General features: G+C 63.2%; 57 protein-coding genes (1 of these 57 running past the window's edge). 46 read left to right on the top strand and 11 right to left on the bottom strand.

All coding sequences use genetic code 11. The annotated features are described in order from the left end of the window. From AMA01_RS10225 to AMA01_RS13855, 9 genes are all read left to right on the top strand, one after another. Positions 1 to 63: the end of a flavin reductase family protein gene (locus AMA01_RS10225; RefSeq protein WP_067850618.1), read on the top strand. Its footprint begins 444 nt before the window's first position; the window shows 63 of its 507 coding nt (coding positions 445-507); its start codon lies off the left edge, out of view; its stop codon occupies positions 61 to 63. A 63-nt stretch (positions 64 to 126) separates the two neighbouring features. Continuing rightward, positions 127 to 1,557, top strand: coding sequence for an MFS transporter (locus AMA01_RS10220; protein WP_067850616.1), 1,431 nt, complete (start codon positions 127 to 129; stop codon positions 1,555 to 1,557). A 60-nt stretch (positions 1,558 to 1,617) separates the two neighbouring features. Next, positions 1,618 to 2,346 (top strand): GntR family transcriptional regulator, encoded by a 729-nt coding sequence (locus AMA01_RS10215; protein WP_067850614.1) that lies wholly within the window; start codon positions 1,618 to 1,620, stop codon positions 2,344 to 2,346. After that, positions 2,306 to 3,079, top strand: coding sequence for a fumarylacetoacetate hydrolase family protein (locus AMA01_RS10210; RefSeq protein ID WP_067850612.1), 774 nt, complete (start codon positions 2,306 to 2,308; stop codon positions 3,077 to 3,079). The genes AMA01_RS10215 and AMA01_RS10210 overlap by 41 nt, the downstream gene beginning before the upstream one ends. Then, positions 3,076 to 4,617 (top strand): 5-carboxymethyl-2-hydroxymuconate semialdehyde dehydrogenase, encoded by a 1,542-nt coding sequence (gene hpaE / locus AMA01_RS10205; protein ID WP_067850610.1) that lies wholly within the window; start codon positions 3,076 to 3,078, stop codon positions 4,615 to 4,617. Before AMA01_RS10210 ends, hpaE begins: the two co-directional genes overlap by 4 nt. Before the next feature lie 24 nt (positions 4,618 to 4,641). Beyond that, positions 4,642 to 6,093, top strand: coding sequence for a 4-hydroxyphenylacetate 3-monooxygenase, oxygenase component (hpaB, locus tag AMA01_RS10200; protein WP_067850630.1), 1,452 nt, complete (start codon positions 4,642 to 4,644; stop codon positions 6,091 to 6,093). Positions 6,094 to 6,101: 8 nt separating this feature from the next. After that, positions 6,102 to 7,088 (top strand): 3,4-dihydroxyphenylacetate 2,3-dioxygenase, encoded by a 987-nt coding sequence (hpaD, locus tag AMA01_RS10195; protein WP_067850632.1) that lies wholly within the window; start codon positions 6,102 to 6,104, stop codon positions 7,086 to 7,088. An 18-nt stretch (positions 7,089 to 7,106) separates the two neighbouring features. After that, positions 7,107 to 8,012: a 2,4-dihydroxyhept-2-ene-1,7-dioic acid aldolase gene (hpaI, locus tag AMA01_RS10190; protein ID WP_067850609.1), complete on the top strand. Its 906-nt coding sequence runs from the start codon at positions 7,107 to 7,109 to the stop codon at positions 8,010 to 8,012. Between the two features lie 168 nt (positions 8,013 to 8,180). Next, complete coding sequence (locus AMA01_RS13855) at positions 8,181 to 8,327, top strand: hypothetical protein (RefSeq protein WP_156468442.1); 147 nt, start codon at positions 8,181 to 8,183, stop codon at positions 8,325 to 8,327. 307 nt (positions 8,328 to 8,634) lie between these two features. Here AMA01_RS13855 and AMA01_RS10185 read toward each other — a convergent pair whose 3' ends face one another. Beyond that, positions 8,635 to 11,841 carry an MMPL family transporter gene (locus AMA01_RS10185; protein ID WP_067850606.1) on the bottom strand — a complete coding sequence of 1,069 codons (3,207 nt, stop codon included), beginning with the start codon at positions 11,839 to 11,841 and terminating at the stop codon, positions 8,635 to 8,637. Between the two features lie 252 nt (positions 11,842 to 12,093). On the opposite strand from AMA01_RS10185, the gene AMA01_RS10180 reads away from it, so the two are divergent. From AMA01_RS10180 to AMA01_RS10165, 4 genes are all read left to right on the top strand, one after another. Continuing rightward, the gene (locus tag AMA01_RS10180; protein ID WP_067850604.1) at positions 12,094 to 12,609 is read left to right on the top strand and encodes a CcdC family protein; all 516 of its coding nucleotides are present in this window, start codon (positions 12,094 to 12,096) and stop codon (positions 12,607 to 12,609) included. 27 nt (positions 12,610 to 12,636) lie between these two features. After that, positions 12,637 to 13,851, top strand: coding sequence for a D-alanyl-D-alanine carboxypeptidase family protein (locus tag AMA01_RS10175; protein WP_231862912.1), 1,215 nt, complete (start codon positions 12,637 to 12,639; stop codon positions 13,849 to 13,851). Between the two features lie 19 nt (positions 13,852 to 13,870). Next, the gene (locus tag AMA01_RS10170; protein WP_231862916.1) at positions 13,871 to 16,483 is read left to right on the top strand and encodes a transglycosylase domain-containing protein; all 2,613 of its coding nucleotides are present in this window, start codon (positions 13,871 to 13,873) and stop codon (positions 16,481 to 16,483) included. A 170-nt stretch (positions 16,484 to 16,653) separates the two neighbouring features. Continuing rightward, positions 16,654 to 18,030, top strand: coding sequence for a sugar phosphate nucleotidyltransferase (locus tag AMA01_RS10165; RefSeq protein WP_067850599.1), 1,377 nt, complete (start codon positions 16,654 to 16,656; stop codon positions 18,028 to 18,030). On the opposite strand, the gene AMA01_RS10160 is transcribed toward AMA01_RS10165, so the two are convergent. Then, positions 18,027 to 18,356: a thioredoxin family protein gene (locus tag AMA01_RS10160; RefSeq protein WP_067850597.1), complete on the bottom strand. Its 330-nt coding sequence runs from the start codon at positions 18,354 to 18,356 to the stop codon at positions 18,027 to 18,029. The genes AMA01_RS10165 and AMA01_RS10160 overlap by 4 nt on opposite strands. Before the next feature lie 126 nt (positions 18,357 to 18,482). Here AMA01_RS10160 and AMA01_RS14205 point away from each other — a divergent pair, with 126 nt between their 5' ends. Both AMA01_RS14205 and AMA01_RS10155 read left to right on the top strand, forming a co-directional pair. Then, entirely contained in the window at positions 18,483 to 18,608 is a 126-nt protein-coding gene (locus AMA01_RS14205) for a hypothetical protein (protein WP_008336326.1), read from the top strand. A gap of 288 nt (positions 18,609 to 18,896) precedes the next feature. Continuing rightward, complete coding sequence (locus AMA01_RS10155) at positions 18,897 to 19,295, top strand: toprim domain-containing protein (protein WP_230088101.1); 399 nt, start codon at positions 18,897 to 18,899, stop codon at positions 19,293 to 19,295. Between the two features lie 49 nt (positions 19,296 to 19,344). On the opposite strand, the gene map is transcribed toward AMA01_RS10155, so the two are convergent. The 3 genes from map to AMA01_RS10140 form a co-directional block, all read right to left on the bottom strand. Beyond that, positions 19,345 to 20,109: a type I methionyl aminopeptidase gene (gene map / locus AMA01_RS10150; protein ID WP_067850593.1), complete on the bottom strand. Its 765-nt coding sequence runs from the start codon at positions 20,107 to 20,109 to the stop codon at positions 19,345 to 19,347. Between the two features lie 47 nt (positions 20,110 to 20,156). Then, positions 20,157 to 20,345, bottom strand: a complete 189-nt coding sequence (locus AMA01_RS10145; RefSeq protein WP_014463348.1) for a hypothetical protein — start codon at positions 20,343 to 20,345, stop codon at positions 20,157 to 20,159. 151 nt (positions 20,346 to 20,496) lie between these two features. Further along, complete coding sequence (locus AMA01_RS10140) at positions 20,497 to 20,844, bottom strand: phage holin family protein (protein WP_067850591.1); 348 nt, start codon at positions 20,842 to 20,844, stop codon at positions 20,497 to 20,499. A gap of 149 nt (positions 20,845 to 20,993) precedes the next feature. Here AMA01_RS10140 and acpS point away from each other — a divergent pair, with 149 nt between their 5' ends. From acpS to AMA01_RS10100, 8 genes are all read left to right on the top strand, one after another. Further along, positions 20,994 to 21,398 (top strand): holo-ACP synthase, encoded by a 405-nt coding sequence (gene acpS, locus AMA01_RS10135; RefSeq protein WP_231862915.1) that lies wholly within the window; start codon positions 20,994 to 20,996, stop codon positions 21,396 to 21,398. 82 nt (positions 21,399 to 21,480) lie between these two features. Then, entirely contained in the window at positions 21,481 to 22,983 is a 1,503-nt protein-coding gene (locus tag AMA01_RS10130) for a bifunctional ADP-dependent NAD(P)H-hydrate dehydratase/NAD(P)H-hydrate epimerase (protein WP_067850589.1), read from the top strand. 12 nt (positions 22,984 to 22,995) lie between these two features. Further along, entirely contained in the window at positions 22,996 to 24,024 is a 1,029-nt protein-coding gene (locus AMA01_RS10125) for a LolA family protein (RefSeq protein ID WP_231862911.1), read from the top strand. A 92-nt stretch (positions 24,025 to 24,116) separates the two neighbouring features. Further along, on the top strand, positions 24,117 to 25,322 hold the full coding sequence (alr, locus tag AMA01_RS10120; RefSeq protein WP_067850585.1) for an alanine racemase: 1,206 nt from the start codon (positions 24,117 to 24,119) through the stop codon (positions 25,320 to 25,322). A 107-nt stretch (positions 25,323 to 25,429) separates the two neighbouring features. Continuing rightward, positions 25,430 to 25,678: a CopG family transcriptional regulator gene (locus tag AMA01_RS10115; protein WP_067850583.1), complete on the top strand. Its 249-nt coding sequence runs from the start codon at positions 25,430 to 25,432 to the stop codon at positions 25,676 to 25,678. Between the two features lie 4 nt (positions 25,679 to 25,682). After that, positions 25,683 to 26,033 carry a type II toxin-antitoxin system PemK/MazF family toxin gene (locus AMA01_RS10110; RefSeq protein WP_067850581.1) on the top strand — a complete coding sequence of 117 codons (351 nt, stop codon included), beginning with the start codon at positions 25,683 to 25,685 and terminating at the stop codon, positions 26,031 to 26,033. Between the two features lie 88 nt (positions 26,034 to 26,121). Further along, entirely contained in the window at positions 26,122 to 27,375 is a 1,254-nt protein-coding gene (locus tag AMA01_RS10105; RefSeq protein ID WP_067850580.1) for an adenosylhomocysteinase, read from the top strand. Between the two features lie 22 nt (positions 27,376 to 27,397). Next, positions 27,398 to 28,159 carry a gamma-glutamyl-gamma-aminobutyrate hydrolase family protein gene (locus AMA01_RS10100; protein WP_067850578.1) on the top strand — a complete coding sequence of 254 codons (762 nt, stop codon included), beginning with the start codon at positions 27,398 to 27,400 and terminating at the stop codon, positions 28,157 to 28,159. Here the strand turns inward: AMA01_RS10100 and AMA01_RS10095 are convergent. Beyond that, positions 28,099 to 29,655, bottom strand: coding sequence for an HD-GYP domain-containing protein (locus tag AMA01_RS10095; RefSeq protein ID WP_067850576.1), 1,557 nt, complete (start codon positions 29,653 to 29,655; stop codon positions 28,099 to 28,101). The genes AMA01_RS10100 and AMA01_RS10095 overlap by 61 nt on opposite strands. Before the next feature lie 253 nt (positions 29,656 to 29,908). Here AMA01_RS10095 and AMA01_RS10090 point away from each other — a divergent pair, with 253 nt between their 5' ends. Together AMA01_RS10090 and AMA01_RS10085 are read left to right on the top strand one after the other, a co-directional pair. After that, positions 29,909 to 30,223, top strand: a complete 315-nt coding sequence (locus AMA01_RS10090) for a DUF1659 domain-containing protein (protein WP_067850574.1) — start codon at positions 29,909 to 29,911, stop codon at positions 30,221 to 30,223. 62 nt (positions 30,224 to 30,285) lie between these two features. Further along, entirely contained in the window at positions 30,286 to 30,504 is a 219-nt protein-coding gene (locus AMA01_RS10085) for a DUF2922 domain-containing protein (RefSeq protein ID WP_067850573.1), read from the top strand. 1 nt (position 30,505) lies between these two features. Here AMA01_RS10085 and AMA01_RS10080 read toward each other — a convergent pair whose 3' ends face one another. Together AMA01_RS10080 and AMA01_RS10075 are read right to left on the bottom strand one after the other, a co-directional pair. Further along, positions 30,506 to 30,814, bottom strand: coding sequence for a DUF1450 domain-containing protein (locus tag AMA01_RS10080; RefSeq protein WP_067850571.1), 309 nt, complete (start codon positions 30,812 to 30,814; stop codon positions 30,506 to 30,508). Between the two features lie 2 nt (positions 30,815 to 30,816). Further along, positions 30,817 to 31,437: a DedA family protein gene (locus tag AMA01_RS10075; protein ID WP_067850569.1), complete on the bottom strand. Its 621-nt coding sequence runs from the start codon at positions 31,435 to 31,437 to the stop codon at positions 30,817 to 30,819. A gap of 155 nt (positions 31,438 to 31,592) precedes the next feature. Between AMA01_RS10075 and thiL the strand changes: the two genes are divergently transcribed. The 5 genes from thiL to tsaD are packed head-to-tail and all read left to right on the top strand — an operon-like array spanning position 31,593 to position 35,307. Then, complete coding sequence (thiL, locus tag AMA01_RS10070) at positions 31,593 to 32,564, top strand: thiamine-phosphate kinase (RefSeq protein WP_067850567.1); 972 nt, start codon at positions 31,593 to 31,595, stop codon at positions 32,562 to 32,564. A gap of 7 nt (positions 32,565 to 32,571) precedes the next feature. After that, positions 32,572 to 33,057 (top strand): tRNA (adenosine(37)-N6)-threonylcarbamoyltransferase complex ATPase subunit type 1 TsaE, encoded by a 486-nt coding sequence (gene tsaE / locus AMA01_RS10065; RefSeq protein WP_067850565.1) that lies wholly within the window; start codon positions 32,572 to 32,574, stop codon positions 33,055 to 33,057. Beyond that, positions 33,054 to 33,767, top strand: coding sequence for a tRNA (adenosine(37)-N6)-threonylcarbamoyltransferase complex dimerization subunit type 1 TsaB (tsaB, locus tag AMA01_RS10060; protein WP_067850563.1), 714 nt, complete (start codon positions 33,054 to 33,056; stop codon positions 33,765 to 33,767). Before tsaE ends, tsaB begins: the two co-directional genes overlap by 4 nt. Next, positions 33,764 to 34,267 carry a ribosomal protein S18-alanine N-acetyltransferase gene (gene rimI, locus AMA01_RS10055; RefSeq protein ID WP_067850561.1) on the top strand — a complete coding sequence of 168 codons (504 nt, stop codon included), beginning with the start codon at positions 33,764 to 33,766 and terminating at the stop codon, positions 34,265 to 34,267. The genes tsaB and rimI overlap by 4 nt, the downstream gene beginning before the upstream one ends. Next, a complete protein-coding gene (tsaD, locus tag AMA01_RS10050; RefSeq protein WP_067850559.1) occupies positions 34,264 to 35,307 on the top strand; it encodes a tRNA (adenosine(37)-N6)-threonylcarbamoyltransferase complex transferase subunit TsaD in 1,044 nt (347 codons plus the stop codon). The genes rimI and tsaD overlap by 4 nt, the downstream gene beginning before the upstream one ends. Positions 35,308 to 35,572: 265 nt before the next feature. On the opposite strand, the gene AMA01_RS10045 is transcribed toward tsaD, so the two are convergent. Continuing rightward, positions 35,573 to 37,546: an ABC-F family ATP-binding cassette domain-containing protein gene (locus AMA01_RS10045; RefSeq protein ID WP_067850557.1), complete on the bottom strand. Its 1,974-nt coding sequence runs from the start codon at positions 37,544 to 37,546 to the stop codon at positions 35,573 to 35,575. 63 nt (positions 37,547 to 37,609) lie between these two features. Here AMA01_RS10045 and AMA01_RS10040 point away from each other — a divergent pair, with 63 nt between their 5' ends. From AMA01_RS10040 to AMA01_RS09985, 12 genes are all read left to right on the top strand, one after another. Further along, entirely contained in the window at positions 37,610 to 38,521 is a 912-nt protein-coding gene (locus AMA01_RS10040; protein WP_067850555.1) for a phosphatase PAP2 family protein, read from the top strand. Next, positions 38,430 to 39,086 carry a 5-formyltetrahydrofolate cyclo-ligase gene (locus AMA01_RS10035; protein ID WP_067850624.1) on the top strand — a complete coding sequence of 219 codons (657 nt, stop codon included), beginning with the start codon at positions 38,430 to 38,432 and terminating at the stop codon, positions 39,084 to 39,086. Before AMA01_RS10040 ends, AMA01_RS10035 begins: the two co-directional genes overlap by 92 nt. Further along, positions 39,080 to 39,691, top strand: coding sequence for a molybdenum cofactor guanylyltransferase (gene mobA / locus AMA01_RS10030; RefSeq protein ID WP_231862909.1), 612 nt, complete (start codon positions 39,080 to 39,082; stop codon positions 39,689 to 39,691). The genes AMA01_RS10035 and mobA overlap by 7 nt, the downstream gene beginning before the upstream one ends. Further along, positions 39,688 to 40,680 carry a molybdopterin-binding protein gene (locus tag AMA01_RS10025; protein ID WP_067850553.1) on the top strand — a complete coding sequence of 331 codons (993 nt, stop codon included), beginning with the start codon at positions 39,688 to 39,690 and terminating at the stop codon, positions 40,678 to 40,680. Before mobA ends, AMA01_RS10025 begins: the two co-directional genes overlap by 4 nt. After that, entirely contained in the window at positions 40,673 to 41,230 is a 558-nt protein-coding gene (gene mobB / locus AMA01_RS10020) for a molybdopterin-guanine dinucleotide biosynthesis protein B (protein ID WP_067850551.1), read from the top strand. The genes AMA01_RS10025 and mobB overlap by 8 nt, the downstream gene beginning before the upstream one ends. 158 nt (positions 41,231 to 41,388) lie before the next feature. Then, a complete protein-coding gene (groES, locus tag AMA01_RS10015) occupies positions 41,389 to 41,676 on the top strand; it encodes a co-chaperone GroES (RefSeq protein ID WP_067850549.1) in 288 nt (95 codons plus the stop codon). Positions 41,677 to 41,740: 64 nt separating this feature from the next. Continuing rightward, positions 41,741 to 43,357 carry a chaperonin GroEL gene (gene groL, locus AMA01_RS10010; RefSeq protein WP_067850547.1) on the top strand — a complete coding sequence of 539 codons (1,617 nt, stop codon included), beginning with the start codon at positions 41,741 to 41,743 and terminating at the stop codon, positions 43,355 to 43,357. Positions 43,358 to 43,576: 219 nt separating this feature from the next. Next, positions 43,577 to 44,764 carry an NAD(P)/FAD-dependent oxidoreductase gene (locus AMA01_RS10005; protein ID WP_067850544.1) on the top strand — a complete coding sequence of 396 codons (1,188 nt, stop codon included), beginning with the start codon at positions 43,577 to 43,579 and terminating at the stop codon, positions 44,762 to 44,764. A gap of 17 nt (positions 44,765 to 44,781) precedes the next feature. Then, entirely contained in the window at positions 44,782 to 45,369 is a 588-nt protein-coding gene (locus AMA01_RS10000; protein ID WP_067850542.1) for a DUF1641 domain-containing protein, read from the top strand. 38 nt (positions 45,370 to 45,407) lie between these two features. Next, positions 45,408 to 46,823 (top strand): MBL fold metallo-hydrolase, encoded by a 1,416-nt coding sequence (locus tag AMA01_RS09995; RefSeq protein WP_067850540.1) that lies wholly within the window; start codon positions 45,408 to 45,410, stop codon positions 46,821 to 46,823. Between the two features lie 41 nt (positions 46,824 to 46,864). Continuing rightward, complete coding sequence (locus tag AMA01_RS09990; RefSeq protein WP_231862908.1) at positions 46,865 to 47,893, top strand: PAS domain-containing sensor histidine kinase; 1,029 nt, start codon at positions 46,865 to 46,867, stop codon at positions 47,891 to 47,893. Between the two features lie 20 nt (positions 47,894 to 47,913). Beyond that, on the top strand, positions 47,914 to 48,600 hold the full coding sequence (locus AMA01_RS09985) for a response regulator transcription factor (RefSeq protein ID WP_067850536.1): 687 nt from the start codon (positions 47,914 to 47,916) through the stop codon (positions 48,598 to 48,600). Positions 48,601 to 48,744: 144 nt separating this feature from the next. Here the strand turns inward: AMA01_RS09985 and AMA01_RS09980 are convergent, their stop codons facing one another. Beyond that, on the bottom strand, positions 48,745 to 49,146 hold the full coding sequence (locus AMA01_RS09980; RefSeq protein ID WP_067850534.1) for a hypothetical protein: 402 nt from the start codon (positions 49,144 to 49,146) through the stop codon (positions 48,745 to 48,747). A gap of 370 nt (positions 49,147 to 49,516) precedes the next feature. Between AMA01_RS09980 and AMA01_RS09975 the strand changes: the two genes are divergently transcribed. The 4 genes from AMA01_RS09975 to AMA01_RS09960 all read left to right on the top strand — a co-directional run bounded on the left by AMA01_RS09975 (position 49,517) and on the right by AMA01_RS09960 (position 54,752). Then, on the top strand, positions 49,517 to 50,506 hold the full coding sequence (locus AMA01_RS09975; RefSeq protein ID WP_067850532.1) for an AAA family ATPase: 990 nt from the start codon (positions 49,517 to 49,519) through the stop codon (positions 50,504 to 50,506). Beyond that, on the top strand, positions 50,503 to 51,618 hold the full coding sequence (locus AMA01_RS09970; RefSeq protein ID WP_067850530.1) for a DUF58 domain-containing protein: 1,116 nt from the start codon (positions 50,503 to 50,505) through the stop codon (positions 51,616 to 51,618). Before AMA01_RS09975 ends, AMA01_RS09970 begins: the two co-directional genes overlap by 4 nt. Positions 51,619 to 51,637: 19 nt before the next feature. Then, the gene (locus AMA01_RS09965) at positions 51,638 to 53,665 is read left to right on the top strand and encodes a transglutaminase-like domain-containing protein (RefSeq protein WP_067850528.1); all 2,028 of its coding nucleotides are present in this window, start codon (positions 51,638 to 51,640) and stop codon (positions 53,663 to 53,665) included. Between the two features lie 133 nt (positions 53,666 to 53,798). Then, the gene (locus tag AMA01_RS09960) at positions 53,799 to 54,752 is read left to right on the top strand and encodes an MBL fold metallo-hydrolase (RefSeq protein WP_067850526.1); all 954 of its coding nucleotides are present in this window, start codon (positions 53,799 to 53,801) and stop codon (positions 54,750 to 54,752) included. Between the two features lie 36 nt (positions 54,753 to 54,788). Here AMA01_RS09960 and AMA01_RS13630 read toward each other — a convergent pair whose 3' ends face one another. Beyond that, positions 54,789 to 56,099 (bottom strand): alpha/beta fold hydrolase, encoded by a 1,311-nt coding sequence (locus AMA01_RS13630; protein WP_082744133.1) that lies wholly within the window; start codon positions 56,097 to 56,099, stop codon positions 54,789 to 54,791. Positions 56,100 to 56,240: the final 141 nt, after the last annotated feature.

Genomic DNA, 56,240 nt, shown 5'->3' with positions numbered 1-56,240 from the left:
GGAACCTATACGTCCCTGGTCGGGGATCCATCGGTGCGCACCTGTCTGGGCAGAATCATATAGGAAATCAGATTCAATAGCTCGCGGACATCGCGCTCTTTGGACGTTCGGGGGAGGGGAGACACCATGGGCACGGGTGTGCCTGTTTCGAGCGCGGCGGGCATCTTGGCGCGGATGGAGCGGTTGACCAAATGGGCCCTTCCGCGGCGATTGTTCCTTGTCATCGGTCTTGGGTATCTCTGCACGTTCTACGACATTTTTGATGTCAACGTATCTTTTGTCCAGACAGCCACATCCATCATTCCGGGTGCGACACCGGCGGACGCCAGTCGATACATTGGGTTGCCCGTCTTCGCCAATTTGCTCGGATATGTGGTTGGCACGCTTGTGTTGAGTCCGCTCGCGGATCGCGTGGGGCGAAGGCGCATGCTGATGACCACCATGTTCATCACGGGAATAGGTTCATTGTTGACGGCTCTTGCGATGCATGACTGGTGGTTTATTCTGGCTCGAGGGATCACGGGCGTGGGCGTGGCCGCGGATCTGGCCGTGGTGAACACTTACATGAGCGAGGTCGCGCCGAGAACGCGGAGGGCGAAGTACACCTCAGGGTTGTTCATTTTCTCAGGTGTCGGAGCCCTTATCGGTATCTGGCTCGGCTTGTGGCTGACGACGCCTAGTGCGCCGTTCCCGGAGGGACTCCCGTTTGCACTTGCAACTCCGTCGTTCCATTGGGGCTGGCGGTTGATGTACTACATTGGGGCGGTGCTCGCGCTCATCGCAATCCTGCTGCGGTTGGAGCTCCCGGAGTCTCCTCGTTGGCTGGCCGCGAAGGGGCGAGTCGAAGAAGCCGCCGCTGTCGTAGCTGCTATGGAGGAGCGCCTGGGCTTAGGTGCGTTTCAACCCGATGGAACTGCTGCATCGTTCTCGCTCGTCTCCGACCGGCGCGCGCCGTATGGTGAACTGTTTGGCAGTCCGGTGTATCGCAAGCGAGTCTTTCTCCTGTTTTTCGTATGGCTCTTTAGCTATGTGACTGTATACGGATTTTCCGCAGGGATGACCACGTTGCTCGTGGGCGCAGGCTATGCGCCGAGTGAGGCGGGGCTCATCGTAGCCGTCGGCGTCTTCGGTATGCTGCTGGCCGGCGTCGTGGCGTATCTCGCGGGGGAAGTCATGGAACGCAAGACCTATCTGGTAGTCTCGGCGGTCCTGACCATCCTGGGAGGACTCGTGGTGGGTCTCGCAGGGCACCATCTTTGGTTGTCCTATCTCGGTGCAATTCTGCTCTTCTTCGGCCAAAATGTGTGGGTGCCGGTGTTCTACGCGTGGACGGCTGAAAACTTCCCATCTCGCGCGAGGACCAGCGGTTTCGCCCTGGTGGATGGAGCGGGGCACATCGGCGCTGGAGTGGGCCTGTGGGCCATCGCGCCGTTCATCCCCTCTCTGGGTGTGACTGCGGGTTTTGTGGCCATGTCGGGCTTCCTTCTGGTCGCGGCGTTCATCGCCCTTGGAGGAATTGCGTCTCGGGGCAAGATTCTGGAAGAGATTTCGCCTTAGACCGTTCCCGAACGAAAAATGACGCTTTCGCGCGCATAGGAAATCGTATACGATAACGTCATGACAAAACACACGCCGAGCAAACAACAGTTGGCATATCACACGTTGAAGCAGCGCATTCTCGAAGGAACCTATGGGCCCGGGTATCGCATCGTGATCGATCGCGTCGCCAAAGAGTTGGGGGTGAGTGCGATTCCCATTCGTGAGGCCATTCGCCGCCTGGAAGCGGAAGGATTAGTGGAGGTCGAGCGATTCAGCGGAGCCAAGGTGACTCGCATTGACGCGAAAATGTATGAGGATATCCTCTCAGCCCTCGCAGTTCTCGAAGGCTACGCCACCGCTCAGGCCTATCGCAATCTCACGGATGAGGACTTCGATGCGCTTCGACAAACGAACGAAGCGATGCGCCAGGCCCGTTCCGATTTTGATCTCACGCTGTACAGCAGGCTCAACCAACAGTTTCACGAGATTATTCTTCGCTGCTGCAGCAACCGCTACCTCGTGGACGAAATCCACGCATTCCGGGAACGAATGGATGCCATGCGGGTGTCGGTCTTCAATCTCATCCCGCATCGTGCCAGTGATTCTATCGCGGAACACGATAAGCTCATTCAGCTGATGGCGGTGGACGTCGGAGAAGACGCGGTGGAACGGTTTGCTCGCCAACACCGATTGGCCACGTTGGAAGCGTTCAGGCGTTGGAATGAGCAACATACTCGTTTGGTGGCAGAGCGGAAGGAGGGGTATCGTGCGCCACGCGAGATACATCGACCGGGGGCGGATCCATGAGGGCGTTTGGGAAAACGGGATTCTCGTCGACGAGGAGGGCCGAGTGGTTTCGGAGGAGCAGGTGATCTGGCTGCCACCGATTGAACCGAAGACCGTGTACGGTCTTGCCCTGAACTACGCGGACCACGCGGCGGAGTTGAGTTTAGAAAAGCCCAAGGAACCTGTGCTGTTCATCAAGCCGAACGCGTCGCTCATTGGGCATCTGGCTCCCATTGTCTACCCGAGGGGCGTGGAGTACATGCACTATGAGGCCGAACTGGCCGTGGTCATAGGGCGAGCAGGGAGACGAATTCAGCCAGAGGAGGCCTTCGAGCACGTCCTCGGTTACACCATTGCAAATGATGTCACAGTGCGGGACTTTGTGGGGAACATGTTCCGCCCGCCCATCCGCGCGAAGGGCTTTGACACCTTTGGACCACTCGGCCCATGGTGGATCGATGCCGCAGACGTGTCCAATCCGCACGAGCTTGAGATTCAGACCTACGTGAACGGCGAGGTCCGTCAGCGCGGGAACACGCGAGACTTGATCTTTCGAATCGACGAAGTGATTTCGTTTATCAGTTCGTTTGTGACGCTCCGTCCAGGCGACGTCATTCTCACGGGCACGCCGCCGGGCATCTCACCGGTGAAGCCGGGGGACGTGATTGAAATCGAAATTGACGGGATAGGCCGGCTCAAAAATCCGGTTGTGAACGAGGGGAATCGGGAGCGAGAGAAGGAGGTGCGGGCATGAGCGGTGTGAATCTGAAAGGAGCCAGTGAACAGTTCGCGTTCGAGTCGTTATCGCGCCCAGCGCTTCATTTTATCGATGGTGGGTTCGTGGAGAGCGCGGAGGGAGGATGGTTTGACACTTTGAATCCGACGACGAATGAGGTATTGACGCAGGTCGCCGAGGGAACCGCGAGCGATGTGGATCGCGCGGTGGAAGCGGCATATCGGGCCTTTCACGAAGGGCCCTGGGGCAGAATGAGCGCGAAAGAGCGGGCTAAATATCTCGTTCGCATTGCTGATGCCATCGAACGACACGGCGAGGAGTTGGCTCGTCTGGAAGTCGCAGACACAGGGTTGCCCATCTCCCAGGCCCGCGGGCAGGCTGCGCGAGCCGCGGAAAATTTCCGATTCTTCGCCGAGATGGCCACGCGTATGACCGGTGAGACGTTTCCAGTGGGCGATCAGTTTCTCAACTACGCCATCCGTCTTCCGGTTGGAGTGGCAGGACTCATCACACCCTGGAACACGCCCTTGATGCTTGCGACATGGAAGATTGCTCCTTGTCTTGCGGCAGGCAATACGGCGGTTCTGAAGCCTGCCGAATGGTCCCCGCTCACGGCAACCAAGCTGGCAGAGATCGTTCAGGAAGTCGATCTCCCACCCGGTGTGTTCAACGTCGTTCATGGTTTCGGAGAAGTGGCGGGAGACGCACTGGTGAAGCATCCCAAGGTTCCTCTGATTTCATTCACTGGTGAAACCAACACCGGCCGCATCATCATGAAAAATGGGGCGGACGGGCTGAAGAGGTTCTCGATGGAGCTCGGCGGGAAGTCTCCTGTTGTAGTGTTTGCGGACGCCGATCTCGACCGAGCCTTGGACGCCGTCATCTTTGGCGTGTACTCGCTGAACGGAGAGCGTTGCACGGCCGGCTCTCGCTTGCTCATTCAGCATTCTATCCGCGAGGAGTTCGAAGAGCGCTTGACGGAGCGCGTCCGAAGGATTCGCCTTGGACATCCGCTGGATCCCACCACCGAGGTAGGCCCGCTGATTCATTCGGAGCACAAGAAGCGCGTGGAGCACTATCTCGAATTCGGGAGACGCGAGGGTGCAACCATGGCCGTGGGTGGCGAAGTCCCGAAGGAACTCGCGCGCGGAAACTTCGTCAGGCCGACGCTGTTCGTAAACGTGCGAAACGACATGCGCATCGCGCAAGAAGAAATTTTCGGGCCTGTGCTCGTGTCCATCCCGTTCGCGACAGAGGAGGAGGCCATCCAGCTTGCCAATGGCGTGCAATATGGCCTTGCCGCATACATTTGGACACGGGACCTCGAGCGCGCTCACCGCGTGGCAAGGCGGATTGAATCAGGAATGGCCTGGATCAACTCGCAGAATGTCCGCGATTTACGTACGCCGTTCGGCGGGATGAAGCAGAGCGGCGTCGGCAGAGAAGGGGGTCACTACAGCTTCGAGTTTTACACAGAGTGGAAGACCGTGCATGTGGCGCTCGAGCAGCATCCCATTCCCCGCTTTGGCGTGTCGGACGTGGACGCAAAAAGTTGACTAACACAGGGTGGGTGATGAGTGATGGGCGCAAAGAGTGGCGCGGAATACGTGGAGCGTTTGAATGCAGAGCTCCGTGAAGTGTGGATTCAGGGACAGAAGGTGGAAGGAAAAATCTCGGAGCACCCAGCGTTTCGCAATGTCGTCCGAAGCATGGCGAGCCTGTATGACATGCAACTCAATCCCGCCACGCGTGACGAGATGACGTATGAGGAGGGGGGACAGCGCTACGGCCTGTCTTGGTTAGTCCCGAAAACGCACGACGATCTCGCCCGCAGGGGACGAATGATGCAACGCTGGGCGCGAGCAAGCTTCGGGATGATGGGCAGGACTTCGGATTATCTCAACGTGGCGATTATGGCCATGTCTCAAGCAAGCGCTTACTTTGCGAGCAATCATCCATCGTACGCCGAAAACATCCAGGCGTACTACCAATACGCGCGCGAGCGGGATCTGACGTTGACACACACGTTGATTGCGCCCCAGGTCAACCGGTCCGTGAGTGTCGGCAAACTTCAGGACCCTTATATCGCCGCCCGCGTAGTGGAGAAGAACCGTCGTGGTGTCGTCATTCGTGGCGCTCGGCTGTTGGCCACTCAAGGGCCTATCGCCGACGAAATCTTGGTCTTTCCCTCCACCGTGCTGAGAAACACCGAGGAGGACGCGCCGTATTCGTTCGCGTTTGCCATCCCAAGCTCGACCCCGGGCTTGCGCTACATCTGCCGAGAGAGTTTCGACTACGGGCGGTCCCACTTCGACCATCCGCTGGGTTCGAGGTTCGAGGAAATGGACGCCATCGTCGTGTTCAACGACGTTCTGGTTCCCTGGGACCGCGTCTTTCTCCTTGAGGACGCTGAGCGCTGCAATCAGTTGCATCAGGCCACACGCGCCGTCATTCACATGACGTACCAGGTGATGCACAAGAACGTCGCGAAGTGTGAGTTTTTGCTTGGGCTAGCGGAGGCCATGGTCGACGCCATCGGGATTGCACAGTTCCAGCACGTCAAGGAGAAGGTGGCTGAGATCATTCTTGCGCTCGAGACGATGAAAGCGTTTTTGCGGGCCTCCGAAGCGGATGCGGAGCTCGACGAATACGGCGTGATGACACCGGCATGGGGTCCGTTGAACGCGGCGAGGAACCTGTTTCCAAAGACGTATCCCCGACTTGTCGAAATCATCCAGCAACTCGGCGCGAGCGGACTGATGGCCATTCCCACCGAGGCCGACTGGAATTCTGAGATTCGCGGAGACCTCGAGCGCTTCCTCCAAGGGCGCAATATTGAAGCGTTCGATCGCCTCAAGCTGTTTCGCCTCGCCTGGGACGCTGCGCTCTCGAGTTTTGGATCGCGCCAGGTGCTTTACGAGCGGTTCTTCTTCGGCGATCCCGTCCGCATGTACGGTGTGCTCTATGACACCTACGACAAAACTCCCTATGTCTCGCGTGTCAAGGCTTTCTTGGGCGGTGAGGCGCAGTGAGGTTGACGTTGCCGTATTCGGTTGTGCGCGCGGGGCACGCGGAACTCCTCGTGCGCGATCTCGCCGTTTCTCGTCGATTCTATGAGGGCGTCCTCGGCTTTGTCGTCACGGAGGAGCGCGAAGGGCGGCTATTTCTCCGAGGGGTGGAGGAACGCCACCATCACAGTCTCGTGTTGACGGAGTCGGAGGTGCCGATGCTCGGCCACCTGGCGTTTTTAGTAGCGGAGAACGACGATCTCGACGCCATTGCGACCTATTTTCAGGCGTTGGGATGCGACGTCCATTTCGTCGAAGAAGGCGAAGAACCAGGCCAGGGTCGGGCGCTACGTGTACAAGATCCGTTTGGCTTCCCGCTCGAGTTTTACGCGGAGATGTTGCCTGCCGAGTGCATGCTCCAGAAATACCACTTGCACAAGGGTGCCGGCGTGCGGAGGTTGGACCATTTCAACTGCTTTGTCTCCGATCTCGCCAGCTGCGAGGCCATGTGGAGTGAGGGCTTCGGCTTTCGCGTGACCGAGTACGTGGAGACGGATGAAGATCCTCGTGTGAAGAAGGCCGTCTGGCTTCAACGCAAGGGGAACGTGCATGATATCGCACTAATGGAAGGCAAGGGACCGCGCTTGCATCACATCGGTTTTTGGATGGACGACATGGGGAGCATCATACGAGCCTGTGACATCTTGGGCGGGGCAGAGATGCATGCCCACATTGAGCGGGGGCCAGGGCGGCACGGGATATCGAACGCATTTTTCCTCTATCTGCGCGATCCGGACGGTCATCGCATTGAGCTCTATACCTCCGACTACCTGACCGTTGATCCCGATCATCAGCCTATCCGCTGGAGCGCGACGGACCCCAGGAGGCAGACGCTTTGGGGCCATCAGACACCCGAAAGCTGGTGGCGAGACGGGACGACGGTCATGGATTGGGAACGCTGCGTTCCTGTTGAGCTGCGTGGAGTTACGGACGTACGTGCAGCTGGGTATATCAAATGAGACTGCGAGGGGACGGCCATGAGTAGCGAAAAGGACGTGCATTCGCGCCTTCGCGGATCCATCGTTCCAATGGTCACGCCGTTTTTGGAGGACGGATCGTTTGACGAGAAGTCGTATCGCGATCTCATTGAGTGGCAGATCGAGAGCGGCTCTCACGGCATCTCCTGCGCCGGAACCACCGGAGAACCGAGTTCCCTGACGATGGAGGAACGAGAATACTTATTCGAGGTCACCATGAATGCTGTGCGCGGTCGGGTGCCCGTGGTGTTAGGAACGGGATCGACGAATCACGCGGAGGCGCTTCGCCTCACGAAGACGGCTGAACGTCTCGGTGCTGATGCCGCGCTTGTGATTGTTCCCTATTACAACCGCCCGTCGCAGGAAGGACTTTACCGGCACTTCTGCGCCATTGCGAACAGCGTCGACATTCCCATCATCTTGTACAACATTCCGGGGCGCACCGGGGTGAACCTGGAGCCCGCCACGATGGCCCGCCTAAAGCGCGATTGTCCCAACATCATTGGTGTCAAGGAGTCGAACAAGGACTTTGAGCAGGTCACTCGGGTGTTCCAGGCGTGCGGACGAGATTTCCTCGTCTATTCCGGTATCGAGCTCCTGTGTTACCCCATGCTCGCGTTGGGAGGGGCAGGTCATCTCAGCGCGACTGCCAATCTCATGCCGAGAGAAGTCGCCCACTTGTACGACTTGGTGCACGCCGGGAAGTGGCATGAAGCGATCGATCTTCACTTTCAACTCGCCGATATCAATGAGGCTTTGTTCTGGGAGACGAACCCGGGTCCGGTGAAGGCGTGTCTTGCGATGATGGGGAAAATAAAGCCTGTGGTGAGGCCGCCGCTCGCGCTACCAGGAGAAGGATTGACGGCAAGGTTGCGAGGCGTGCTGACTTCGTATGGGCTGATCTGAGATCACTTCGATTGGCGCTGCAGGGCGCCGTAAAGGCGCCCTGGGCGAGTGATGATCCTCAGCATTCGAACTGCATATTCTGAACATTCGGTTGAAATTCGGCCGCTCCCGTGTTATGATGAGTCTCAATCGAAAAGACACGTGATTCCGACGGGAGTGGTGAGAATCATGCAGAAGACGGCGGAGACCACAACGTGCGTGCTGTGTGGAACAGAGATCCCGGAACCTTGCCGCCCTTGGGAAGAGCGCGAATGGGATCGGCTGTGTGACGACTGCGTCGACCGCTGGGTGCGCGATACGCAGTCGGAGTGGTGACTCGTGCCGGTGCGTGAAACGCGCATCCGGAGGTCGCGGAAGAGGGCGCCTGTCCGGTGAGCCGGACTGGCGCCCCTTCGCGTGTGCGCATACTCGAGCGTCAAGCTTTCCTGAGCCCTTCTGACACCCTCCGGGCGAGGTTCGCGCCGGACTGAGCGCCGATCCGCCATGGTGCGGGTCGGACCGGGCTCGCTTAAGACAGCCACTTGGCTCGAAGCGCCGGAGACAGGCAAAACGCCACCTGCTGCACCCTAGCGAGCAGGTGGCGTTTGACTTTCGTCTTCTTCAACCCAGAACGCTTTCCCGTTCACTCCGCAGCCAGTTCTTCTGGCAGCCTGAGCTCCTGCTCCTCCCGGGGCACTCTGCGAAACGGCCAAAAGTGCGCCGCTCCGACAATCGAGGTGCAGGCCGGCACGAACAGCGCCAGCACGATGAGCGCGTACAGCGCAAGGCCGATGATGACCGACAACCCAATTTCCACAAGCGTCGTCACGCCGGAGACGGACAAGGAGCCAAACGTGCCCGCCATAATGGCGGCGGCCGAGAACACGACGTTGCCCATCTGCCGCATCGCGTAAAGCATCGCGCTGCGCAGGTTCAACTCTGGATGGCGCCGTAGTTCCTCGTCGAAGCGCGACATCAAGAAAATCGAGTAGTCGACGCCGAGCGCCACCAACAGCAGAAGCGAGAAGAACGGAACCGTCCAACTGATGCCCGCCTTGTGCATCACATCCACGGCGACAAACTGCAGGCACCCCATCGTCACGAAGTACGTACCCGTGAGCGACGCGATGACGTACAAGGGCGCGATGAGGGAGCGCAGCATCACCACGAGCAGGATGAAGATCGAACCCAGGATGAGCGCCATCATGCGGACGAAATCCTGATTGGACAGTTGATTCAGCGCGAACTGCGTCGGCGTGGTGCCCGCGAAGCCGACCTGCCCTGAGTGAATGGGCGCGGCCGTGAAGGCAGCCTGGGCCACGGTCTCAAGCCTTGGCATCTCATGAATTGCCGTCATGGAATACGGGTCCGATTTGAGGGTCACGCGAATGTCAGCCACGTGACCATCCGGCGAGATGTAGCTGTTTAGGGCCTGCCGCAGGCTGCTGTTGGACGAGATGGCGGAGGCGGGCACGTAGAAGCCGGGATCGCCCGCCGTCTGCGCCTTGGCGCTCTCGTCCAGCGCGGATTTGACCGTGCCCACGCCGTTCGAAAGCTTGACGAGGGCGCTGTGAAGCTGATTTTCGCCAGTGCCCACGTTGGCGAGGCCGGTCCCAAATTGGGAAGCTCCGCTCGCCCACTTGCCAAGCCCCGCCTGAAGTTGGCGAGCGCCGCCGCTCAGCTGATTCAGTCCCTGGGCCAGCGACGAAGCACCTTGGCCCACCTGGGCAGCGCCATCGCTCAACCCCTTGGCGCCAGATGCCGCGCCGCGGCTTCCGGTCGCGAGTTGACTCGCGCCCGCAACGACTTTGCCCGCGCCTTCCGCCAGCGAGGTGGCGCCATTCGCCCACTGATCCGTGCCGGTCGCGAGCCCCTCGGCCGCCTTCGCGGTCTGCTGCGCGCCCGCGGCGGTTCCCTGCGCCAGCGCGACAATCTGCTGCCAGTTGGGGTCCGACGCTTCCGTCGGGTGTGCCTTCGTCCATGCCGCGATGGCGTTTGCGAGCTGCTGCGCCGCTTGCGCTTCACGGGCCGCGCCATTCGCCAGCGCCGTCTGTCCTGACGCGATGCTCCGTGCGGAAGTCGCGAGCTTGTTTGCGCCCTGTGCCGTTTGTTGCGATCCGGCCGCTACCTGCGCGGCACCGTTCGCCAACTGCTCATTCGCCTGCGACAGACGCGCCGCGCCGCTTGATACCGCCTGGGCGCCGCCGGCCAGCTTCGAAGCGCCTTCCTCCACCTGTACCGCGCCTTGGCTGAGTTTTCCACCCGCTTGCGCGAGCGCCGACGCCCCGCTTGAAAGCTGCATCGCTGCGTTGGCCGCCTGGTGTGCACCCTCAGGGCCGACGTGGCTCGCCACCTGGTTCAGACCCGTCTGCACCTTCCCGAGGCCGCCTGCAGCCAATTGGTTCTGCTTTGCCAACTCAAACTCGCTGATGACCTTGCCTGTGGGCCGGGTTGCGCTCTGCACCTCTTGCACGAACGGCAGCTTCGCGATGGCCTCCGACACCTGTTCGATAGTCGCCAGACCTTCCGGCGTGCGCAGATTGTCCGGCGTGTCGATCACGACGTCCATCGGCAGGACCTTGCCGGGGCCGAACGCCTTGGACACGACGCGAAAGCCCACGACCGAAGGTGCCGTCGGGATGTCGGAGGTCGGATCGAACGTGCGCTGGTCCGTGAAGGAAAGCGCGACGGGCGTCAATACCGCGAGCACGCCTGCCAGGGTCCACCAGGGATGCCGAAGGGCCGTTCTGCCTGTCAAATCCCAGATGCGCGAAGGCTTGTGGCTCGCGCCGTGGAGATCGCGCCGCGGCCAGAACACGTAGCGTCCAAGCGCCATCATGAGCGCCGGAAGGAACGTGAGGCACGCAAACAGCGTCACGCCAACGCCGACCGCCACACCGACGCCGGATCGAAAGAGGCCGAACCGAGCGAAGTACAGCGTGGCGAATGAGAGAAAGACCGTGAGCGCGCTGTAGACCACCGTCTTGGCAATCCCCGACATAGCCCGCGCGAGGGCGTCGACTGGCGCGAGCCCTCGGCTCGCCTCTTCGCGGAACCGGTTGAGCACGATAATGCTGTAATCGGTTCCCGCTCCAAAGATGATGGCGATGAGAAATGTGTCCGTGAAGGTCGAGACCGGCAGGCCGACGTTGGCCAGCACCGCCACCAGATTCGTCGTCAGGAGATAGGAAAGCCCGATGCTGAGCAGGGTCAGGAATGGGGCCACGATAGATCGAAAGACGACGAGCAGAATGACAAGAACGAGGGCGATGGTCACGCCCGCCGTCTTCGATGCGCCATCCATTGAAATGTTGATGTTGTCGTTCTCGATGGGCGTGTCGCCCGTAAACAGCACCTGCGCGTCCTTGGGCGGCTGCTGAAACACTTGGTGAAGCTGGTTCAGCGACGCGTCGGTCGCTTTGGACACGTCGTTACCTGGAAAGCCGATGGTCGCGATTTCGACGGTCCGATCCGCGCTGAAAAACTGATTCTGTACGGACTTCGACTGATTGTAGGCGGCCGTGACGGTCTTCACGCCATAGGCCGCCTTGTGGTCGGCCACCTGCTGCAGCTTCTGCGTGAACCACGCCTTGTCCGCCGCCGTCAATCCGTGCGGGTTGTAGAGCGCGACGACGGCGCTGGACCCCGCCTGCCGCGCCGGATCGACCCGCTTCAGCCAATTGCTCGCGATCACGACGCTCGACGAGTTCGGCAAAAATTCCGTGTTCTTGTGGGCGACAATCGCGTTCAGCTGCGGCAAGAACACGTGCGCCAGCGCCACGGCGAGGATCCAGATGCCGATGATGGCGTATTTGAAGCGCGCGACGAAATGTGCGTAACGCTCTGCCACGGACTCGCCTCCTTCCGCAAGACGGGCTTGACAACTGATTTAGTGACCGAAAGAATTCTACCAGGGAGCTGTCAAGTTTTCCAGACGATTTGCGCCGGCCTGTAGCGGTTCGCGTGCAAAGTTCGCAGTTTTGTAGAACGCTGTTCAAGAAAGCGTTGAGTCAATGGTGGTATACTCACACGTAGTCCGCATGGGGGAAGCGATTGTCGCCATGTCAGCTCGTCGGATCTCGCACGAAGGCGAGGGGAGAGCGTGAATCACAGCGAAGTCACCACGCTGATTGCAACCGTTGTCGCTGTCGTCTTTGCAATCACGGTGATCTTTGTGCGGCTGCGGGCGTCCAAGCGTCCGACAAACGCGCGTAAAATCCTCATCCCGCCGCTCGCGATGAGCACGGGATTCCTGATGTATGTGTTTCCGTTTACGCGGGAGCCCATTCCGTATGCCGTCGCCGCGTTCCTGGTGGGATGCATCTTCAGCTACCCGCTGATCGCGACGAGCCATTTTTACGTAGGAGAAGATGGCGTCTATCTCAAGCGGTCGAGGGCGTTCATTTATATCCTGCTCGGACTGTTGGTAGTGCGCATTGTGCTCCACAGCGTCGTCGAGCGATATGTGGACGTTTACCAGACGGGATCGCTCTTCTTCTGCCTGGCGTTTGGCATGCTTGTGCCGTGGCGCATCGCGATGTTTGTTCGGTACAAGCGCTTGGAACGCGAGATGGAGGCGTCGAAGTCGGGCGCCAAGACAGAACAGCCTGCGACCTGATGGGCGTGGGACGAGCAGCATAGGAGGATGGTTGTGCGTAGTTTGCGCGGTTTTGTGATTGCTATCGTGATTGCCATCATCGTCATCGGCGTGCCCATTGTCCAGTTGGTGCGCCCCATCCCGCAGGCGGCCGCCGATGTGGCCGCGCCACTGCCGCGCGCCATTCAGGGTCCGAAGCCCGTCATCCAGTGGCCTTCTCAGGGCGAGGCCGCCCTCATGGCCGACGGGGTGGGGAGTTTCGGGACGTATGGGCCTCAGGTGGCTGTGCCTATTGCAAGTGTGACCAAGGTCATGACGGCGTACCTGGTGCTTCAGAAGCATCCATTGCAGTTGGGGCAACAGGGGCCTTCCATCACCATCACGCAGGATGATGTGAAGGTGTACGAGAAGGACAAGGCGCTCGGAGAATCCGTGGTCAAGGTGGCTGCGGGAGAGCAAATCACGGAGTATCAGGCGCTTCAAGGGCTGCTTCTGCCGTCGGGCAACAACATGGGGACGCTTCTCGCCAAGTGGTGCGACGGTTCCGTGCAGGCGTTCGTGCAAGAGATGAACGCGACGGCGAAGAAGCTCGGCATGACCCAGACGCACTATGCGGATCCCACGGGGTATTCGCCCGCGAGCCAGAGCGACGCGGTGGATCAAATGAAGTTGTTTGCGCTGGCGATGGAAAACCCGGTTTTCCGCCACATCGTGGGTGAAGCGCAGGCAGAGCTTCCAGTCGCGGGGCTCGTGTACAACGTCGACTCCGTGGTGGGGCATGGGACCATTATCGGAGGCAAGACGGGATCGACGCTCGAAGCGGGGGGCTGCTTCGTATTCGCGGCGCGCAAGGTCGTCGGCAGCCGCGAGGTGCTCATCATTGGTGCAGTGCTCGGGCAAAAGGGCGCGCAGCCTCTCGCAGAGGCACTGAACGCGGCTGTCGTCATGTCTCAGGATGCCCAGAAGGCGCTGCGATCCGTCCAGCTTGTCGCCGCAGGGCAGACGGTGGGGACGCTGTCTGCGCCCTGGGCCAAACCGGTCTCGCTCGTGTCCACGCAGCCTGTGCAGGTGATTGGATGGGGCGGACTGCCCGTGCAGCAGTCGTATCGGGCGGATGTGATAAATTCGAAGAAGCCGATTGCGGCCAACCAAGTGGTGGGCCAACTCCAGATTCAGGTGGGAACACAGGCGGTGCGCGTGCCGGTGGCGGCCGCATCGTCCGTTCCGGCACCAACGCTCAGTTGGCGCATGAAGCGACTCTGAAAAGTCCATATCGATGGAGGTGGGCCGTTTGGTCCGACGATGGATTGCCATCGCCCTGGGGACGGTCGTCGCGCTGGTCGTGGTGATTGCGGTCGGTTTTTACCTCGCGGTACGGATGACGCCTTTCAACGCGAGTGTATTGGAAGAATCGCATCAGCCGACGGTCGTGTACGCCGCCGACGGGACGAAGCTCCTGACGCTCGGCTCGCCGAACACGGATTTGACGTATAGCCAGATTCCGAAAAACATACAAGATGCGATTGTCGCGACAGAAGATCACACCTTCTGGACCAATCAAACAGGCATCGACATCAAGTCCATCTTTCGCGCACTTTTCGTGGATGTCTCCTCGGGCAGCCTTGCCCAGGGCGCGAGTACCATCCCCGAACAGCTGGCGAAGATGGTCTACCTGACGGACCAGAAGACGTTTGGGCGCAAGTTCAAGCAGATCATCCTGGGCCTGCAGATCGAGCGCAACTTCACGAAGCAAGAGATCCTCGCGATGTACCTGAACCGCATTCCCATGGGTGAGAGTGCGGTCGGGATCGAGCAGGGGGCTCTGCGGTATTTCGGCATCGATATCAAGACGGAGCCGGACAAGCTGACGCTGGCGGACGCGGCGCTCTTGGCGGGTCTGCCGCAGGCGCCCTCGGCGTACGATCCGCTCGTGCATCCGCAGGCGGCGCTCGAGCGGCGCAATCAGGTGCTGCAGAACATGGTTCACTACGGTTATATCACGCAGGCGCAGGCTGACGCCGCCGAGAAGCAGCCGCTTGGGGTATCATTTCACTCATTCCCGGGGGATGGGTGGAACACCCAGCCTCTGTTCACGAATTTCCTGCTCGACTATCTGAATCGGCACGGCATCCCGCCGCAGGAAGTCATGCAGGGCGGCTTGAAGATCTACACGACCATCGCTCCGAACGTGCAGAACGCCATCGAGGAGGTGTTCTGGAGCGGCAAGTACGACTCGGACTTCCCGGGGCCGACGACGGGGACCGTCGTGGAAGGCGCGGCCATCTTCGTGGATCCGAAGACGGGGGCCATTCTGGGCGCGGCCGGATCGCGACGGCAGGGGTACGTCCCGCTCGGGCTCGATCGCGTCTATCAGGCGAGCTCGCCGGGATCGTCCATCAAGCCCATCATGGACTATGCGCCGGCCCTGGCCACGGGTAAATGGACGTACACGTCCATCCTGGACAACACGCCGCAGGATTTCGGCGGCGGTTACATCCCGCAGAACTGGGATCCGAACGCGCCGCCCAAGGTCACTCTTCAGTACGGCCTGGAGTGGTCGCAGAATGTGGCGTCGGTGTGGCTGCTGTCGCAGATCGGGATTGACACCGGGGCGAATTTTGCCAAGGCCGACGGCATTCCGCTCACCCCGAAGGACTACGAACATCTGGGAATTGCCATCGGCGGGTTGGAGAACGGCGTGACGCCGATGGAAATGGTGGCGGCCTACACGCCGTTTGACAACAACGGCATCCGATCTCAGCCGTATCTGGTCACGAAGATCGTGAACAGCCAGGGCGGGATCATCTATCACGAAGGGCCACAGCAGACGCAGGTGATGACGCCGCAGGTGGCACTCGACATGACGCGCCTCATGCAGGACGTCGTGGATTACGGCACGGGCCAGAACGCCAAGCTTCCGGGATGGGGCGTCGCGGGCAAGACGGGAACGGTGCAGTACAGCGCCGGCCTGGTGAGCAATCACCCGAACTGGGTGCGCGACGGCTGGTTCGACGGCTACACGCCGAACCTCGTCGGCAGCATTCACATCGGCTACGACGTGTCGACGCCGGAATACCACATGACAATGTCGCCGGTCGATCCGTCCGCGAACGCGGCGCAGATTTTCCACGACATCATCGCGCTGGCGCTGGCGAACGAGGCGCCGCAGCAGTTCTCCGTGGGCCCGTATCCCTACATCACGGGGACCGCGCAAGGTGTCGATTACGTGAATCAGATGAACGGCGGGCAGAACAACCAGAATCCGACGAACGCCATCGCCAACCTGTCCGCGACGTACAATCCGAACGCCAACACGGTGACGCTGTCTTGGTCGGGTAGCTTTTCGGAGCCGGTGACCTACGTGGTGACGCGCGTGTCCACCAATGGCGCGGACGAAACGGTGCCGGTTGGCCAGACGACGGCGCAGACCATCACGGACACTTCCGTGCAGCCGAATGAGACGTACATCTACACCGTTCAGGCCACGAGTCAGGCGACGGGCCAGGCTGTGGGCAAGCCGGTATCGGTGACGGTGACTACCGGTCAGGCTCCGCCGAGCGTCAACAACCAGACAAACAGCGCATCGCCTGGAAACGGCCTGAACAACACGCTCCCGGGAAACGGGACGGGCGGTCTCGGGAACCAGAGTTTGGGAAACGCGACGACCGGCAACACCACCACGGGCGCTGGTAGCGGGCCCGGCAGCGAGCCCGGAAACACGGCGAACACGACACCGGCCAACACGACGGTGACGTCGACGCCTCCCGAGGCCGCCAATCCGAATCCCAGGTCGCAGGTTGTTTCGTCCGGCAAGGGCGGCACTGGCAACGGAAATGGAAATAACAACGGTTCGGGCGGCAACGGCGCCCAGGCCAACATCGCGAATACACCGTGATCAATCGGGGGCTGCTTCCAGCCATGTGTCTGGGGGCGGCCCCGTTTTCATCAGCCTCGGACCCATGGACGAAATGCGCGCAGATGATTTATAGTGGGAACTGTGAGTGATGGAGGGCCTATCCATCCGCCACGCCGCCACGGCCACATCTCCACGGAAAGGAGTGGTGCATGGTGAAACTGATTCTTTTGAGCGGCGGATCTGGCAAGCGCCTGTGGCCCATGTCAAATGACGTTCGTTCCAAGCAATTTTTGCGCATTTTGCCTCGTCCCGATGGCGCAGGGCTCGAGTCCATGCTTCAGCGCGTCTGGCGCCAGATTGGCCAGGCGGGCCTTGTCTCGGACGATGTGTTTGTGTGCGCGTCCAAGCCGCAGGTGGAGGTCATTCACGCGCAGATCGGCGAGATCGACGTGATTGAAGAGCCCGCGCGGCGGGACACCTTCGCGGCCATCGCTTTATCGACCTTGTACCTGGTCGACGAGCGGGGCATGGATCCCGACGAGCCTGTGGTCGTCTGCCCCGTCGACCACTTTGTGGACGATCACTACTTCCAGGAAATCCAAAAGCTTGGCCCGATTCTCGTGCGCGAAGGCGCCGAAATGGCGCTCATGGGCGTGTGGCCGACGGAGCCAACGAGCAAATTCGGCTACATCGTCCCAGAGGCGCCGGCCGACGGGGACTGCTTCCGCGTGAAGCGATTCGTCGAGAAACCGGAGCGCGGCGTGGCCGAGGAACTCATTCGCCAAGGGGCGCTGTGGAACTGCGGCGTGTTCTGCTTCCAGCCGCGAACCATCGTCCGCATTCTGCGCGATCGCGGCCTTCCATCGGTGTACGCGGAGGCGCGCCGCGGTTTCGACCAGTTCCCCAAGCGCAGTTTTGACTACGAGGTGGTCGAGAAGCTCTCCTCCATCGTGGCGCATCCGTATCGGGGCGCGTGGTCCGATCTCGGCACCTGGTCGTCCCTCGCCGAGCAGATGGAGAGCGAGGCGGTTGGCCGTGCGATTCTGTCGCAGTGCGAGGACACGCACGTGGTGAACGAATTGGGGCTGCCGGTCGTGGCGCTTGGCCTGAAGAGAGCCATTGTGGTGGCCACGCCGGACGGCATTCTCGCGGCGGACAAGGACATGGCGGCGGGGCTGAAGGATGTGGTCGCGCCCCTCGACAACCGGCCGATGTACGAGGAGCGCCGCTGGGGGCGTTACCGGGTGATTGACTATCAGTTGCTCGACGACGAGACGGAAGTCCTGACCAAGTGCGTCGAGCTCCTGCCCGGCCGCAACCTCAGCTATCACCGGCACAAGTGGCGCGAAGAGATTTGGACCATCATCGAGGGCGAAGGCGAGATCGTCGTCGATGACCGGTGGCAGAAGGTCGCGGCAGGCGACATCGTGCGTGCGCCGCAGGGGGTGTGGCACGCCATTCGCACCGAGGCCGGCATGCAGTTCATCGAGGTTCAGCGCGGGCGAGGGCTCGTGGAAGAGGACATCGAGCGCAAATACCTCACCTGGGAAGAGCTCGCGGCCGTCCTGCCCGGCATGTCGCGTTAAGTCTGTTCCAGCGCGAGAAACCGTCGAATCGCGTCGGCGAGGTCGACCACGTCGCCAAACCGGTATTGGACGTGGGCGATCTCGCCGTTTTTCACGTACAAAAGCGCCGGCACGCTCTCGATCCTCCACGACTGCATGGCCTCGGGCGCGAGATTGGCGTCGAGATCGTAGAGCGGGAGGTTGTGAGGATGGGCAGCGTCGACGATCTCCAGCATGCGCCGCGCGAGTTGGCATGTGCCGCAAAGCGGCGTATGGACGAAGACGAGGGCCACGGTGGGCAGCGTGTCGAGTGCCTCGGGGCCTTTGAGCGGCAACGGGGTGAACATGGGGATCCATCTCCCTTCGGCGTGGACTTGGCATGGGCCCTGGCCATTCGCCCGCACCATCGCGTTCTTCCCGCATTCTATGGCAATGTGCCGGCCGGCACAAACCTGTCGGAGGAGGGAACGCAGATGTACGGAGTGTTTGGTGGCTACACGCGTTGGGCAGTGGTGTTTCTGATTATCTTTGTGCTGTTCTTCCTGCTCGTTCCCGCGTACACGTGCTCGACGACCACGACCTGCACGCCCGTGGCGTGAGGCCGGGACGCGTCCGCACCGCCGCCCCCATCGCGGAGGCGGCCTTTTTCTACATACCGGGCGGAGTCCCGTCCGTATGGGGACGAGTGAGCCCTGCATACACTGCGAAAAAGGGGGCGAGATGGCATCTTGGCACGCATGTTCCATCCGGCGCGCCGTGGCGCCGCAGCTGCCAGGGACGACCTCTGCCGGTGGGGCGCGACTCGTGCTATGATGAACGTGAGCCGACGAAGTCACCTTCGCGGCGCGGCACGGGCCGCGCGCGATGACGGAAGGAAGTTGAGCGACATGCGGACGCACGCGACTTCGCGAAAAGTCATCATCGTCGAAGGCAAGACGGACAAGTCGAGGATTTTGAAGGTGCTGCGCGAAGAGGTGGATGTGGTGTGCACGCAGGGCACGCTGAGTTACGAACAGGTGGAAAACGACATCGTCCCGTTGCAGCACGACGAGGTGTATATTCTGGTGGACGCGGATGCGGCCGGGAATCGGTTGCGCAAGCAGTTGAAGCGAGAACTGCCGAACGCCATCGACCTCTACACGCGCAAGTCGTATCGCGAGGTTGCCCGCACGCCGCTTGAACACCTGGCGAAGATTCTCGCGGACGCTCACTTTGAGATTGACGAGCAGTGGTTGCAGGTCCGACCGCCCCGACGAGAGCGGGTGCCGAAGACCGTTCACGGGTAAAACGTTGGCCGCTCACGCGCACACTGCGCGCTGGGCGGCCTTTTCGCTTTCATTCGCCGTCCTGTTTGGTGATGATCTCGGGGCCTTCGTCCGTGATGATGAGCGTGTGCTCGTACTGCGCGCTCAGGCTGCCATCGGCCGTGCGCGCCGTCCAGCCGTCGGGATCGAGCTTGGTCTCGTACGTACCGACGTTGACCATGGGCTCCACGGTGAACGCCATGGCCTTTCTGATCTTCGGCCCGCGGTGAGGAGGGCCGAAGTGGAGAACCTCGGGGCTCTCGTGCATCTGGCGGCCAATGCCGTGCCCGATGTAATCCCGCACGACGGAGAACCCCTGCGCCTCGACATAGGTCTGAATGGCGTGACCGATATCGGAAATGTGGTTGCCGGGAACCGCCTGTTCAATGCCGACGTACAGCGCGCGGCGCGTCACATCGAGCAACCGGCGCGCGGTCTCGCTGATCTCGCCGACGGCGTAGCTCCAGGCCGAGTCGGCGTGAAGTCCCTTGTGAACGGCGACCATGTCCACTGTCACAATGTCGCCGTCCTGCAGGACGTACTCGCCAGGGAAGCCGTGGCAGATGACGTCGTTGACCGACGTGCAGGAGGCATACGGATACCCTCGATAGCCCTTCTGTGCAGGCTCCATGCGGTGCCGGCGAATGAAGTCCTCGACGAACTGGTCAATGTCAATGGTCCGAATGCCGGGCCGGATGAAGCTGCGCAGCGCCTCGTGGCAACCTGCGACCACCTTTCCCGCTTCGCGCATCAAGTTTTGTTCGTGCCGGCTCTTCAGCGTGATCAAACCTTGCATCGTATGTATCGCTCCGTTCGCTGTCGCGCCCGCGCGGGGCTAGTGGCTCACAGCCCCGTGGTGGGCGCGTAGATGTGGTCGGTGGTGATAAAAATGACGCCGATCACGACGCCAAGCACAAAATAGGCGATCATCTTCGCCCGCGACATCGGTTGCGCGCCTGGGCGTATCTTCATGAGATACGTGAAGGCGACGCCGACGAACAGAATGAAGATGGCTTCGAGCACGTGATGCACGTCCGTCCGTCCTTTCCGTGGACATATCGCGATCATTGTGCCATAAACGAAGGTGAAATGCACGGCGAGCTTAGGCGTTTGAAAGCGTGGAAAACAAAAAGGGCCGGTCCCGCCACGGCGGGCGGGCCAGCCTCTGTCGTCCATTCCAGCCTTACTCGTTTCTCGGCCGGCGGAAGCTCGTCGGCACAAACAGGTCGATGATGCCAATGACCAGCGACGCCAGCAGGGCGCCGATGATGCTCACGTGCATGCCGTGCACAAAGATTTGTGCGACATAGATGACGATGGCGCCGCTGATGAAGCCGATGATGCCGCGCCCGTACGGCGAAATCCTCCGCCCGAACAGAGCTTCCATGGCCAGTCCCAACAGCGTGATGACAATCGCGGCAATGATGGCGCGCCAGAATCCGTAGATGTAAAAGCCGTGGACGATATGGCTGACGAGCAACAGGACCAGTGCAGAGACGATGAAGCGGACAATGTGACCAATGATATGCATGGTCATCCCCCCTGTTCCAGTTTACCGCACATGTCCGCGTTCGGAAAGGGATTCCGAGTCATCCACAGAATTACGGTACCGGTGATGAAACTTTTCCCGCAGCCAGATGGTAACCGCCTCGAGCGTAGTACAATCGAGGCAAAGAGGTGGTGGCGCGTTTGATTCTCGGAATTGGGAACGACGTGATCGAGATCCGCCGCATTCGCGCGGCGCTCGCGCGGCGCGGCGACGCGTTTTTGGAGCGCGTGCTTGCTCCCGAAGAACGGCGCCGCGCGCGAGCCATCTCCGACGCGGCCAGGCTCGCGGAGTTTGTGGCGGGTCGGTTTGCGGCGAAGGAGGCCATCGCGAAGGCTGCTGGTTGCGGCCTCGCCCGGCTCTCGATGCCGAACGTGGCCGTGTCGCTGGGAGACGCGGGTTTGCAGGTCGTCTGGCAGCCGTCGTCGGCGCTCTGGGCGCAATTCGGCCCGCCGGATGCCGCGCGCGTTCGCCTGCACCTCGCCCTCACCCACAGCGGTGGCCTCGCGTTCGCCGTTGCCGTCCTGGAGCAGTTGTGACCGCCGCACGCTTGTCAGCGTTGTACATACTTCGTGGACACGGCTCATATCCATATACCAATCCTCGGGGAGGGCACTCTCTGTGTATCTCGTCACGAGTGATGAAATGCGTTGTTTCGATCACGACACCATCCATCGCCTGGGCGTCCCAGCCATCGTCCTGATGGATCACGCGGGCCGCGCCATCGCCGATCGCGTCCGGGAACTTCGCCCGGACAAAGTGGTGGTTCTGTGCGGCAAGGGCATGAACGGCGGCGACGGCTGGGTGGCGGCGCGATGGCTGCGCCACGCGGGCATCGAGGTCGAAGTGCTCACGTCGTGCCATCCAGCCGATCTTCAGGGCGACGCGCACACCGCACAGCAGATGGCTGAGCGGTTTGGCGTACCGTGGAAGGTCTACGAGCCCGGAAGCCTCCACCAGGCGCTCTCGGGCTTCGGCCAGGGCAGGCATGGCCGCGCCGTGCTCATCGACGCGCTGCTTGGCACCGGAGTCTCACGGGCGGCCGAGGGCTTGATGGCACAGATGATTGAGGAGGCCAACGCGTCCTCTGCGTACATCGTGAGCGCCGATCTTCCGTCCGGCGTCGACGCGTCCACCGGCGAGGTCCCTGGACCCGCCGTCAAGGCGCACGAGACCATCGCCATGGCGGCCGAGAAGCTCGGCACGGCGGTGACGCCCGGCGCCATCCACGCCGGCCTCGTGCGCGTGGCAGACGTGGGCATCCCGGTCGATCCGGCGCGCGTCCGGGCGTCCTACGTGTCGCCCGCGGCCTTTGGCCAACGGTTCGGCTTCCGCAGCGCCATGAGTCACAAGGGCACCTTCGGCCGGGTGGGCATCGCGCTCGGTCAGATGCCGGGCGCGAGCCGACTCGCGTCCCTGGCCGCGCTTCGCGCAGGGGCCGGACTGGTGGTCGTCGCGGGCGCTCGCGCGGAGGCGTCGCTCTTCGCGCCCGATGTCGTCGTGCGGGAGGGCGGCGATCCCGCCCAGCTGCTGCAAGATGTGGACGCCGTGATCGTCGGGCCCGGGCTTGGGCTGCTCGGGCGCGAAGCGCGCACGTGGCTGTTCGATCTCGTCCGGGCGGGCGTGGCGCGCGGCGTCATCGACGCGGAGGCGCTCGCGGCCGTGGCGCACGCGGGCCAGTTCGATCCGGTGGCGGGCGAATTTGTGCTGACGCCGCATCCCAAGGAGGCCGCGCGCATGCTCGGCTGGGACGCGCGTCAGGTGCAGGCGCGGCGGCTGGAAGCCGCGAGGACCATCGCCGCAAGGAGTCAGGCGGTCACGCTCCTCAAGGGACACCGGACCGTCATCGCCCACCCCGATGGACGGGTGCGGGTGAATCCCACGGGATCGAGCGCGCTTGCGGTGGCGGGGACGGGCGACGTGTTGGCTGGCGTCATCGGCGCACTCATCGCGCAGGGGCTGGACGCGTTTGACGCCGCTTCCCTCGGCGCTTGGCTGCACGGTCGGGCCGGCGAGCGCGCGGGAGAAGAGCTGACGGAGGTCGCCGTCACGGCTTCGGACGTCATTGCGCGGCTGCCGGACGCGGTGCGCGCGTACCGCGCGGAGGTGGGCGCTTCGGAGTGAGGATGGTGCGTGGTGGAGAAAGGCGAGGTGGCTATGCGAAAGCTAACGGCAGTCCTGTTGTCGCTCGCCCTCGCGGGGGGCGTCGTCGCTGGCTGCGGCATCCCCGGCACCACCAGTTCTGTGAATCACAAGATCCAGTCGGAGGCGCAGGCTTTCGAGAACAAGAACTACCAGAGCGAGGCCATCATGACGGTGCAGATGGACAACAACGTCCAGAAGTACTTTGTGCGCGTCTCCTACGAGTCGAAGGACATGTACAAGATTGAGCTCGGCAACGCAGACAAACAGATCAATCAGGTCATTGTCCGCACGCCAAACGGCATGTTCATCGTCAGCCCGTCGCTCGGGAAGGTGTTTCGCTTCAACGGCAACTGGGCGCAGAACCAGGGGCAGATCTACCTGTATGATCAGCTCCTGCAGCGAATCGCGTCCGACAAATCCGTCAAGGTGAGCCGGGAGAAGGACACCTACGCGTTCGAGGTGCCCGTGGTCCCCGCGAGCGATGTGGTCAGCCGAGAGCAAATCGTGCTCTCCAAAGACCTGAAGCCACAGTCGGTCACGCTGCTCGACAAGAACGGCAAGGCCGCCGTGGTCATCACGTACCAGTCGTTCGAGACCGGCGTCGAATTTCCCAAGAACGCCTTCGATCCGCAGACCATTGCACAAGCCGGGCAGGCCGCCAAACCCACCCTCGCATCCGATCACGCCTTCGACTACATCGAACCACCGGCCATGTACGGCACGAAGCTCACCGATCTTGCACAGCCCGACGAGTCCAGTATCATCATGCGCTATCAGGGCGGCGATCATCACTACGTTCTCACGGAGTCGGCGCTGACCCCGGGCGCCGCAGGGCTGCCGAGCGCCGAACTGGTGGATTTGTACGGGATACCAGCCATTTACGACGAAGCGCCCGGCACCCAAGTCGCCAATCTGACCTGGATGCAAAACGGTATCGAGTTCGACCTCACATCCAACGATCTCTCACTGCCCGAGCTCGAAAACATCGCCATCTCCACGTTCGCCGAGGTCGGAAAGTGACGCCATGGATCTTTCCGCCGCGCCATCTCAGAGGAGCCCGAGGCCTCTGGATGGCGCGTTTGTGTTACACTCGGCACATGAGGTGACCCCAAATGTACCGACCCTTGTTTGCCGTGATCGATCTCGCCCATCTTTCCCATAACATCCGGTATCTGAAGAGCAGGTTGCGCCCGGACGCGAGCCTGATGGTGGCGGTGAAGGCGGACGCTTATGGCCACGGCGTGCGCGCGGTGGTGAGTCGGCTTGCTCGTGAGGGCGTGCGCGACGTCGCCGTCGCTTCGCTCGAGGAGGCGCTCGAGATCCGCGCGTTTCAACGCGACGTGAACATCCTGGTTTTGGGCGCGGTGACGCCGGACGCTTGCGCGAAGGCTGCGGAGGCAGAGGTCGAGATCGCCCTGACCGATCTGAGTCCCATCGACGAGATCCCGCGCATGCCGAAGCGGCTTCGAGTCCACCTGCCGCTCGACACGGGCATGAATCGGCTGGGGGTCAAGCGAACGGACGAGGCGGTGGCGCTCGCTCGGGCCATTGCGGCGCGAGAAGATCTGGAACTGGTGGGTGCGGGCACGCACCTGGCCGCCGCCGACGCGGATGATCCCGCGCACGCCTCTGGGCAGATGGAGCGCCTGAAGGTGTTCGCGCGCGCGCTCGAGGAGGCGGGGGTTCGCCCGGCGCGCATTCACGCGGGCAACAGCGCGGCGCTCCTGCGCAATCCCGACTGGCACCTCGATATGGTGCGCGTGGGCATAGCCGCGTACGGCTATTCGCCGGATCCGGCGGTTCTTCCTGCACCCTCCCTGCGCCCGGTGATGAGCCTCTACGCGGGCGTCCTGCGCGTGGCTCGGGCACAGCCTGGGGAAACCGTGGGGTATGGCGCGACGTTCGCGGTCCAACGGCCTACGAGCATTGCGACCGTTGCAGGCGGATACGCCGACGGTTATCCGCGACATCTGTCGAATCAAGGCGACGTGCTGGTGGGAGGCGATCTGCGGCCTGTCATCGGCCGCGTGTGCATGGATCAGTTGATGGTGGACGTGACTGGGCTCGACGTGGCGACGGGCGACTTCGCGGCGCTCTTTGGGTACGAACCTCCCGCGCTGTGGCGCGAGGGATGGTGGAATCGGCTGCACCCGGAAGAACGTGCAGCCCGCGTGCAGGAAACGTATCGAATGGCGTCGAATAGGGAAGAGCGGCGCGTTTTGTCGCTTGACTGGCTGGCGGCGCTGGCGCAGACCATTCCATATGAAATCTTGTGTCGCGTGCACCGGCGCGTGCCGCGCGTCGTGTGCGATGGCTAGGAGCGTCCGACGCGCTTCGACGCCTTTTGCGCCGAGGGGACCGGGCGGCTATAATGGCGGCATGGAAGCCATCAGGGACGTCGCCGCAAACCGTGGAGGTGCCGCGCTTGTCGAGTTCGAAATTCAACGCCTGGAATCAGGCCGCGGGTCGCGAGATGGGAGACAGACGCGCGCGTGACATCGTGCGCGAGGCGCTGCGTATGTATGTATCGAGGAGAGAGCCCGGTGATCTGCGCGAGACTATGCAGCGCGGGTATCAGGAGATGGCGCCTCTCAACCTGCGCATCGCCTGTGAGGCGTTTCTGGTCGAGCAGGAGGCCGGCAACACCGTGGAGCGCTTGGTGAGCGGGGTGTGAACGATTGAATGTCAGGCGTGGGGACATCTTCTTTGCGGATCTGTCGCCTGTGGTCGGCTCGGAGCAAGGAGGATTTCGCCCCGTACTCGTGGTGCAAAACGACATCGGCAATCGCTTCAGCCCGACGGTGATTGTGGCGGCCATCACCGCGCAGATCCAGAAGGCAAAGTTGCCGACGCACGTGGAGATCAAGGCGGAAAAGTACGGTCTGGAGCGCGATTCCGTCATTCTGCTCGAGCAGCTGCGCACCATCGACAAGCAGCGCCTGACCGACAAAATCACGCATCTGGATGAGGAGGCCATGAAGCTGGTCAACGAGGGACTGTTGATCAGCCTAGGGCTGGTGGATTTCTGAAGATTATTTTTTGGAGATGCGATGGGAACGCGAGGACGGATGCTTCATCCGTCTTTTTTCATGTGCAGAGGGAGTGTGGAGTATCGACATGCCACAGACAAAGCCATCCATGATCCGCAATCCGGAGTCTCATCCTTCGGGCCATCAGAAGATCGAATGGGCGAGGGCGCACATGCCGCTCGTGGGCGAGATCGAGCGCCGTTTCGCCGAGGAAAAGCCGTTTTTGGGCAAGCGCATTTCCATGTGCCTGCACCTGGAGGCCAAGACGGCCCGGCTTGCGCTCGCCATTCAGGCCGGGGGCGCCGAGGTGGCCATCGCTGGGTCGAATCCGCTGTCCACCCAGGATGACGTCGCGGCGGCCCTGGCGGACCGAGGCGTCCGCGTGTACGCGTGGCACGGGGCTACGCCGGAGGAGTATCGCAGCCACCTCGAGGCTGTGCTCGACTGGGAGCCCGAGGGCGTGATCGACGACGGCGCCGATCTCGCCACGATTCTGCACCGCGAGCGGCCGGAGCAAGCGGCGCGGATCCGCGGCGGCTGCGAGGAGACGACCACGGGTATCCTGCGGCTTCGGGCCATGGCGCGGGAAGGCGTCTTGCGCTATCCGATGCTCGCCGTCAACGACGCGCAGTGCAAGCACCTGTTCGACAATCGGTACGGCACCGGACAGAGCGTGTGGGATGGGTTCATGCGGACGACGAATCTCATGATCGCTGGGAAGACCGTGGTCGTGGTGGGCTACGGCTGGTGCGGCAAGGGCGTGGCCATGCGCGCGCGGGGGCTCGGCGCGCAAGTGGTGGTGTGCGAGGTGGATCCGATCCGCGCGGTGGAGGCGGTGATGGAAGGGTTCCGGGTCATGCCGATTCGGGAGGCGGCCGAGATCGGCGACATTTTCATTGCGGTCACGGGCAACAAGGCAGTCATCTCGCGGGACGCGATGGAGCGGATGAAGGATGGGGCCATCCTCGGCAACGCGGGCCACTTCGACGTTGAAGTGGACAAGGAGGCACTTTCCGCTCTCGCCGTGGAGGTGCGCACCGCCCGTCCCAACGTGGACGAGTATCGACTGGCCGACGGGCGCAGGTTGTATCTTATCGCCGAAGGCAGGCTCGTCAATCTCGCGGCTGGAGACGGCCATCCCGTCGAGGTGATGGACATGACGTTCGCACTTCAGGCGCTCGGCCTGCGCGAGGTGATGACGAAATCGTACCCGCCTGGGCTGCACGCCATCCCGGCGCATATGGATGAAGAGGTGGCGCGCATGCGGCTTGCGACGTGGGGTGTCGAGATCGACGCGTTGACCGAGTCGCAGAAGCGGTACCTGGCGAGTTGGAACGCCTGAGCGCCGGTGCGGAGGTGGGGGCATGACACGGCCACTGATTGGAATGACGGGATCGCACGAACTGAGGCAGAGCGCGGTCCCGGGTGTGCCGCTCCAGGCGGTGATGCTTGCGGACGACTACGCGCGCGGCGTAGAGCGGGCTGGCGGACTTCCGGTGGTGCTGCCGTATCTCGCGGATGAGGCAAGCGCCATTGAACTTGGCATGCGGCTCGATGGGCTCCTGCTGACGGGCGGCAACGATGTGGATCCGAATCTGTACGGGCAGGAGCCCCTGCAGGGGCTGGGGACGCTCGAGCCGGAGCGAGACCGGCTGGAGATGTTGCTCGTGCAGGTGATGCGGCGGGAGCAGAAGCCTGTGCTCGGGATTTGCCGCGGCATGCAGATGCTGAACGTGGCGCTTGGCGGAACGCTGTATCAGGATCTGCCGCGCCAGTGGAAGGGCAAAATCCAGCACAGCCAGAAGGCTCCGCGCAACGCGTACGCGCACACGGTGAAGCTGAAGCCGGGATCGCGCGTGGCGCAGTGCTACGGGAAGACCGCGATTCGCGTCAACAGCTTTCACCACCAGGCGGTGAAGGACCTGGCGTCTTCCCTGAAACCGGTGGGGTGGGACAGCGAGGGGCTGGTGGAGGCCGTGGAGTCGGAGGGGCGCTGGCCCCTCGTCGCGGTGCAGTGGCATCCGGAGAATCTGTGGCGGGAGGACGAGGGCGCCCTGGCCCTCTTTCACTGGCTCGTGGAGGCTGCTGCTTCGCGTGCGGCCGACTTGGCCTCGTCCGGAATGTAGACCTCTTGATAGACGTCGATGAACGCATCCACGAAGTGCGGATCCCACTGGGTCCCGCGCCCTTCGCGAAGCACCTGGATGGCCCGCTCGACGGGCATGCCGGCGCGGTACGGGCGATCTGATGTCATGGCGTCAAAGGCGTCGGCCACGGCGAGGATGCGGCCAAACAGTGGAATGTCCTCGCCGGCGAGTCCATCCGGGTAGCCCTTGCCGTCGTATCGCTCGTGGTGGGAGCGGATGCCCGGCAACAGCGGCCTCATGGCGTCGTCCGGCTGGATCTGGCGGATGATCTTTTCGCCAATCACGGGATGCTGCTTGATGATGGCGAACTCTTCGTCCGTCAGCTTGCCCTCCTTCAGCAGGATTTCGTCGCGGATGCCGATTTTCCCGATATCGTGCAGGAGCGCCGATTGTCTCAGCTCACGCACCGTCTGCGGCGACAGGTTCACCTTGCGGCCGATGGCCTCCGCGTAGCGCGCGACGCGCTGCGAGTGGCCCGCCGTGTACGGATCGCGCGCGTCCAGCGCCGCGGCCAGCGTGGCGAAGTAGCTGTCGATGAGCTGGCGGTTCATCGCGTCCCGGTGCGCGAGGCCGTTCAGCATCAGGTTGAAGCCCTGGATGAGATCCGAGAATTCGTCCATGTACGTGTCGTCCGCGCGCAGGGAAAAATCCCCTCGCTCCACGCGCCGCATCAGTGACTCGAGTCTGCGGATAGGCCTCTGTACGTCGCTCGCCAACAGGTATCCGCCGAATGCGGAGAACAGGGAGCCGAGCGCCAGAATGCCGCCCGCCCACGTCCAGTATGTGGACGAGCCGAATCCCACATGGGTCAGCCGTACGGCGTTCGCCAAGCCGAACAAGAGCAGCGGGAGGGCGCCAAACACGACGGCGCTCATCGCGAACTTGAACGCGAGCGGCACCACCACCTGGCCACGCAACAACACGGACGCGCCGTACATGTGCTCTCCCCTGCGCCGAATGGTGAGGAGCGTCGGTTCGATAGAGCGCGAGGTGAGAAAAAATTCGATCACGGCATGCATACAGGCCACGATGAGCGTGCCGAGCGATGCCAGCCATACGTACGCCAGCGGCAGGTGCAAAATCCCTCGTCGCACGAGGATGGACGACGACACGAGCCCTGGGATGAGGAACGAAAGCCAATGAGGGCCCATGACCCGAAGCACGGCGAGCGCGGGCAGGTGAAGCGCTCGATGATACCCTTTCACAAGCATGTCTTCGGTGGGGTGTGACGCGAGCAGCGCTTTCCGAATCGGGCGAATTTGAACGCGAAATGCAATCGAGTCCGCGATGAGCATCAGAACGAGTGAACCGCCAAGGATGCCGCAGATGATTCCTAGGTCCTCTGGATTCAGGTGAAGGGTGGTCAAGATGAGCACGCCACCCACGCCGAGGACGGCGACGATGGAGCCCGCGAAGTAGTTCAGAATGAGCCGCTTGACCAAGCGCTTGAATTCGTAGTTCGCCGTCCAGCTCATACCGCACCCCACATCCGTTGAAACCGCCGATTTCTCGAAAATACATTCCACCTGCTCCCCCGGATTCCTGCCAGGAAGGCCGCGCGAGGTCGAAATTTGGCCGCCAGCGGAAATCTGCGTGCTGAGCGGGGAGCGAGCGGGAGGATTCAACCGGGACGAGACTTCCACCCAGGCGTGTCCACACTCGAAGCCCTTCGCCGCATGTCCTTCGGTGCCCGCCCGGGCGGGTAACCTGCGGAAGGAGGAACGAGCGATGGCACAATCGAGCCTCGCACTCGGCACGACGTTGCAGCTGCAGACGCAGTCGGGCACGCGTGCCAACGGCCAACCCAAACTGAAGGTGCACAAATTCAACCACGTTTCGCCCCAGGCGGCGGACGGCGATCTGCTCGCGGTCGGCCTCGCGCTGGCGCAGCTCATCGATGAGCCGCTCGTGCAGGTGGAGCGGGTCGACGTGGCGCTTCTGACGAACGCGCCCAGTGGGGGAAGCGGCGCGGGCGCAGGCGGTTCCGGTGGCAGCGGCTCGGCCGGCGGCACTGGGACCAGCGGACAGGGGCCGAGCGCGTGAAGAACGCGAAGCCCGAAGGAGATGGGCGAGGGTTCCGATTTGAATGGACAGGAGGCGCGTCGATGGCCGCGAAAGTGTCACTTCATCTGATGTTCATGACGGATCGAAACAAGAAGGTTCGCATCGCGATTCCCAATCCGAAGCAACCGGTCGATCCGACCGCTGTGCAGAACGCTACGCAGCTGATTGTCGAAAAGGGCGTCTTCGATTTGCCGCAGGGCAAGATTGTGCAGGCGCTCCCGGCGGAGCAGACGCAGACGGACACCCAGAGCGTGTCGTAAATCAGTCCCCCTTCCTCGGCGGATTCGCCGCCGAGGAAGGGGCTTCGTTTGAGCCGAGCCGCGAAGGCCCAGAGTGGTCGCGCGCCGCCGCGATGGCGCCGAGAAGGCGCTGCGCGAGGCATGCGGCGGTATCGGCTGTCACGACGGTTCCTTCCACCAACGCGAACGGTTGACGAGCGCAGAGATCGCAGCGCTCCACGCACGCGTACCTCCTGACCTCCACTTCCGGGCGCTCGGCACGAACGCGCTCGATGGCCTCTCGCACCCCTGTGGGGGCATTTTTCACACACCATTCGAGTTTCAGGCGCACCCCTATCGCTCCTCGCGCTTCGCCCGCGCGTGTCTCCAGGCCCAGAACAGCAATGCCGCTGCGACGATGCCCATCGTGATCCAGCTGAGCCCCGACTGCACGTGCTTCATCATCTCGTCCATATTTTCGCCGAACCAGTAGCCAAAGGCGAGCCAGGCCCCGCACCATACCATCGAACCGACCATGGAATAGAGCGCGAACGTCGCGTACGGCATGTCGGAGAGCGCTGCGGCGTACGTGCTGAGCGAGCGGATGCCGGGCAGAAAGCGCCCAGGGATGAGGACAAGCCAGGCGTAGCGATCCAGCAGGCCGCCGGTGTGGCGCAGGCGCGTTTCATTGAGCAGGCGCAACCGGTACAGTGGGTTGAGCAACAGCGATTCGAAGCGGCGCGTGAGCAGGAAAACGATGGTCACGCCGGTGAAATACCCGAGCGCGCTGAGGCTAAACACGGCCGGTGCGCGCATTGTACCGAGGGCAATGGCGTAACCGTAAAACGCGAGGAAGACGTCGCCTGGGAAGGGGAGGCCAAGGCCCTCCATCACCATCGCCGCGTAGGTGCCCGGGTAACCCAGCAAGAGGAGTCCTGCGTTCAGCGACTGCAGCATGTCCCGGATGGCGTCCACAAGTCCACCCCGTTTCCATCGTGGGCGCGACAGGCCCTACAGCATGTGTATGGACAAGAGGGACGGCTCATGATTGACGCGGACCTCGGCGGCTGTCATTGTTATGGTATTGGCAATGGCGACGATTCAGCGCGGTGGAAGGAGGGGATGTCGGGATGGACGAGTTCGCCCTGATACGGGCGTTTGTCGCGAAGCTGCCGCCGCCGGGCGCGGACGTGTTGGTTCCCATCGGCGATGATTGCGCGGTGGTCGAGGGCGGCTCCCGCCTGGTGGTGACCACCGACGCGGCCGTCGAGGGCGTGCACTTTCGGCGCGACACGATGTCCCCGCCGCAGGTGGGCTATCGAGCGATGGCGGCCGCGGTGAGCGACATCGCGGCCATGGGCGGCCAGCCCGCCTGGATCACCGTCGCGCTCGCCGTGCCGCCCTCCTGGCCCGAGGACGACGTGGTGGCCATCTACGACGGCGTCGCTGAGGCGGCAGGGGCTTTCGGCGCGAGCGTCGTCGGCGGGGACGTCGTCTCCACCCAGGGTCCGCTCTGGATGTCCATCACGGCCGTGGGCCGCGTGGAACGGCCCATCACGCGCGCCGGCGCCCGGCCCGGCGACGTGTTGTTTGTCACCGGCAATCTCGGCGGGAGCGCCGCCGGGCTCGACATCCTGCTCGGCCGGCGGGCCGGATCGGCCATCTCGCAGGCGGTGCTCGTCGAGCGACACCGGCGTCCCACCCCGCGCATCGCCTTCGGCCGGGAGGCGGCGCGCCTCGGCGCCACGGCGCTCGACGACATCAGCGACGGGTTGGCGAGCGAGCTAAACGAAATCGCTGAGGCGAGCGGCGTGCGGCTTTTGTTCGAGGGCGATCGCGTCCCGATTCAGCCGGAGGTCACGGAGTACGCGCGCGCCGTAGGCAAGGATCCTCTGGAGTACGCGCTCTTCGGCGGGGAGGACTACGAGCTCGTGGGCACGGCGCCGCGAGACGTGTTCGCGCGGCTGCTCGCCGTCGCGGCTGTCGTCGGCACGCCCATCACGGCCATTGGGCGCGTCGAGGAGGGCGACGGCGTGGTGATGCGCCGAGATGGAAAGCTCTCGGTGGTTGCGCGCAGAGGATACAATCATTTTGAGAGGTAACGGACGCATGGAAGCACGCGAGTGGCACGTGGACGACGAAGTGGAGTTGCAGAGGTTGGGCGAGCGCCTCGGTGCGTGTCTCGCGCCGGGCGACGCCGTGCTGCTCGAGGGGCCGATGGGCGCGGGCAAGACCACCTTCGCGGCGGGCGTCGGCGCGGGCGCCGGCGTGATGCAGCCGATGACGAGCCCCACTTACGTCCTGCGGCAGGAGCATCGCGGCCGCTTCCGCGTGGCGCACTACGATTTGTACCGGTTGTACGCCGACCCGGAACGCCCGGAGACGCTTGACCTTGAGAGCGTCTGGGCCCTGGGGCTGGACGACGATCTCGCGGGCGGCGCCATCCTCCTCATTGAGTGGCCTGGGCCGCTCGCCGAGGAGATGGAGGCGTATCTACGGATCATCCTCCGTCCCGAGGGCAGGGCGCGCACCGTGCGCGCGGAGGCTTTTGGAAAGCGCCCGGAATCGATACTGAAGGAGTGGACGGCTTCATGAGCGTGATCGCCATGGATACTGCGACCGACGTGTTGGCGCTTGCAGTCGCGGACGAGGACGGGAGGCTGATGTCTTCCCTGGTGGAGTTTCTGCCGCGGGCCCATTCGCGCCTGTTGCAGCCGTCGCTCGGCCACCTCTTGGCCGGCGCGCGCATGAACATTCACGACGTCAAGCTGTGCGTCACCGGCGTCGGCCCCGGCAGTTACACCGGCGTCCGCATCGCAGTGGCGGCGGCGAAGGCCATCGGGCACGCGTGTGGCATCCCCATCGTGTCCGTGCCGACGGTCGACGGCATGGCCATGGCGCTGGCCTGCGCGGAGGGCCAACGGTTCGGCGCGTTCATGGCGCTCATCGACGCAAGGCGGGATCGCGCGTTCGGCTGCTGGTACAGGCTGGAGGACGGGCGGCTGCGGGCGCAGTGCGAGCCGACGGTGCAGGCGCTCGCCGACTGGTTCGCCATCGCGGACAGGGAGCGGGCGTCCATCGTGGCGAGCGGCAGGCGCCTCGGCGATTCGGCGGAGGCGCAGGGCGTGCGTGTGCGGTCGTGGAACGAGATTGCCCCCATGATGCCGACGGCGCTCGTCCGGCTCGGGTTGTCGGGATCGTACGAGCGATTCGAGGGCGAGCGCGTGCACGATCTCGCCCCGCTCTACGTGCTGCCCACGGAGGCCGAGGCCAAGCTCGGCGCGAAGGGAGAGGGCGGCGAGTGAGCCCGGGGCCGTTCGATCCGCAGAAGCTCTCCATCCGCCGCATGATGCTGAAGGATCTCGACGACGTCATGCGCGTGGAGACGCGATCGTTCACGGCCCCGTGGTCGCGGCAGGCGTTCGTGGGCGAATTGGTGGAGAACCGGCTGGCGCGCTACGTGGTGGCGGAGTACGACGGGCGCGTGGTGGGCTACGCCGGCTTCTGGATGATCATGGATGAGGGGCACATCACGAACATCGCGGTCGATCCCGACTTCCGCGGCCTGAAGCTGGGCGAGCGGCTGCTGGAGGCCATCATGTCGATGTGCATGGCCCTCGGCGGCCGCAAGATGACGCTCGAGGTGCGGATCACGAACCACGTGGCGCAGAATCTGTACCGGAAGTACGGCTTCGAGCGCGTGGGCGTGCGGAAGGGCTACTACACGGACAACAACGAGGACGCGCTCATCATGTGGGTGGACCTCCCGCCCAAGGTGATGCGCGACAAAGAGGTGCAAGCATGAACATCCTCGCCATCGAGACGAGCTGCGACGAGACATCCGCGGCCGTCGTCGCGGACGGGGCGCGCGTGCTCGGCCAGGTGACGGCGAGCCAGATGGAGATTCACCGCCAGTTCGGCGGCGTGGTTCCCGAGGTGGCCTCGCGCCGCCACGTGGAAGCCATCACGCGCGTGGTGGACACTGCGCTCGGGCAGGCGGGCCTTGGTTTTTCCGATCTCGCCGCCATTGCGGTCACCATGGGGCCGGGACTGCTCGGCGCGCTCCTCGTCGGGGTGGCCGCCGCCAAGGCGTACAGCCTTGCCACAGGGCTTCCCATGATCGGCGTGCATCACATCGCCGGGCACGTCGCGGCCGCCATGCTGGAAGAGCCGGATCGGCCGGCCGTGCGGCCGCCCTTTTTGTGCCTTGTGGCCTCCGGCGGCCACACGGAACTGTACGAGGTGGACGCGTCGTTTCGATTCAAGCGCCTCGGCGGAACGCGCGACGACGCGGCGGGCGAGGCGTACGACAAAGTGGCGAGGCTGCTCGGCCTCGCCTATCCCGGCGGCCCCGAGGTGGACAGGCTGGCGCGTCAGGGCGATCCGGCGCGCTTTTCCTTTCCGCGAGGACTCTTGGACGATCCGTCGCTCGATTTTTCCTTCAGCGGCATGAAGACGGCCGTGCTCGTGGCGCTCGACAAGATCAAGCGCCAGGGGCAGGACGTGCCTGTGGAGGACGTCTGCGCGAGCTTTCAGGCGGCGGTGATCGAGGTGCTGGTCGAAAAGACGCGGCGCGCGGCCCGGGTGACCGGCCACAGGACGGTGGTGGTGGCGGGCGGTGTGGCGGCGAACCGGGGCCTGCGCGCGGCCATGCGCGCCATGGCGGACGAGGAGGGGCTTCAGGTCCACTTTCCGTCGCCTGGCCTGTGCACGGACAACGCGGCGATGATCGCGGCGGCGGCCTACGCGCGCGCGCGGGAGGGCCGCTTCGACACGCTCGAGCTGGGCGCGTACGCCGATCTGACACTGGACGAATGGCAGAGCGGGCGTTATCCCGCGGAGTGAGCAGCATAGGGCACGGAAACAGGCGAGGCTTCGGCCTCGCCTGCTTGTCCAATGGGGCTCCGCAAAGCAGGGATGATGTGCGAGGAACGGTCCACCGCGAACGGCCGTTCCTGTGCATAAGTCCGGCCAATCGCGCTGTGGATGTTGTGGAAAGGTGTCGAAAAGGCTCGAAACGGCCGGGATCGAGCTTGTGGATAAGTCGGTGGACAATGTGGATAACTGAACATTGTCCGCATTCGAAAGGGCGCTTCCCGGCGAAATCTTTCTAGCCGTGCCAGTCCTCAAGCGCTTGTCGCAGTTCCTCGAGTTCCAGCGATTTGGCTTCCCACTGCTCGAGCGCGCGCTGATACTCCGCTTCGAGGCGCCGGTAGCGCGCGTCGAGATCGCGCAGGCGCTCAATGTCCTGCGCCACCGCGGCTTCGCTCTGATCCTTCGCCACCTGTTCCATCTCCCGCTCCATTCGGTGCGCGGCCTCTTCCCAGCGAGCGATCTCGGCCTCCAGCTTGCGCGCCTCGCTGGAGCGGATGCGCCGCCGTGCCGGCGGCTCTTCCGCGACCTCCCGCGTGCCACCGCCGCCTGCCTCGGTTTCGTCCTCCGCACCTTCGATGCGCCTGAGTCGCTCGTTTTCCATCACCTTCTCCATGTAGTCCGTGTAGTTGCCGATGTACCACTCCACGCCGTCCCGCGTTAACACCGCGACGTGCGTCGCAATCTGGTCGATGAAGTAGCGATCGTGCGAGACGAAGATGACTGTGCCGTCGTACTCTTCGAGCGCCGCCTCGAGCGCCTCTTTGCTCGGGATGTCGAGGTGGTTGGTGGGCTCGTCCATGATCAGCACGTTGGCGCCGCTCTGCATGAGCAGGCACAGCCGGAGTCGGCTCTGCTCGCCACCGGAGAGCGCGCGCACGGGCTTCAACACGTCCTCTCCCCGGAACAAGAACTGCGCTAAGAGCTTTCGCACGGACGTGTGATCGAGGTCCGGGAAGGTGTTCCACACGACGTCGATGACTTGCTCGTCCGGCGGAAGCCCCCCATCCTCCTGCGCGTAATAGCCGAGATCGACGCCCTGGCCAAAGCGGAACCAACCTTCGATGGGCCGGAGTTCCCCGACGAGCGTGCGAAGAAGCGTCGTCTTGCCGGCGCCGTTCGGGCCGAGAATGGCGAGTCGCATACCGCGCTGCACGCGGAAGTTGATGTGGCGCGCGAGCGGCTGGCCGCGATGGCCAATGGCGAGATCGCGCACGTCAAGCACGTCCTCGCCCGAGGTGCGCCGCGCGGAAAACCGCATCCAAAGCGACGGGTCGTCGGCGGCCGGGCGCTCCATCCGCTCCATGCGCTCGAGCATCCGGCGGCGGCTCTGTGCTCTTCGATGCGTGGACGCCCGCGCGATGTTCCGCTCGATGAACGCCTCCATCCGGGCGATCTCGTCCTGCTGCGCCTCATACCGCCGCCACATCTCCTCGCGCTCCGCGGCCCGCATCTCCAGGTAGACGCGATAGGGCCCTGGATAGGCCCGCGTCCGTCCGCCCTCCAGCGCCACCGTAAGGCGCGTGACGCGATCGAGAAAATACCGGTCGTGGGAGATGACGACGAGCGACATCTCTCCGTGCGACAAAAAGTCCTCCAGCCAGGCGAGCGTGTCCATGTCGAGGTAGTTTGTGGGCTCGTCGAGCAGGAGGACGTCCGGGCGAGCCGCGAGGAGCCTCGCCAGGGCGAGCCGCGTCCGCTGCCCGCCGGAGAGCGTGGCGATGGGGACGTCGTGCATATCGCGCGGAAAGTTGAGCCCCGCGAGGACGCGGCGGACGTCTGCCTCCCACTGGTAGCCTCCGAGAGACTCGAAGCGACGCGTCTTCTCCTCGTACAGGTGCGCGATCTCCGCAAACCGCGCTTCGTCTTCGTACAGCGCCGGGTCGCTCATCTGTGCCTCGAGTTCGCGCAGCTCGCGCTCCAGTTGCTGAATGGGCCGCTTCGCTTCGGCGACGAAGTCGTACACGCGCATGTCTTCCCCACGGCCTACGAATTGCGCGACGTAGCCTAGCCGAACGCCGTTCTTCACGTACATGCTGCCTTCGTCCGGCGCCTCTTCTCCCGTGAGAATGCGCAGGAGGGTGGACTTGCCCGCGCCGTTTGGGCCGACGAGGCCGATCTTGTCCCCCGCGCGGACGGTGATGGAAGCCTCGCGCAGCACCTCCATCCCGTCGTAACTCTTTTTCACCCGATTCGCTTGCAAAAGGATCATACGTACGCTCCTTTGTCCATACACTCTAGCAGCCAAGTTCGGACGAGGTGGGGAGGCTCCTTCATGTCCAGCGCGTCGTTCCCGTTGCCGCAACGCTTCACCTGGCAATATGACCTCATCGTGTGGTTGCAGTCGTATCACTCGGCCATGCTGGATCGGCTGGCCGTGGCGTTTTCCTACTTGGGCAACGAGTCGTTCTACTTCGCCGCGCTGCCCGTCCTGATGCTCGCCGTCGATCGCGTCCTCGGCATGCGGCTTGCCTACGTGTTTTTCACCAGCATGTACCTGAACGCGTGGCTCAAGTCCTATTATCACATCGCTCGGCCCATCGGTGTGCCTGGGATTCGGTCCGGCGACATTCGTTCCGCGACGGGCCTCTCGATGCCGAGCGGCCACGCGCAGGGGACGATGACGTTCTTCACCGCGTTCGCGCTGTGGTTGCGCCGCCCGGTGTGGCTCCTTCTCGCCATCCTCCTGTCGATCGCCGTCGGCATCTCGCGCGTCTATCTCGGGCTTCACTGGCCGATGGATGTCGTCATCGGCTGGGTAGCAGGGCTTGCCATCGGATTTTGCGGCTGGCAGATCGGGCGCTGGTGGACCTACCGAGGCGTCCCGTTTGGCGCCGCCGTCGCGCTCGCCGTTCTCTTCCCGGCCATTCTCCTTGTCCTCGCGCGCGACGTCACCTCGGCGGTCTACGCGGTGTTTCTGCTCGTCGGCGGCGTGGGCGCGGCGCTCGAGAAGCGGTTTCTCCGCACTTCCCTCGATCCCGTCCTCTGGAAGCGCGTGGCGGCGGGCGTGATCGCGCTTGGGGGTGTGGTTGCGGTACAATTGGCGGTACAAGCGCATCTGGAGGAGCCCTTGTGGCAGTACGCGCGCGCGGCGGCTGTGGCGGCCTGGGCCACCGTGCTCGCGCCGTGGCTGTTTCAATTCCTCGGACTGTACACGCGGGAGGCAGATTCCCATCGAGACCGATAAGCAGGCGCTGCGCCAACAATATCGCGTGAAACGGGCCGCCATCCTGCCGGACGCGAGGCGCCGTCAGGAGGAAGCCATCTGCGCACATGCGCAGGCGTGGCTCCGCGCGCTTCCCATCAGCGGATTTCTCGGGCTGTATGCGGCTGTCCACGGCGAGGTCGATCTCGCCCCACTGGCCGAGGCGCTGCTTCGGGGAGGTGCGAACATCGCCTTTCCGCGCGTGGAAGGGCCGGCGCAGATGGAGTTCTGCGCCGTCCAGTCCCTCGCGGATCTGCATTCCGGCGCGTACGGCATTCCGGCGCCAGGGCCTCGCGCCCGGGTCGTCCCGCCCGGCGAGGTGGCGGTCGTCCTCGTTCCGGGCCTTGCCTTTGCGGAAGACGGCACGCGACTCGGGTATGGCGGCGGCTTTTATGACCGATATTTGAAGCGTCCGGAGGCGTCATCTGTCCGGCGGATTGGCGTGTGTTTCGTCGAGCAGCTTGTGGCTGTGCTGCCTCGCCACCCGCACGACGTCCGCATGCACGAGCTCCTGACGGAGAGGGGGCTTGCGCCCTGCAGGTGGTGAAATGGGCCGTCGTGCTCGCGGGCGGCGCGTCGAGGCGGATGGCAGAGCGGGGGAACAAGCTTGTGCTTCCGCGGGAACCGGGCGGGATTCCGATGGCCGGCCACGTCGCGCGCGTTGCGGAAAAGGTCGCTCCGCGCGTCGCCGTGCTCTACGCGGACGAGTCTGTGCGGAGCGCAGTCGAGCCGTGGATGACGGGCGAGATCGCCTGGGTAAGAGACGGGGAATGCTACCAGGGGCCGCTTGCCGCTCTCGGCCGCTTTGCGGCGCGCGAGCCGTCGGACCTCTCGCCGCTCCTGGTGCTGGCGGGGGACCTGCCCGGGATCTCAGAACACGCCGTGCGGGCGCTCGTGGACGCGTTCACGCGCACCGGTGCTGAGGTCGCCGCCGCGGAGCGCGAGGGGAGGATGCAGCCGCTCGTTGCTGTCTACGCGGAGCGCGCGGTGCGAGCCATCGCGGATGCTGCCGCGCGCGGGGAGAAACGAATTCTAAACGCCCTTGAGGGGCTTTCGATTTGCACCGTCACGTTTGACGATGTCTGGGCCGTTCGGCCGGTGCACCGGCCGGAGGACTACGAGGCGTGGCTGGAGAGGGAGGGAAAGGCGTGATCCGGCGAGAAGTGCCTGTGGAAGAGGCCATTGGCCTGGCGCTCGCGCACGATATGACGCGCATTGTGCCTGGAGAGTTTAAGGGGCGCCAGTTTAAGCGCGGCCACGTGGTGCGGGAGGAGGACATCCCGGTCCTGCTCGACATGGGGAAGCGGCACCTGTACATTCTGGAGCTCGAGCCGGGCGAGTTGCACGAAGACGATGCGGCCGTCCGCATGGCCCGGGCCATCGCGGGCGAGGGCGTCGAACTCTCCGAGGTGGCGGAGGGCAAGGTCATCCTCCGTGCGAAGCGGGACGGCATGCTGTGGGTGGACGCGAGGCGCGTGACCGCCATGAACACCATCGACGAGATTTCCATCGCGACCAAGCGGCCGTTCCAGCACGTGACACGGGGGACAAGCCTCGCCGCCGTGCGCCCCATTCCGCTGGTCATCGCCGAGGACAAGGTCCGCGCTGTGGAGGTCATCGCGTCGCAGGCGCAGAAGCGCGCCGTGATCGACGTGTTGCCGTATCAGCCCCAGAAGGTGCGGATTGTGACGACGGGCAGCGAGATCCTGCACGGGCGCGTGGAGGACAAGTTCGGTCCCGTGCTAAGGGCCAAGCTCGCGCGCTACGGCATCCAGGACGTGCACCAGGTGTTTGTCGGCGACGAGCGGGATCGGATTGCGGATGCCATCGCCGAGGCGTGCGAGAAGGGGGCGACGCTCGTGCTCGTCACGGGCGGGATGTCGGTGGATCCCGACGACCGCTCGCCGGGCGCCATCCGGGATGCCGCGACCGAGGTGGTGACGTACGGCACGCCCATGCTGCCCGGGTCCATGCTCATGCTCGCGTACCGGAATGACGCCGCCATCTTTGGACTGCCGGGCGCCGTCATCTACGATCCCATCACGTCGTTTGATCGCCTCCTTCCGCGCGTGCTCACGGGGCTTCGCGTCCGCAAGCGGGACATCGCCGTCCTGGGCGTGGGTGGCTGGCTCAATGCGTGACGCGAAGGGACCTGTGATCATCGGCATTGCGGGCTTCTCCGACTCCGGCAAGTCGTGTCTCGCGGAGGCGCTCGTCGAAGCAGCGTCCGCGCAGGGACTGCGTGTGGCGTACCTGAAGCACGATGGCCACGCGGACGAGGCGCCAGACGACTGGGAGAAACCAGGCTCGGACACCGCCCGCGCAACGGCCGCCGGCGCATCGGTGACAATGGTCGCGAGCAGCCGCGGCTTTCTTCTGCGATCTCGCCAGGAGGGCGGATTTCCCGCGTGGTTCGCGGCCATCCGCGCCGTCGCGGATGTCGACGTCGTGATCGCAGAGGGAGGCAAGCGGGCGGCGCACGCGAAAGTTGCGGTGGTGCGGGGCGAGCGCGAGTGGACACAGCTGCTCGCCGCGGGCGCCGTGGCCATCGCGGCTGCTGTCGCGCCCGATGGGGCGCTGACCGGGATCCCGGTACCCGTGTTTCGGCCTCATCAGGCGGCGGATCTCCTGGCGTGGTGGCGAGATCGGTGGCGCCAGGGCGCGCTCGCCGCGCCCGTGGTTCCCGACTGACAGCCCGGAAACGAGTCTTTCATGGTGGGCGCAAAAAAGTTGAATTCCCTGTTGCACTCTCGCAACGAACCGATTATCATAGTCCATGGTGTTAGCACTCACCGAGCGAGAGTGCTAACAAAGGTTCGGAACAACATTTCGCAAGGAGGTCGTTCGCAATGTTGAAGCCGCTCGCTGATCGCGTGGTGATCCGTCCGGTGGAGCGTGAGGAAAAGACCGCTAGTGGCATTTTCCTGCCGGACAACGCGAAGGAGAAGCCGCAGGAGGGCGAAGTGATCGCCGTCGGCCCCGGTAAGCTCGATGAGAAGGGCAACCGCGTGGCCATGGAGGTCAAGGTTGGCGATCGCGTCATTTACTCGAAGTACGCGGGCACCGAGGTCAAGGTGAACAACGAGGAGCTCTTGATTCTGCGCGAGAGCGACATCTTGGCGATTGTCGAGAAGTAATGCCGGAAGGCTCTGCAGCGCTTCATGAACGGAACATTCCACAATCGTCAGGGAGGTATGCAACATGGCAAAGGAGATTCGCTTTGGTGAAGAAGCTCGCCGTGCGATGATGCGCGGTGTTGACGCGCTTGCGGATGCGGTCAAGGTGACGCTCGGGCCAAAGGGCCGCAACGTGGTGCTGGAGAAGAAGTTCGGTTCGCCGCTCATCACCAACGATGGTGTGACCATCGCGAAGGAGATCGAGCTCGAGGACGCGTACGAGAACATGGGTGCTCAGCTCGTGAAGGAAGTCGCCACGAAGACCAACGACGTCGCGGGTGACGGTACGACGACGGCGACGGTCCTGGCGCAGGCGATGATTCGCGAGGGTCTGAAGAACGTCGCCGCCGGTGCGAACCCGATGGTGCTCCGCCGCGGCATCGAGAAGGCCGTGACGGCGGCTGTCGAAGAGCTCAAGCAGATCGCGAAGCCGGTTCAGGGTCGCAAGAACATCGCGGAGGTCGCGGCCATCTCGGCTGGTTCGAACGAGATTGGCGACCTCATCGCGGACGCCATGGAGAAGGTCGGCAACGACGGCGTCATCACTGTTGAAGAGTCGAAGGGCTTCACGACCGAGCTCGAGGTCGTCGAGGGTATGCAGTTCGATCGCGGCTACATCTCGCCCTACATGGTGACGGATGCGGACAAGATGGAGGCCGTGTTGGACGAGCCGCTCATCCTCATCACCGACAAGAAGGTCTCGAGCATCCAGGAGATCCTGCCGGTCTTGGAGCGAGTTGTGCAGTCCGGACGTTCGCTGCTTCTCATCGCCGAGGACGTGGAGGGCGAAGCGCTCGCGACGCTCGTGGTCAACAAGATCCGCGGTACGTTCAATGCCGTGGCCGTCAAGGCGCCTGGCTTTGGCGATCGCCGCAAGGCCATGTTGCAGGACATCGCCATCCTCACGGGTGGTCAGGTCATCAGCGAGGAGCTGGGTCTTGAACTGCGCAACGCGACCCTGGATCAGCTCGGCCGCGCTCGCCAGGTGCGCGTGAGCAAAGAGAACACCATCATCGTGGACGGCGCTGGTGACAAGTCTGCCATCCAGGCTCGGATCAACCAGATCAAGGCGCAGATCGAGGAGACGACCTCCGACTTCGATCGCGAGAAGCTGCAGGAGCGCCTCGCGAAGCTCGCGGGTGGCGTCGCGGTCATCAAGGTGGGTGCCGCGACGGAGACGGAGCTCAAGGAGAAGAAGCTCCGCATCGAGGACGCGCTCAACTCGACGCGCGCGGCCGTCGAAGAAGGCATTGTGCCTGGCGGCGGTGTGGCGCTCGTGAACGTCATCCGGGCGCTCGACAACGTGCAGGCTGAGGGTGACGAGCTGACGGGCGTGAACCTCGTCCGCAAGGCGCTCGAGGCGCCGGTCCGCCAGATTGCGGAGAACGCGGGCGTCGAGGGCTCCATCATCGTGGAGCGCCTGAAGGCGGAGCAGCCGGGCATCGGTTACAACGCCGCCAGCGGCGAGTGGGTCAACATGTTCGAGTCCGGTATCGTCGACCCGGCGAAGGTGACGCGCTCCGCGCTGCAGAATGCGGCGAGCGTCGCGGCGACCTTCCTCACGACCGAGGCTGCGGTTGCCGACAAGCCGGAGAAGGAGAAGGCTCCGGCGCCCGGTGCGGGCATGGGCGACATGATGTGAGGATTCTCCGAGGAATCAAGGCATCCGAATGGGCGACCATTCGGGTGCCTTTTATATTGCCAGGAGGCACGGCAAGGCGGACCTTTGCAGCCTTCTGGCTTGAAGGCGCCGAGATCGCCCGCCGCGTTTGTGAAATCAGGGTTTTCCCGGATGGTCGGATGCCTCTCGCGCGAGTAGGCTTGTGGGTGAAAGGGCTTTCATTCGCGAGGGGGGAGTCGCATGCGTTATCCCATTGTGATTGTGGGCGGCGGAACTGCAGGGATTTCGACAGCTGCGCGATTGCTTCGGGAACATCCAAGTTGGCGGGGGCAGGTGGCTATCGTGGAGCCTGCCGAGAAGCACTACTATCAACCGCTTTGGACGTTGGTCGGCGCGGGAGCTGCACCGCTCGAGGCAACGGAACGGGATGAGGCATCGCTCATACCGCCTGGTGCGGTGTGGATTCGGGACGCCGTCGTCGCCTTCCGGCCCGAGCAGGGCGAGATCGAACTGGCGTCAGGGGCTGCACTTTCGTACGATGCGCTCGTGGTTTCCATGGGCATCCAGATGGATTGGAACAAGATCAAGGGGCTTCTGGGCAACATCGGGCGCAACGGGATCTGCAGCAATTATACGTACGAGTACGTCCAGACGACGTGGAGCGCGCTTCAGAAGTTCCGCGGCGGAAATGCCGTGTTCACCATGCCGGAGACGCCCATCAAGTGCGGGGGTGCACCTCAGAAAATCGCTTATCTCGCAGACGACTACCTGAGGAAAAAGGGCGTTCGACACAAGGCGCAGATCCACTTCGTGACCGGAACGCCCACCATCTTCAGCGTGAAGAAGTACGCCGACGCGCTGATGAAGGTGGTCGAACGCAAGCACATTCATACGCATTTCAAGCATCGCCTCATTGAGGTGAAGGCGGACGACAAGGTCGCCGTGTTCGAGAACCTGGACACGGGCGAGACCATGGCCCTTGACTTTGACCTGCTGCACGTGGTGCCGCCGATGAGCGCGCCGGACGTCATCAAACAAAGCCCACTTGCGAACGAAGCCGGATGGGTCGACGTGGACAAATTCACCCTGCAGCACGTGCGCTATCCGAACGTCTTCAGCCTCGGCGACTGCTCGAGCCTTCCTACCTCCAAGACAGGTGCGGCCATTCGCAAGCAGGTTCCGGTGCTGGTGCACAACCTGACAGCCTATCTAGCAAACCGGCCGGTCGAGGCCGAATATCATGGCTACACCTCCTGCCCCTTGGTGACGGGCTATGGCAGACTGATCCTCGCCGAGTTCGATTACAGCCACGAGCCGGAGGAGACCTTCCCGTTTGATCAGGGCCAGGAGCGCTTCAGCATGTACGTGCTCAAGAAGTCGTTTCTTCCAGTATTGTACTGGGACGGCATGCTCAAGGGCCTGATGTAGGCGGGGGAGGTGGGATTATGGCTGACAACCATGCGGTCGAAGTCAACGGGGCCCGACAGGCCCTTGGCGATCCGGATTTTCAGGCGAAGTTTGTGCGCGTCATCGAGCGATTGGCCGAGTGGGACGAGGCGCTCGGTGACGTGTCCACCGCCATCGCGTTCGGGCGGGAACTGGTGCAGGATCGGGAATCCATGCGCTACCTAATGGCGTCAGCGTCGGACGAGATTCCGCTGCGGGTCGATCGCGACACCATCGTCGCCCTCGCCGAACTCGCGAGTGCCCTGCCGACGCTCGTGCAACTCATGCGTCCCCTACTGCAGTTCGCCGAGTTTGCCAAAGCCGTGCTTGAGGACCGGGCTTCAGTCGATTATCTGCTCGCGAGCCTCGCATCCGAGTTTGGGGCGGTGCAGCGGATGGCCCAAGAAGCTCGCGAGATCTCGCGCGAGGCCGGGCGCATTGCCGCAGAGGATCGCACACCAGTGACCGTCTGGTCGCTCATTCGCCTGCTGAAGGAGCCGGTCGTTCAAAAGGGGCTTCGTTATGCGAAGGCATTCGTCCAGGCGGCTCAGGAACGTACCGAAGCGCCGCCTGTGAAAAGCCTGTAAACGCGGATAGAGACAGATTTCACGAGAGGATGGGTGACATGTACCTTCGCCGCTTCTACGATGAAGCACTTGCGCACGCTTCTTACTTGGTCGGCTGCCAGGAAACAGGCGAGGCCTGCGTGATCGATCCCGCCCGCGACGTCGAGCCGTATTTGCACACGGCCAAGCGAGAGGGGCTTCGCATCGTCGCTGCGCTCGAGACACACATTCACGCGGATTTTGTCTCCGGGGCCCGGGAACTGGCGGGTGGCGCAGGCGCGGCCATCTGCGTGTCAGACGAAGGACCGCCGGAGTGGAAGTCCGCGTACGTCCAGGCGTATCCACACCGGCTGTTGAGGGACGGCGACGAGCTTCGCTTTGGCCATGTGAGGCTTGTGGTGATGCATACGCCCGGGCATACGCCGGAACACGTCTCGTACCTCCTGTACGACGGCAAAACTTCGCCGGACGTGCCCATGGCGCTTTTTTCCGGTGACTTCGTCTTCGTGGGAGACGTCGGGCGGCCGGACCTGCTCGAGCGCGTGGCCGGCGAGAGCGGCAGTTCGGAGGCGCTCGCTCGCCAGATGTTCCGCTCCCTGCGCAAATTTGAGGCGCTGCCGGATCACGTCCAGGTGCTGCCGGCCCACGGCGCGGGCAGCGCGTGCGGCAAGGCGCTCGGCGCCGTCCCGTCGTCCACAGTTGGCTATGAGAAGCTCGTGAACTGGGCCCTTCAGCACCAGGACGAGGACGCTTTCGTCCAGGCCCTGCTCGCTGGGCAACCCGAAGCGCCGGTCTACTTCGCCCGCATGAAGCAGGTCAATAAGAACGGGCCGCGTCTGCTCAAAGAACTGAGCGCGCCCGCGCGGGCGGCGCTGTCGCCGGAAGCGCTTCGCGCGTGGCGAGCGAGCGGCATCGTGTTGGATGTGCGCCCGGCGGATGCGTTTGCAAAACGCCACTTGGCCGGAAGTCTCAACATACCCTGGAACAAGTCGTTTGTCACGTGGGCGGGGTGGCTCCTTCCTGCCGATCGGCATATCCATCTGCTGGCTGCGGACGGAATAGCGCCCGACGTGATCCGCGCGCTTCGCTCCATCGGCATTGATGACGTGGCGGATTGGGCCGATCCGGCCGAGGTGGAGGGCGCAGCGGCCGACGACGTCGCGTCCTACGTCAACGTGACACCCGACGACGTGCGCGGAGCGCTTGCGCAGCAGGACATCTGGCTTCTGGACGTCCGCAACGCCGACGAGTGGGCGGGGGGCCACCTGCCGCAGGCTCACCACATTCCGCTCTCGAAGCTCGCGGTTCACATCCAAGAGGTACCGCGCGAGGCATCGGTCTACGTGTATTGCCGGACGGGCGGCCGATCCGCCATCGCCGCGAGCCTACTTCGGGCTCACGGCGTGGAGGATGTTCGCAACATGCTGGGTGGATACGAGGCGTGGCGCGGCAAGGGTTTCCCTGTTGAGGCGTGATGTCGTAAGGTAGAGGAAACGCGCTGGCGAGGTTGGTGGGGATGGTCACCAGAACCATGGGCTACAGCCCGGAACGGCTGCGACACCTGTTCAATGCCCTGAACGACGGGATCATCGTCATGGACAAAGACCGCGTGATTGTGTTCATCAATCCATCCGCGACGCGTATGACGGGCTGGGAACTGGGCGATTGGATTCCGTATTGCCGGTATTGCCAAGCGCGCGAGGTGGGCGCCGGTGAAGAGCGGTGTTTCCTCGCCGGGCAGCGCGAAGTTTCGTACTTTGAGTCTGAATTGCCGACGAAGCAAGGCGCCTATGTCCCGGTTGGCATGAGCCGCACGTTCCTCGAAGCGCCTGGCGGCGAGACGAGCCGTGACATGGTAATCGTCATCCGCGACGTCACGCGCGAGCGGCAGGCGAAAGAGTTGGAGATGCGGGCGCGGCTGAACCGCATGACGCTGGAGGTGCAAGAACAGGAGCGCAAGCGCATCTCCCAAGAGCTGCATGACGGGGTGAGCCAGTCGCTGTACGCGGTCGATCTCGGTATGGAACACCTCAAGCGCCAGGCCCCGTCTCGCCTGCACAGGGCGCTCGACGACCTGCGCGCGCAGATTAAGCGCTGCTCGCAAGAGGTGCGCGCGCTGTCGCATACCTTGTATCCGTCGCTCCTGTACGATCTCGGCCTTAGCGCGGCCATCCGCATGCTGAGCGAGGAAATGTCGACAAGCGGCTGCCGGATCGACGTCACCATGAACAAGGAGTGGCCGGCCGGCGATCTCGGCGGCATCGCCATCCACCTGTACCGCATCGTGCAAGAGGCGGTGCACAACGCGATTTCACACGGGCGGGCTCGACACATTCAGATTCACATGACGTGCGCCGAGATGTGCGAAGTGGAAATCCGCGACGACGGGTGTGGCTTCGACGCGGAGCAAATCAAGCTGCTACCCGGCTACGGGTTGAAGAACATGCGCGAGCGCGCGTCTGCCCTGAATGGGGTGCTCGAGATCGACAGTCAGCCTGGGCAAGGTACGCGTGTTCGCGTCATCTTTCCCAATCCGCTCGGGTGAGGAGAAAGGGGCGAATCGTTATGGCCCACACGCGCGTGGTCATCGTGGACGATCACGCCTTGGTTCGGCAGGGCCTGCGCCTGATTCTGCACGGCGTAGCCGGGATTGAGGTGGTGGGGGAGTGCTCGTGCGGCGAAGAAGCGCTCAAGGCCGCGGTCAAAGAGCGGCCCGACGTCATGCTGATGGACGTGCACATGCCTCAAGGGCTGGACGGGATCACGACCGCGCGCCACCTGCGCCAAATCGCCCCTGAGGTCCGGGTCATCATGCTGACGATGTTCGACGATCGCGCCCATGTGGAAAAGATGCTGGATGCCAAAGTCGCGGGAATCGTATTCAAGCACGATGACTCGCAGGAGATTGTCGAAGCCATCCGGCGGGGGCGGGCAGAGTGTCCTTACGTCTCGCGCCGCTGGACCGGGAACATAGAGGCGAAAGGCGAAGTGGACGGGCGTGGGCGAGACGATATTCGTCTCTCGCCGCGCGAGGCGGAAGTGCTGGTGCTGGTGGCGAGAGGCTATACGAATCGCGAAATCGCAGATGCGCTTCATATCAGCGTCAAGACGGTCGAAACCCACCGTCAGCACATCGCACGGCGCCTCGGGGCGACGTCCCGCGCTGCACTCATCCGCTACGCTTACGAGAGCGGGCTCGTCGATCCGCCCGTGCCGGGAGGGGTGACGGGATCAGATTTTTGGGATTTTTAAACAAGCCGGCCTTCCAAGTGGCACTCTTTCGTGGGGCCCCATTCGACCGTGCGCGTCGCGGGAGACGTGGGCTGAACGAAGCGTTCGAGGGCGGACCTTCGGCAGAAGCGCCGAGGCCCGCCCTCGGCGTGGCCATCTCTCCGGCTAAGAAAGATTCGCGGTCCGCTCGGCCTTCTCCTCGCGCAGCGCCTCGCGCAGGCTGCGCAGGGCCTTGCGGAACGCCTTGGTCTGTTCGAAGGTCACGCCGTAGGTCTTCAACTCCTGGAGCTGTTTCAGCCGCCGCTTCGCCGACTTGTATGCCGCTCGCTTTTCCTCGTAGGTCCGGTGTGGATCGCGCTGAATTTCCGCGGCGTCCAAAATGGATTGAAAACACATCCGAGCTTGCGTGACAAATTCCGTCTGACACATCACACAAAACTGGAGATTCGACGGCATTTTGCACCGCTTGCATCGGCTCGCACTCTTGGGGAAGGGCCTCTTGCCGTACAGAGGTACGGGTTCCGGGTTGAGGGCTGACAGCGAGATCTCCTCGGTGTCTTTGGCCACGTGCGCATCCCTCCTTTGGTCGAAGGGCTTCGGCCTGTCCGGAGGCCGCTCCATCCGCGCAAAAAGACGCATGCGCTGCGGTGGAAGTTCATGCACTCGACTCAAGTCCTGCGGTGTCGCCTCTTCCTTGGATCCTAGCACAAGACTCCTTGGATTGCGACGAACCACGAATCGCAGGCGGGCAGCTTTGCCCCTGATGGCCATGGGGAAGCGCGCGGTGGGGACCTTCAAGTACCCATCTCCTTCCTAACATGATCCCGGAGGCCGCATTCAGCAGCGCGTCTCTTCTCTACCCACTATATGGCCGTTCTTGCGAGCTATGCGGACGGCAGTCGATTTGTTAGAATCGGGAAGAAGAGAAGACGAGGGAATGGGGAATATGACGTTGGCTTCGCGTCAGCTCAAGGGAGAACTGGAACCGATGACCCCCGCGTTTGCGCGCCTGCGTGATGTCATATCGTCCGTGGTCTTCGGCCACGAAGAGGCCATCGATCTCGCCCTTTGCGCGCTCGTCGCCGGCGGTCATGTGTTGATCGAGGACGTTCCAGGCGTGGGCAAGACGACGCTTGCCAAGGCCCTTGCACGCCTCCTGGGGCTGAACCTGAGCCGCGTGCAGTGCACGTCGGATCTTCTCCCTGCGGACATCCTGGGGTACGTCATGTACAACCAACAGTTGGGCGCGTTCGAAACGCACAAAGGGCCCATTTTCAGCGAGATGGTGCTGGTGGACGAACTGAACCGCGCGTCACCGCGGGCGCAAAGCGCCTTTCTCGAGGCCATGGAGGAGGGCTGCGTGACGTTGGACGGCGAGCGGCATTCGCTTCCGCGGCCCTTTTGGGTCATTGCCACGCAAAATCCTCGGGAATTCGAAGGGACCCATCCACTGCCCGAGTCGGAGATGGATCGGTTCCTGATGTGCATCGCACTTGGCTATCCTTCCGCAGAAGAAGAAATCCGCATGCTCGCGGCGGGAGGCGGTCAAGCCCAATTAGACGATCTAAAGCCTCTGGCGGCGCCATCGGACGTGCTGACATGGCAGCGCGAGGCGGACGAAATTCACGCGGATCCGGCGATCCTTCGCTACGCTGTAAACCTCGCCCAAGCGCTTCGCGACCACCCGCACGTGCCGATGGGGCCAAGCCCCCGCGCGCTCCTGGCCCTGCTTCGCGCAGCCAAAGCGCGCGCCTATACACGTGGCCGCCCGTACGTGGTTCCGGACGATCTGCGCCAGCTCGTCCCACACGTATGGCGGCATCGGCTTCACCGCGCTCGGGATCCATGGGTGGAAGCGACGTCGGATGGGCTCCTGGAGGAGGTCTTGCACCAAGTGCCGACGCCGAAGCTCGGTGACGCGCGATGAGCATCGCATTGCGCAGGTCATGGCTCGTAGCCGCGCTCATCCTTGCCAGTGCGTTTGTGACGTCGCTCGCGCTCGGAACAGGCGCGGTGGGCGTGCGTGCGCTTGCAGGCGCCATGGACGCGCTCAGTTTGTACGAACTATGTTTTGCGGTGTGTGCGATGGCCATCTCGAGCGCGCAGGTTGATCTTCCGGCGCGCGCGTCCGCGGGTGACAGCGCGCGTGTGCTGGTCGACATCTCGGGCCGCGCGTTCGGGTTCGGATTGTGGAGGCGCCGCGGCGAGATCGCACTGGAGTGGGAGGAACACCGCGTTCCGTACGATCGCCTTGGCGGCGTCGCGTCGTTCAAACGGGCCGGCGGATACCAGGTTCAGATGGAGGCGTCTTCGCTCCGCCGCGGCCAATACCGTCTGCGCGGCGTGTGCGTCCGGCTCAGCGATGCGTTCGGCCTCCTTTTTGTCGAATGGCGGCTCCCAGCCGAAGGTGTGATGGTGGTTTACCCCAAGGTGTTGCCGGCGGGAGAGTGGACGCGCGAGGTCGAGCGGCAGGTGCGGGCTTGTGAACGGGCACGGGATGATGCGAGGACGGTTCCGACCGGCGGTTTGGTACCCTTTCGAACCGGTGAGCGGCGGAGTCTCATCCACTGGCCCACGTCACTTCGGATGGGGAACTTGTACGCGAGAGAACTTGCCTTCGATAGGCCGCGTCCGTGGCTCGTGGTGCCTCTGGCGGAGCAAAACGACGTCTTCGTGACGGAACAGGTACTATCCGTGGCCTTTTCTCTGGTGGTTCACTGGCAGCGGCAGGGGCAATCAGTCGAGTGCCTGGCGCCCGCCTCTACCGACGGTCGGGCCACGTGGCGCCGGTGCAGGACGTTCGACGAGGTGGGGCGCGCGCTGGCATCGGTGAACGCATCCGCCACCGTTGCCGCCGTACCCCGGGCAGAGCTGCGAGGTGAATGGGGCGCGACCATATGGGTGACGGCGCGCGCGTGCGACGCCATTGCGCGGACGGTGGACTCACGCGCGGTGACGGTGTCAGCGGTGGATGTCTGGGCCATTGTGGACGCGGGGCGCAAAGGTGCGCGCGAAGCGGCCCATTTCCGCAGTTCGTGAGGAAAAGGAGGGAGCACCGATGGCTCATCAGCTTACTCGGCGTCTGGTGCGAAACCTCCTCTGTTTCGCGTGGGTCGTGATCGCGCTGTCGCCTGTGGCAGGGGTGTTCGCTCGGCGCGCGGCGCTCGAGGTGGGGGCGTTTTGGCTTGCCATGTGTCTTGCCGCCGCGCTGGCGAATCGCTGGCAGCGCGGCGCCGCGTGGATGGCCCTCGCGGCTGTCCAAGCTGCCGCTGTAGCCGAGGCGGCCCGTGTTGCCGGATGGCCGTGGAGTGTCGCAGACACCGTGTGGCGGCTGTACGCCTTCAGCCTGGCTGGACTGGCGGCGATGGCGCTCGTGCGGTACGCGTATCGGCGCCCTCTCACGTGGCTCCTCTACAACGCCGTCGCTCAGACGGGGCTTGTGGCAGTCTCCCTGGCACATCCGGTGGCGGGCGTGGGACTGGAGCTTGTCTGTCTCGCCGTCATGCTGGCCCTTTTTGCATACGGTCGCTGGGAGGGGGAGGCGGGAGAGCCCGACTGGCGACGCGTCGCGAGGGTGGGCGCGGGGGTTCTATTGTGCGGCGCATTATGCGCGTTCCTCGCGCCGAAAGGTGCCCTTGCGCCGAGCGTGGCGCGCATCGTGATGTCGCTCGTGCCGCAGACGCCCGCGCGCACGGGCTACAGCCTGGACGACAGCCATCTCGGCGGCTCGCTCGTGACGGATCCGCAGCCGATCCTCGAAGTTCGAGCGCCCATCCCGCTCGATCTCCGCGGACAGGTGCTGTCCGACTACACGGGGCAGGGCTGGGTGTCCGTCCCACTCGACGGATCGGACGTCGCCACCGCGGCCGTGGGCCAGCCTCTCCCGGGCGGTCTGCCGTTCGCGCGTCTCCCCTATCGCACGATGGACGTCGCCGTGTCGGTGAAAGGCGCCGTCAACACGTCGGACCTCCTCGCGCCGTATGCGGTCGATCGCGTCCTGCGGCTGCCGGGCCTGTACGGGAACGAGTTCGCCATCGACACCTTGCAGGGCAACATCAAGGCGGCGCCGCTCGGCCCGGGGGAATCGTACGAGCTGGAGGTGGCTGTCCCGAACAACCCGTACGCACGCCTCGCCTCACTGAGCGTACCTTTTGCCGACGTGCGGCGCGACATTCCGGCCAGCACTCGGGCAGTCGACACGCAGTTGCCCGCCGAGTTGCCGGCGAGCGTCAGGCAGTTGGCAGCGCGCATTGTAACGAACGCGCACGCGGTGACGGAGTACGAGATGGTCAACGCCATCATCCAATATCTCGCTGCTCACGAGGGGTACGACGTGTCGGACGTGCCGGTGCCACAGCCAGGAGAGGACTACGTCGCGCAGTTTCTCTTTGACACGCACCGCGGGTACTGCGACAACTTCGCGAGCGCCGCCGCGGTGATGCTGCGCGCGCTCGGCGTGCCTGCGCGCTTCGTCACAGGGTTCGCCGTCGGCGCGGACAACGAGATGGCCCCGGACACGTACGTGGTGTCGGAGGCAGACGCGCACGCGTGGATCGAGGTGTATTTTCCGGGGTTCGGCTGGATCCCCTTCGACGCGACGCCTGGCTTCGCCATGACGTTCGCGCCGAGCTCGGTTCCCGGGCGCAGCGCGACTGGGAAGCAGCCGAGATCCAGCCGTCACGGCGAAGCGCCCGCATCTTTGCCGGTCGTCAGGCGCGAGGTGCGCGTGGTGGCGCCCGTCGCGCTCGGTGGCGTTGCGGCGGCGCTGGGCGCCCTTTGGGCCGTGAGACGGGTCCGGCGGCGCCGCAAAGCGCGGCAGGGCGACTTCGACGCGTTCCTGCGGCTCGTCGGCGAGGCCCGGGCGGCGCTCGGCCTGCCTCCGAGCGCCACGCTGCGCGACTTGCGGCCGCTCGCCGAACGCGCCGGCGCAGCGGATGCTTTCGGGCCTTGGCTTCGCGCCGCCGAGGCGAACCTGTACGGTCGCGAATGGGAGGCGTCCAAATCCGCAGGCTGGCGAGATCTCTCGGCGACGCTCGTCCAGTGGCTTGAGGCGGCTTCTCGCGAGGGAGTGGCGCGAACCCGTTAGCGCTTTTGGCTCTCCATCTGCCCATGCGGTTGCATGGGCACAACGCGATTTCATCTTTGAATATTCATGCGCGTTCTCCGGCAAAGCGTGGTAAGATTGAAAGAGAACTTCAACTTAGAACCGAGGGATGGCCATGCAGACGGGCATCGAGCGGGTGCGGATTGAGACGCCGTATCCCGAAGATCACGTGAACGCGTACCTCATCTTGGGCGATCCGATCACGCTGGTGGACTCAGGGCTGCCGTTTCCCAAGTCCCTTGTGCAGCTCGAGGAGGGACTCGCGCGGCACGGGGTGCGGTTCGCAGACATCGAGCAGATTGTCGTGACGCATATGCATCTGGATCACATCGGAGGCGTTTCCGCTGTTCAGCGCGCTTCCGGCGCGCGCGTCGTCGTCTCCGAGGCGGCGCGTCGCATCGTCGAGCTCGGCGAAGAAGAACATCGTCGCTTCGACGCGTTTTACGCGGCATTTGCCCGCGAGGCCGGATCGGACGTCCGTTGGGAGTCGCGCATCTGGATGCAAAAGTACGATTGGCGCGACGTCGTCTACGTTCGCGATGGCGATGTGGTCCGCGCGGGCGGGCGCGACTGGAGAGTGATGTACGTACCCGGCCACAGCCGCACCGACATCTTCATGGTGGATCCCGACGGTCACGCCATCGCGGGCGATCACCTGCTGCCCACCATCTCGGCGAACGCGTTTGTCGAGCCGCCGGTCGATCCGTCCGCCGCTCGCCCGAAACCGCTGCTCGACTATCGCGCATCGATGGAGCGCACCCGCGCCCTGGATCTCGTCCGGGTGTATCCCGGTCACGGAGATCCGTTTGCGGACCATCGGGCCCTCATCGACAGGCGATTCGCCGAACACGAGTCGCGCTGCGTGCAGATCCGCCAAGCGCTGGCTGAGGGCGCGACGACCGTGGCGGAAATTACCCGCCGTCTCTTCCCGAAGCTGGAGGGACCAGTGGTCATGCTCGGGCTGTCTGAGGTGCAGGGCCACCTCGATTTGATGGAGAGCCGCGGCGAGGTGATCTCGGCGATGGACGGAGAGGTCAGGCGGTGGATGCGCGTACCGTCAGTTGGGTGAGGCGTGGGAACGGCCTGTGAGAATGAATAAAGTATGCTAGTCGATCAGGTGTTCGATTTCAAATTCTAACATTTGCTGAATTCGAATGGCGAATGGGTGGTACATGCTCGGCATGATTCGAAGGGGGAGTTGCCGTACAAGTTCTTTTGCCGAAATTGCGCGGGTTTCGGAATCCATCTCCCGAAGCACCTTCAGCCTGTCAAGTAAATCTGCCACGTCACACACGACGTGTCCTCTCAATTCCACAAAATCCTTCGTGGTATGAAGAATATCTCCGTGTTCCCCAAGAAGCGCGCGCAGGTAGTGGAGTGAAACCCGCAACCGGAGTCTTGATTTGGCTGGGTCTTCGTCTGGCCAAATGACCTCGCAAAGTGTATCTCGAGAGGCACGTCTGTGGAGTGCGAGATAAAGCATGAGTATCTGCGCGTGGCGCCTTTCCCATCCGTGTCGAATGGTATCGTGATTAACTGTGACATAGAATTCGTTGAGGCAATGGACGTAGATGTGTTTTTTTACATCATCATCATTATGAATCAGATATCGATTCACGGTAGATAAATTGTCGGAAAATTTACGATCTGCCTCAGAACCCAATACGAATTTGAGAATCTCACGGGCGACCGCTTCTGGCTGTTCCATGTGAACGAGATTGGAAGCGTTTGGGCATGTCCAAACTTTCGCCTTCGGCTGGTTTACTAGCAACCGAGATAGATGGATGACTGCTAGGGGATCAAATTCTCCTTGAATAAAGAGAGTCGGGCGATCGACACCGGCAAAATCCCTTGGGTTTGAGGTTTCATACGCCAGTTTCAAAAGTTTTACGTAAAAATGCGGATTTACCGAAGCGTTCATTTTCTTAATATGTTCAAGATAGGGAGCAGTTGGGTTGCGCACTAAGACGTGCGCAAGCATATCCCACATTGGCTTTAGGCTTTGGGTTGTGTTGATTTGATTGATAATTTCAACGAATTCAGTCCCCATTTTCGCTCCATGAGAAGCGTGCGGCGAAAGAATTGTCAATGTGGCAATCCACTCCGGGATGAACTTTGCCAGCCGCAAAGCCGTGGTACCGCCGAACCCGTGGCCAATCACGTGATAGGGAGGTTGGTTGAGATTGCGCAGATAAGAAATGACATCGCTAATGAGAGAGCCCCAATCCACATTTCGTTTAAATTCCACTTGTGTGCGACTTCCGTGTCCTGGAAAATCGTAATAGACGACATGCCCGTGTGACGATAAGAAGGGCGCGAGATCGCTGTAGGCCGAACAGTTCATTCCTAAACCCGGAATCAGTATGAACACCGGACGTTTGTCGGTTCGGGCTTCGTGAATTGCAGGGCCGCTCATCGAACATTCGCCGCCTTTCTCGCAAGCAAGTTCTCCTCGCCGTGGATGTGAAAGTAACGCTCGTGTAACGGTCTAGAACGACAATCGGTTATGTGACAGGTTGAATGGCAGTTGATGATGCTTTTTTAACGCGAGCCTTTT

It is taken from the genome of Alicyclobacillus mali NBRC 102425 (assembly GCF_001570745.1).
Taxonomy (GTDB): domain Bacteria; phylum Bacillota; class Bacilli; order Alicyclobacillales; family Alicyclobacillaceae; genus Alicyclobacillus; species Alicyclobacillus mali.
This window is presented reverse-complemented; position numbering and strand designations above follow the sequence as displayed.

What these genes read in the sequence shown, in the direction of transcription:
- AMA01_RS10220 (WP_067850616.1), top strand. Translation starts at nt 127, where the DNA reads ATGGGCACGGGTGTGCCTGTTTCGAGCGCGGCGGGCATCTTGGCGCGG.
- AMA01_RS10215 (WP_067850614.1), top strand. Translation starts at nt 1,618, where the DNA reads ATGACAAAACACACGCCGAGCAAACAACAGTTGGCATATCACACGTTG.
- hpaE (WP_067850610.1), top strand. Translation starts at nt 3,076, where the DNA reads ATGAGCGGTGTGAATCTGAAAGGAGCCAGTGAACAGTTCGCGTTCGAG.
- hpaB (WP_067850630.1), top strand. Translation starts at nt 4,642, where the DNA reads ATGGGCGCAAAGAGTGGCGCGGAATACGTGGAGCGTTTGAATGCAGAG.
- hpaI (WP_067850609.1), top strand. Translation starts at nt 7,107, where the DNA reads ATGAGTAGCGAAAAGGACGTGCATTCGCGCCTTCGCGGATCCATCGTT.
- AMA01_RS13855 (WP_156468442.1), top strand. Translation starts at nt 8,181, where the DNA reads ATGCAGAAGACGGCGGAGACCACAACGTGCGTGCTGTGTGGAACAGAG.
- AMA01_RS10175 (WP_231862912.1), top strand. Translation starts at nt 12,637, where the DNA reads ATGGTTGTGCGTAGTTTGCGCGGTTTTGTGATTGCTATCGTGATTGCC.
- AMA01_RS10165 (WP_067850599.1), top strand. Translation starts at nt 16,654, where the DNA reads ATGGTGAAACTGATTCTTTTGAGCGGCGGATCTGGCAAGCGCCTGTGG.
- AMA01_RS10160 (WP_067850597.1), bottom strand. Translation starts at nt 18,356, where the DNA reads ATGTTCACCCCGTTGCCGCTCAAAGGCCCCGAGGCACTCGACACGCTG.
- AMA01_RS14205 (WP_008336326.1), top strand. Translation starts at nt 18,483, where the DNA reads ATGTACGGAGTGTTTGGTGGCTACACGCGTTGGGCAGTGGTGTTTCTG.
- AMA01_RS10155 (WP_230088101.1), top strand. Translation starts at nt 18,897, where the DNA reads ATGCGGACGCACGCGACTTCGCGAAAAGTCATCATCGTCGAAGGCAAG.
- map (WP_067850593.1), bottom strand. Translation starts at nt 20,109, where the DNA reads ATGCAAGGTTTGATCACGCTGAAGAGCCGGCACGAACAAAACTTGATG.
- AMA01_RS10140 (WP_067850591.1), bottom strand. Translation starts at nt 20,844, where the DNA reads ATGCATATCATTGGTCACATTGTCCGCTTCATCGTCTCTGCACTGGTC.
- alr (WP_067850585.1), top strand. Translation starts at nt 24,117, where the DNA reads ATGTACCGACCCTTGTTTGCCGTGATCGATCTCGCCCATCTTTCCCAT.
- AMA01_RS10105 (WP_067850580.1), top strand. Translation starts at nt 26,122, where the DNA reads ATGCCACAGACAAAGCCATCCATGATCCGCAATCCGGAGTCTCATCCT.
- AMA01_RS10100 (WP_067850578.1), top strand. Translation starts at nt 27,398, where the DNA reads ATGACACGGCCACTGATTGGAATGACGGGATCGCACGAACTGAGGCAG.
- AMA01_RS10095 (WP_067850576.1), bottom strand. Translation starts at nt 29,655, where the DNA reads ATGAGCTGGACGGCGAACTACGAATTCAAGCGCTTGGTCAAGCGGCTC.
- AMA01_RS10090 (WP_067850574.1), top strand. Translation starts at nt 29,909, where the DNA reads ATGGCACAATCGAGCCTCGCACTCGGCACGACGTTGCAGCTGCAGACG.
- AMA01_RS10085 (WP_067850573.1), top strand. Translation starts at nt 30,286, where the DNA reads ATGGCCGCGAAAGTGTCACTTCATCTGATGTTCATGACGGATCGAAAC.
- thiL (WP_067850567.1), top strand. Translation starts at nt 31,593, where the DNA reads ATGGACGAGTTCGCCCTGATACGGGCGTTTGTCGCGAAGCTGCCGCCG.
- tsaE (WP_067850565.1), top strand. Translation starts at nt 32,572, where the DNA reads ATGGAAGCACGCGAGTGGCACGTGGACGACGAAGTGGAGTTGCAGAGG.
- tsaB (WP_067850563.1), top strand. Translation starts at nt 33,054, where the DNA reads ATGAGCGTGATCGCCATGGATACTGCGACCGACGTGTTGGCGCTTGCA.
- tsaD (WP_067850559.1), top strand. Translation starts at nt 34,264, where the DNA reads ATGAACATCCTCGCCATCGAGACGAGCTGCGACGAGACATCCGCGGCC.
- AMA01_RS10045 (WP_067850557.1), bottom strand. Translation starts at nt 37,546, where the DNA reads ATGATCCTTTTGCAAGCGAATCGGGTGAAAAAGAGTTACGACGGGATG.
- AMA01_RS10040 (WP_067850555.1), top strand. Translation starts at nt 37,610, where the DNA reads ATGTCCAGCGCGTCGTTCCCGTTGCCGCAACGCTTCACCTGGCAATAT.
- mobB (WP_067850551.1), top strand. Translation starts at nt 40,673, where the DNA reads ATGCGTGACGCGAAGGGACCTGTGATCATCGGCATTGCGGGCTTCTCC.
- groES (WP_067850549.1), top strand. Translation starts at nt 41,389, where the DNA reads ATGTTGAAGCCGCTCGCTGATCGCGTGGTGATCCGTCCGGTGGAGCGT.
- groL (WP_067850547.1), top strand. Translation starts at nt 41,741, where the DNA reads ATGGCAAAGGAGATTCGCTTTGGTGAAGAAGCTCGCCGTGCGATGATG.
- AMA01_RS10005 (WP_067850544.1), top strand. Translation starts at nt 43,577, where the DNA reads ATGCGTTATCCCATTGTGATTGTGGGCGGCGGAACTGCAGGGATTTCG.
- AMA01_RS10000 (WP_067850542.1), top strand. Translation starts at nt 44,782, where the DNA reads ATGGCTGACAACCATGCGGTCGAAGTCAACGGGGCCCGACAGGCCCTT.
- AMA01_RS09995 (WP_067850540.1), top strand. Translation starts at nt 45,408, where the DNA reads ATGTACCTTCGCCGCTTCTACGATGAAGCACTTGCGCACGCTTCTTAC.
- AMA01_RS09990 (WP_231862908.1), top strand. Translation starts at nt 46,865, where the DNA reads ATGGTCACCAGAACCATGGGCTACAGCCCGGAACGGCTGCGACACCTG.
- AMA01_RS09985 (WP_067850536.1), top strand. Translation starts at nt 47,914, where the DNA reads ATGGCCCACACGCGCGTGGTCATCGTGGACGATCACGCCTTGGTTCGG.
- AMA01_RS09975 (WP_067850532.1), top strand. Translation starts at nt 49,517, where the DNA reads ATGGGGAATATGACGTTGGCTTCGCGTCAGCTCAAGGGAGAACTGGAA.
- AMA01_RS09970 (WP_067850530.1), top strand. Translation starts at nt 50,503, where the DNA reads ATGAGCATCGCATTGCGCAGGTCATGGCTCGTAGCCGCGCTCATCCTT.
- AMA01_RS09965 (WP_067850528.1), top strand. Translation starts at nt 51,638, where the DNA reads ATGGCTCATCAGCTTACTCGGCGTCTGGTGCGAAACCTCCTCTGTTTC.
- AMA01_RS09960 (WP_067850526.1), top strand. Translation starts at nt 53,799, where the DNA reads ATGCAGACGGGCATCGAGCGGGTGCGGATTGAGACGCCGTATCCCGAA.
- AMA01_RS13630 (WP_082744133.1), bottom strand. Translation starts at nt 56,099, where the DNA reads ATGAGCGGCCCTGCAATTCACGAAGCCCGAACCGACAAACGTCCGGTG.